Origin of the sequence: Nonomuraea deserti (genome assembly GCF_004348685.1) — a bacterium.
Taxonomy (GTDB): domain Bacteria; phylum Actinomycetota; class Actinomycetes; order Streptosporangiales; family Streptosporangiaceae; genus Nonomuraea; species Nonomuraea deserti.
Genome location: NZ_SMKO01000017.1, coordinates 1 through 54,258 on the forward strand (window position 1 = coordinate 1; position 54,258 = coordinate 54,258).

The 54,258-nt window shown below is 69.9% G+C and carries 63 protein-coding genes and 1 tRNA gene (1 of these 64 only partly in view); 29 read left to right on the plus strand and 35 right to left on the minus strand.

Annotated elements, in window-relative coordinates:
- From E1292_RS09735 to E1292_RS09755, 5 genes are all read right to left on the minus strand, one after another.
- The coding region (locus E1292_RS09735) for a hypothetical protein (protein WP_132594229.1) at positions 1 to 223 on the minus strand (223 nt) is incomplete at its 3' end.
- Positions 224 to 658: 435 nt separating this feature from the next.
- Positions 659 to 1,156, minus strand: coding sequence for a hypothetical protein (locus E1292_RS09740; protein ID WP_246090029.1), 498 nt, complete (start codon positions 1,154 to 1,156; stop codon positions 659 to 661).
- A complete protein-coding gene (locus E1292_RS09745; RefSeq protein WP_132594231.1) occupies positions 1,153 to 1,653 on the minus strand; it encodes an Rv1363c family protein in 501 nt (166 codons plus the stop codon). The genes E1292_RS09740 and E1292_RS09745 overlap by 4 nt, the downstream gene beginning before the upstream one ends.
- A gap of 205 nt (positions 1,654 to 1,858) precedes the next feature.
- Positions 1,859 to 2,860, minus strand: coding sequence for an ABC transporter ATP-binding protein (locus E1292_RS09750; protein ID WP_132594233.1), 1,002 nt, complete (start codon positions 2,858 to 2,860; stop codon positions 1,859 to 1,861).
- Positions 2,861 to 2,949: 89 nt separating this feature from the next.
- On the minus strand, positions 2,950 to 3,543 hold the full coding sequence (locus E1292_RS09755; protein WP_132594235.1) for a TetR/AcrR family transcriptional regulator: 594 nt from the start codon (positions 3,541 to 3,543) through the stop codon (positions 2,950 to 2,952).
- A gap of 84 nt (positions 3,544 to 3,627) precedes the next feature.
- On the opposite strand from E1292_RS09755, the gene E1292_RS09760 reads away from it, so the two are divergent.
- On the plus strand, positions 3,628 to 4,092 hold the full coding sequence (locus tag E1292_RS09760; protein ID WP_132594237.1) for a nuclear transport factor 2 family protein: 465 nt from the start codon (positions 3,628 to 3,630) through the stop codon (positions 4,090 to 4,092).
- A 9-nt stretch (positions 4,093 to 4,101) separates the two neighbouring features.
- On the opposite strand, the gene rplL is transcribed toward E1292_RS09760, so the two are convergent.
- From rplL to E1292_RS09800, 8 genes are all read right to left on the minus strand, one after another.
- Positions 4,102 to 4,497 carry a 50S ribosomal protein L7/L12 gene (gene rplL, locus E1292_RS09765; protein WP_132518411.1) on the minus strand — a complete coding sequence of 132 codons (396 nt, stop codon included), beginning with the start codon at positions 4,495 to 4,497 and terminating at the stop codon, positions 4,102 to 4,104.
- A 69-nt stretch (positions 4,498 to 4,566) separates the two neighbouring features.
- Entirely contained in the window at positions 4,567 to 5,091 is a 525-nt protein-coding gene (rplJ, locus tag E1292_RS09770) for a 50S ribosomal protein L10 (RefSeq protein WP_132594239.1), read from the minus strand.
- Between the two features lie 239 nt (positions 5,092 to 5,330).
- On the minus strand, positions 5,331 to 6,149 hold the full coding sequence (locus E1292_RS09775) for an SCO4651 family lipoprotein (protein ID WP_246090030.1): 819 nt from the start codon (positions 6,147 to 6,149) through the stop codon (positions 5,331 to 5,333).
- A 412-nt stretch (positions 6,150 to 6,561) separates the two neighbouring features.
- A complete protein-coding gene (gene rplA / locus E1292_RS09780) occupies positions 6,562 to 7,281 on the minus strand; it encodes a 50S ribosomal protein L1 (protein WP_132594241.1) in 720 nt (239 codons plus the stop codon).
- A 64-nt stretch (positions 7,282 to 7,345) separates the two neighbouring features.
- Complete coding sequence (rplK, locus tag E1292_RS09785) at positions 7,346 to 7,777, minus strand: 50S ribosomal protein L11 (protein WP_132594243.1); 432 nt, start codon at positions 7,775 to 7,777, stop codon at positions 7,346 to 7,348.
- A 120-nt stretch (positions 7,778 to 7,897) separates the two neighbouring features.
- A complete protein-coding gene (nusG, locus tag E1292_RS09790) occupies positions 7,898 to 8,662 on the minus strand; it encodes a transcription termination/antitermination protein NusG (protein WP_132594245.1) in 765 nt (254 codons plus the stop codon).
- A gap of 81 nt (positions 8,663 to 8,743) precedes the next feature.
- Positions 8,744 to 8,989, minus strand: coding sequence for a preprotein translocase subunit SecE (gene secE, locus E1292_RS09795; protein WP_165974463.1), 246 nt, complete (start codon positions 8,987 to 8,989; stop codon positions 8,744 to 8,746).
- Positions 8,990 to 9,067: 78 nt separating this feature from the next.
- A tRNA-Trp gene (locus E1292_RS09800) sits at positions 9,068 to 9,140 on the minus strand.
- 178 nt (positions 9,141 to 9,318) lie between these two features.
- On the opposite strand from E1292_RS09800, the gene E1292_RS09805 reads away from it, so the two are divergent.
- A complete protein-coding gene (locus E1292_RS09805) occupies positions 9,319 to 10,527 on the plus strand; it encodes a pyridoxal phosphate-dependent aminotransferase (protein WP_132594249.1) in 1,209 nt (402 codons plus the stop codon).
- Positions 10,528 to 10,536: 9 nt separating this feature from the next.
- Here the strand turns inward: E1292_RS09805 and E1292_RS09810 are convergent, their stop codons facing one another.
- Both E1292_RS09810 and E1292_RS09815 read right to left on the minus strand, forming a co-directional pair.
- On the minus strand, positions 10,537 to 11,088 hold the full coding sequence (locus E1292_RS09810; RefSeq protein ID WP_132594251.1) for a hypothetical protein: 552 nt from the start codon (positions 11,086 to 11,088) through the stop codon (positions 10,537 to 10,539).
- A 44-nt stretch (positions 11,089 to 11,132) separates the two neighbouring features.
- On the minus strand, positions 11,133 to 11,861 hold the full coding sequence (locus tag E1292_RS09815) for a hypothetical protein (RefSeq protein ID WP_132594253.1): 729 nt from the start codon (positions 11,859 to 11,861) through the stop codon (positions 11,133 to 11,135).
- 92 nt (positions 11,862 to 11,953) lie between these two features.
- Here E1292_RS09815 and E1292_RS09820 point away from each other — a divergent pair, with 92 nt between their 5' ends.
- On the plus strand, positions 11,954 to 12,979 hold the full coding sequence (locus E1292_RS09820) for an adenosine deaminase (RefSeq protein WP_132594255.1): 1,026 nt from the start codon (positions 11,954 to 11,956) through the stop codon (positions 12,977 to 12,979).
- Here E1292_RS09820 and E1292_RS09825 read toward each other — a convergent pair.
- Positions 12,968 to 13,768 (minus strand): hypothetical protein, encoded by an 801-nt coding sequence (locus tag E1292_RS09825; protein ID WP_132594257.1) that lies wholly within the window; start codon positions 13,766 to 13,768, stop codon positions 12,968 to 12,970. The two genes, E1292_RS09820 and E1292_RS09825, sit on opposite strands and share 12 nt — an antisense overlap.
- Positions 13,755 to 14,294 (minus strand): RNA polymerase sigma factor, encoded by a 540-nt coding sequence (locus tag E1292_RS09830; protein WP_132594259.1) that lies wholly within the window; start codon positions 14,292 to 14,294, stop codon positions 13,755 to 13,757. The genes E1292_RS09825 and E1292_RS09830 overlap by 14 nt, the downstream gene beginning before the upstream one ends.
- Before the next feature lie 124 nt (positions 14,295 to 14,418).
- Between E1292_RS09830 and E1292_RS09835 the strand changes: the two genes are divergently transcribed.
- The gene (locus tag E1292_RS09835; protein ID WP_132335290.1) at positions 14,419 to 15,162 is read left to right on the plus strand and encodes a class I SAM-dependent methyltransferase; all 744 of its coding nucleotides are present in this window, start codon (positions 14,419 to 14,421) and stop codon (positions 15,160 to 15,162) included.
- 37 nt (positions 15,163 to 15,199) lie between these two features.
- Here E1292_RS09835 and E1292_RS09840 read toward each other — a convergent pair whose 3' ends face one another.
- The 5 genes from E1292_RS09840 to E1292_RS09860 all read right to left on the minus strand — a co-directional run bounded on the left by E1292_RS09840 (position 15,200) and on the right by E1292_RS09860 (position 20,866).
- Positions 15,200 to 16,012, minus strand: coding sequence for a carbohydrate ABC transporter permease (locus tag E1292_RS09840; RefSeq protein ID WP_132594261.1), 813 nt, complete (start codon positions 16,010 to 16,012; stop codon positions 15,200 to 15,202).
- Positions 16,013 to 16,086: 74 nt separating this feature from the next.
- Entirely contained in the window at positions 16,087 to 16,971 is an 885-nt protein-coding gene (locus E1292_RS09845) for a carbohydrate ABC transporter permease (RefSeq protein ID WP_246090031.1), read from the minus strand.
- Between the two features lie 3 nt (positions 16,972 to 16,974).
- Positions 16,975 to 18,228 carry an extracellular solute-binding protein gene (locus E1292_RS09850; protein ID WP_132594390.1) on the minus strand — a complete coding sequence of 418 codons (1,254 nt, stop codon included), beginning with the start codon at positions 18,226 to 18,228 and terminating at the stop codon, positions 16,975 to 16,977.
- A 206-nt stretch (positions 18,229 to 18,434) separates the two neighbouring features.
- Positions 18,435 to 20,306 carry an acyl-CoA dehydrogenase family protein gene (locus E1292_RS09855; RefSeq protein ID WP_132594263.1) on the minus strand — a complete coding sequence of 624 codons (1,872 nt, stop codon included), beginning with the start codon at positions 20,304 to 20,306 and terminating at the stop codon, positions 18,435 to 18,437.
- 56 nt (positions 20,307 to 20,362) lie between these two features.
- Entirely contained in the window at positions 20,363 to 20,866 is a 504-nt protein-coding gene (locus E1292_RS09860; protein WP_165974464.1) for a hypothetical protein, read from the minus strand.
- Here E1292_RS09860 and E1292_RS52215 point away from each other — a divergent pair.
- The 13 genes from E1292_RS52215 to E1292_RS54840 all read left to right on the plus strand — a co-directional run bounded on the left by E1292_RS52215 (position 20,865) and on the right by E1292_RS54840 (position 27,791).
- Positions 20,865 to 21,305 carry a sensor histidine kinase gene (locus E1292_RS52215; protein ID WP_181958208.1) on the plus strand — a complete coding sequence of 147 codons (441 nt, stop codon included), beginning with the start codon at positions 20,865 to 20,867 and terminating at the stop codon, positions 21,303 to 21,305. The two genes, E1292_RS09860 and E1292_RS52215, sit on opposite strands and share 2 nt — an antisense overlap.
- A gap of 104 nt (positions 21,306 to 21,409) precedes the next feature.
- Positions 21,410 to 21,871 carry an Lrp/AsnC family transcriptional regulator gene (locus tag E1292_RS09870; RefSeq protein ID WP_132594265.1) on the plus strand — a complete coding sequence of 154 codons (462 nt, stop codon included), beginning with the start codon at positions 21,410 to 21,412 and terminating at the stop codon, positions 21,869 to 21,871.
- Positions 21,872 to 21,995: 124 nt separating this feature from the next.
- Positions 21,996 to 22,586 (plus strand): hypothetical protein, encoded by a 591-nt coding sequence (locus tag E1292_RS09875; protein ID WP_132594267.1) that lies wholly within the window; start codon positions 21,996 to 21,998, stop codon positions 22,584 to 22,586.
- A gap of 5 nt (positions 22,587 to 22,591) precedes the next feature.
- Positions 22,592 to 23,857, plus strand: a complete 1,266-nt coding sequence (locus E1292_RS09880; protein WP_132594269.1) for an SRPBCC family protein — start codon at positions 22,592 to 22,594, stop codon at positions 23,855 to 23,857.
- Positions 23,858 to 23,893: 36 nt separating this feature from the next.
- Entirely contained in the window at positions 23,894 to 24,301 is a 408-nt protein-coding gene (gvpJ, locus tag E1292_RS09885) for a gas vesicle protein GvpJ (RefSeq protein WP_132594271.1), read from the plus strand.
- 1 nt (position 24,302) lies between these two features.
- Positions 24,303 to 25,121, plus strand: a complete 819-nt coding sequence (locus E1292_RS09890; RefSeq protein ID WP_132594273.1) for a GvpL/GvpF family gas vesicle protein — start codon at positions 24,303 to 24,305, stop codon at positions 25,119 to 25,121.
- A complete protein-coding gene (locus tag E1292_RS09895; protein ID WP_132594275.1) occupies positions 25,121 to 25,363 on the plus strand; it encodes a gas vesicle protein GvpG in 243 nt (80 codons plus the stop codon). Before E1292_RS09890 ends, E1292_RS09895 begins: the two co-directional genes overlap by 1 nt.
- Positions 25,364 to 25,367: 4 nt before the next feature.
- A complete protein-coding gene (gene gvpO / locus E1292_RS09900; RefSeq protein ID WP_132594277.1) occupies positions 25,368 to 25,799 on the plus strand; it encodes a gas vesicle protein GvpO in 432 nt (143 codons plus the stop codon).
- Positions 25,796 to 26,209, plus strand: a complete 414-nt coding sequence (gvpJ, locus tag E1292_RS09905; protein ID WP_132594279.1) for a gas vesicle protein GvpJ — start codon at positions 25,796 to 25,798, stop codon at positions 26,207 to 26,209. Before gvpO ends, gvpJ (E1292_RS09905) begins: the two co-directional genes overlap by 4 nt.
- Entirely contained in the window at positions 26,199 to 26,981 is a 783-nt protein-coding gene (locus E1292_RS09910; protein ID WP_132594281.1) for a GvpL/GvpF family gas vesicle protein, read from the plus strand. Before gvpJ (E1292_RS09905) ends, E1292_RS09910 begins: the two co-directional genes overlap by 11 nt.
- The gene (locus E1292_RS09915; RefSeq protein WP_220446751.1) at positions 26,978 to 27,181 is read left to right on the plus strand and encodes a gas vesicle protein; all 204 of its coding nucleotides are present in this window, start codon (positions 26,978 to 26,980) and stop codon (positions 27,179 to 27,181) included. The genes E1292_RS09910 and E1292_RS09915 overlap by 4 nt, the downstream gene beginning before the upstream one ends.
- On the plus strand, positions 27,171 to 27,488 hold the full coding sequence (locus E1292_RS09920; RefSeq protein WP_132594283.1) for a gas vesicle protein K: 318 nt from the start codon (positions 27,171 to 27,173) through the stop codon (positions 27,486 to 27,488). The genes E1292_RS09915 and E1292_RS09920 overlap by 11 nt, the downstream gene beginning before the upstream one ends.
- A 180-nt stretch (positions 27,489 to 27,668) precedes the next feature.
- Positions 27,669 to 27,791, plus strand: a complete 123-nt coding sequence (locus E1292_RS54840) for a hypothetical protein (protein ID WP_281284013.1) — start codon at positions 27,669 to 27,671, stop codon at positions 27,789 to 27,791.
- Between the two features lie 84 nt (positions 27,792 to 27,875).
- On the opposite strand, the gene E1292_RS09925 is transcribed toward E1292_RS54840, so the two are convergent.
- From E1292_RS09925 to E1292_RS09940, 4 genes are all read right to left on the minus strand, one after another.
- Positions 27,876 to 29,021, minus strand: a complete 1,146-nt coding sequence (locus tag E1292_RS09925) for an acetyl-CoA C-acetyltransferase (protein ID WP_132594285.1) — start codon at positions 29,019 to 29,021, stop codon at positions 27,876 to 27,878.
- Positions 29,022 to 29,089: 68 nt separating this feature from the next.
- Entirely contained in the window at positions 29,090 to 29,743 is a 654-nt protein-coding gene (locus E1292_RS09930) for a hypothetical protein (RefSeq protein ID WP_132594287.1), read from the minus strand.
- Positions 29,744 to 29,767: 24 nt separating this feature from the next.
- A complete protein-coding gene (locus E1292_RS09935; RefSeq protein WP_132594289.1) occupies positions 29,768 to 30,526 on the minus strand; it encodes a class F sortase in 759 nt (252 codons plus the stop codon).
- Between the two features lie 5 nt (positions 30,527 to 30,531).
- Positions 30,532 to 30,726, minus strand: coding sequence for a GVDTG sorting domain-containing protein (locus tag E1292_RS09940; RefSeq protein ID WP_132594291.1), 195 nt, complete (start codon positions 30,724 to 30,726; stop codon positions 30,532 to 30,534).
- Positions 30,727 to 30,733: 7 nt separating this feature from the next.
- Between E1292_RS09940 and E1292_RS50970 the strand changes: the two genes are divergently transcribed.
- The gene (locus E1292_RS50970) at positions 30,734 to 30,874 is read left to right on the plus strand and encodes a hypothetical protein (RefSeq protein WP_165974465.1); all 141 of its coding nucleotides are present in this window, start codon (positions 30,734 to 30,736) and stop codon (positions 30,872 to 30,874) included.
- Positions 30,875 to 31,258, plus strand: a complete 384-nt coding sequence (locus E1292_RS09945) for a hypothetical protein (RefSeq protein WP_132594293.1) — start codon at positions 30,875 to 30,877, stop codon at positions 31,256 to 31,258.
- 244 nt (positions 31,259 to 31,502) lie between these two features.
- On the opposite strand, the gene E1292_RS09950 is transcribed toward E1292_RS09945, so the two are convergent.
- Both E1292_RS09950 and E1292_RS09955 read right to left on the minus strand, forming a co-directional pair.
- Positions 31,503 to 32,303, minus strand: coding sequence for a class F sortase (locus E1292_RS09950; RefSeq protein ID WP_132594295.1), 801 nt, complete (start codon positions 32,301 to 32,303; stop codon positions 31,503 to 31,505).
- Complete coding sequence (locus E1292_RS09955) at positions 32,300 to 33,655, minus strand: hypothetical protein (RefSeq protein WP_132594297.1); 1,356 nt, start codon at positions 33,653 to 33,655, stop codon at positions 32,300 to 32,302. Before E1292_RS09955 ends, E1292_RS09950 begins: the two co-directional genes overlap by 4 nt.
- A gap of 178 nt (positions 33,656 to 33,833) precedes the next feature.
- Between E1292_RS09955 and E1292_RS09960 the strand changes: the two genes are divergently transcribed.
- The 7 genes from E1292_RS09960 to E1292_RS09980 all read left to right on the plus strand — a co-directional run bounded on the left by E1292_RS09960 (position 33,834) and on the right by E1292_RS09980 (position 41,883).
- Positions 33,834 to 34,979 carry an acyl-CoA dehydrogenase family protein gene (locus E1292_RS09960; protein WP_132594299.1) on the plus strand — a complete coding sequence of 382 codons (1,146 nt, stop codon included), beginning with the start codon at positions 33,834 to 33,836 and terminating at the stop codon, positions 34,977 to 34,979.
- 45 nt (positions 34,980 to 35,024) lie between these two features.
- Positions 35,025 to 35,186, plus strand: coding sequence for a hypothetical protein (locus E1292_RS50975; protein ID WP_165974466.1), 162 nt, complete (start codon positions 35,025 to 35,027; stop codon positions 35,184 to 35,186).
- Between the two features lie 402 nt (positions 35,187 to 35,588).
- Entirely contained in the window at positions 35,589 to 35,744 is a 156-nt protein-coding gene (locus E1292_RS50980; RefSeq protein ID WP_165974467.1) for a hypothetical protein, read from the plus strand.
- Complete coding sequence (locus E1292_RS09965) at positions 35,741 to 36,553, plus strand: fumarylacetoacetate hydrolase family protein (RefSeq protein WP_132594301.1); 813 nt, start codon at positions 35,741 to 35,743, stop codon at positions 36,551 to 36,553. The genes E1292_RS50980 and E1292_RS09965 overlap by 4 nt, the downstream gene beginning before the upstream one ends.
- Complete coding sequence (locus E1292_RS09970; protein ID WP_132594303.1) at positions 36,553 to 38,124, plus strand: FAD-dependent monooxygenase; 1,572 nt, start codon at positions 36,553 to 36,555, stop codon at positions 38,122 to 38,124. Before E1292_RS09965 ends, E1292_RS09970 begins: the two co-directional genes overlap by 1 nt.
- Complete coding sequence (locus E1292_RS09975) at positions 38,121 to 40,202, plus strand: acetate--CoA ligase family protein (RefSeq protein ID WP_246090032.1); 2,082 nt, start codon at positions 38,121 to 38,123, stop codon at positions 40,200 to 40,202. Before E1292_RS09970 ends, E1292_RS09975 begins: the two co-directional genes overlap by 4 nt.
- Positions 40,183 to 41,883, plus strand: coding sequence for a (2,3-dihydroxybenzoyl)adenylate synthase (locus E1292_RS09980; protein ID WP_132594305.1), 1,701 nt, complete (start codon positions 40,183 to 40,185; stop codon positions 41,881 to 41,883). Before E1292_RS09975 ends, E1292_RS09980 begins: the two co-directional genes overlap by 20 nt.
- Before the next feature lie 122 nt (positions 41,884 to 42,005).
- On the opposite strand, the gene E1292_RS09985 is transcribed toward E1292_RS09980, so the two are convergent.
- Positions 42,006 to 43,382 carry an MFS transporter gene (locus tag E1292_RS09985; protein ID WP_132594307.1) on the minus strand — a complete coding sequence of 459 codons (1,377 nt, stop codon included), beginning with the start codon at positions 43,380 to 43,382 and terminating at the stop codon, positions 42,006 to 42,008.
- A 190-nt stretch (positions 43,383 to 43,572) separates the two neighbouring features.
- Between E1292_RS09985 and E1292_RS09990 the strand changes: the two genes are divergently transcribed.
- On the plus strand, positions 43,573 to 44,397 hold the full coding sequence (locus E1292_RS09990) for a PaaX family transcriptional regulator (protein ID WP_220446753.1): 825 nt from the start codon (positions 43,573 to 43,575) through the stop codon (positions 44,395 to 44,397).
- A gap of 51 nt (positions 44,398 to 44,448) precedes the next feature.
- Here the strand turns inward: E1292_RS09990 and E1292_RS09995 are convergent, their stop codons facing one another.
- From E1292_RS09995 to E1292_RS10005, 3 genes are all read right to left on the minus strand, one after another.
- Complete coding sequence (locus E1292_RS09995) at positions 44,449 to 45,216, minus strand: alpha/beta fold hydrolase (protein WP_132594310.1); 768 nt, start codon at positions 45,214 to 45,216, stop codon at positions 44,449 to 44,451.
- A 16-nt stretch (positions 45,217 to 45,232) separates the two neighbouring features.
- Positions 45,233 to 47,455 (minus strand): ATP-binding SpoIIE family protein phosphatase, encoded by a 2,223-nt coding sequence (locus tag E1292_RS10000; protein ID WP_132594312.1) that lies wholly within the window; start codon positions 47,453 to 47,455, stop codon positions 45,233 to 45,235.
- A 123-nt stretch (positions 47,456 to 47,578) separates the two neighbouring features.
- Entirely contained in the window at positions 47,579 to 48,283 is a 705-nt protein-coding gene (locus E1292_RS10005) for an iron-dependent transcriptional repressor DtxR (protein WP_132512881.1), read from the minus strand.
- Between the two features lie 108 nt (positions 48,284 to 48,391).
- Between E1292_RS10005 and E1292_RS10010 the strand changes: the two genes are divergently transcribed.
- Entirely contained in the window at positions 48,392 to 49,003 is a 612-nt protein-coding gene (locus E1292_RS10010) for a UdgX family uracil-DNA binding protein (protein WP_132594314.1), read from the plus strand.
- A gap of 173 nt (positions 49,004 to 49,176) precedes the next feature.
- Here E1292_RS10010 and E1292_RS10015 read toward each other — a convergent pair whose 3' ends face one another.
- Positions 49,177 to 50,475: an MFS transporter gene (locus E1292_RS10015; protein WP_246090033.1), complete on the minus strand. Its 1,299-nt coding sequence runs from the start codon at positions 50,473 to 50,475 to the stop codon at positions 49,177 to 49,179.
- A gap of 10 nt (positions 50,476 to 50,485) precedes the next feature.
- A complete protein-coding gene (gene pdxH / locus E1292_RS10020) occupies positions 50,486 to 51,139 on the minus strand; it encodes a pyridoxamine 5'-phosphate oxidase (protein ID WP_132594316.1) in 654 nt (217 codons plus the stop codon).
- A gap of 252 nt (positions 51,140 to 51,391) precedes the next feature.
- Between pdxH and E1292_RS10025 the strand changes: the two genes are divergently transcribed.
- Positions 51,392 to 52,498, plus strand: a complete 1,107-nt coding sequence (locus tag E1292_RS10025) for a citrate synthase 2 (protein ID WP_132594318.1) — start codon at positions 51,392 to 51,394, stop codon at positions 52,496 to 52,498.
- A gap of 49 nt (positions 52,499 to 52,547) precedes the next feature.
- Here E1292_RS10025 and E1292_RS10030 read toward each other — a convergent pair whose 3' ends face one another.
- Positions 52,548 to 54,258: the 3' portion of a type 1 periplasmic-binding domain-containing protein gene (locus E1292_RS10030; protein WP_132594320.1), read on the minus strand. The gene runs 914 nt beyond the window's last position; the window shows 1,711 of its 2,625 coding nt (coding positions 915-2,625); its start codon lies off the right edge, out of view; it ends in the stop codon at positions 52,548 to 52,550.

Here is a 54,258-nt window from a genome sequence, read left to right on the forward strand (position 1 = left end):
CTTCGAAGATCTCTTCGAGACCCGACTGGGTCGGGACGTCCCTGCGCCCGGCCTGGCGAGCCGCCTCTACCCGGGCCTTCCACTTCTCGTTGCCGAGCAACCAATCGAACGACTCGGTCTGCAGAGCGAGAAGGTCAGGAACTTCGAGAGGCTCCTGGATGCGCGAAAATGACACGCGACGGGGACCAGCGGGTACGGCGGAGGCGTTGCGCGAGGCTGCCAACAGATGTCCTTCCGAGGGCTCGCGGCGGACTGACTACACGCACGCCAGACAACCTCGCAACGTGAGCAAGCATCGCGGGTCGTCAAAGGGCAGCGCAAAGGGGCAGTGTAGCCGAACGGCACACGCCTGTCCACTTCGCTCTCGCTGCATGCTCCACGTTGGTCGCAGCATCGCCCGTTCAGGCGGATACGTCAAGCCCACAAGCGCGACTTTTAGCCGACTAGGGGCCTGGACGCTGGGTTTTCTCCCCTGTGTGACCGATCGCCTACCGCCAGGCCCAAGACGATACCCGCGAACGGGGGCGGTTAACGCTCTGTCACACCGAGGGCCGAACCCATGCCGGCAACCGGTGTAGCTGTGACTGAAGTACCCCTGGCATTGACCGCACTAAACCTGTTTTTTGATAACAATTGAAGGAAGCGGCGCGCCGAGGTCTCAGGCGGTCCCGAGCAGGGTCGACAGATCGGCCACCAGCCATCGGGACTCTTGCCGAACCATCACCAACCTTGCCCGGTTCTGAGTGAACCCTTGCTGCGGCCCGTCCTTGCCGGAAACCTCCTTGACCGTACCCGTGTTCACGATGAGCAGAACCTCCACCCGGTCGGGTTCTGCCCGCTCGACGCCGGCCCCCGCCACGGACACGGTCTGGATGATTCTCTGGGTCTTCGCCCTGGACGCCAGGCTCGTTGTCAGCTGCCCGTAGTACGTGGTCAGTTCCCCCGTGGTGTGCTCCTTCGCGCGCGCCAGATCCTTCTCCACCGTCCGGTAGTCGTACGAGAGCAGATCAGGCGCCACCCTCTTGGCGGCGGACAGCGCCTCCGCCGCGGCCCCGTCGGCGGCGCGCAGGTCGCGCAGGTCGAACCACATCACCGGGACCAGCACCCCCGCCACGGCCACGAGGAGGCCGAGCAGCGCGATCACGAAGATCCTCACGTGACCTGCACCACCTTCGACACCAGCCAGGCGCCGCCGGTCCTGGTCACGTCCATCGACCACCGGTAGTACCGCTCCTGCGGCGGGTTGTCGGAGCCGTCCCAGCGGATCTCCACGTCGGCCACGACCAGGACCTTCGCGGCGGCCCCCGCCAGCGACACCAGCCCGGCCGCGCGCAGGACGCCGTGCTGGACGACCTTGTTCGCGACGGTGGTCGACCGGAGTTTGCCGGCGTCGGCCTCGTATTCGGCCCTGGCCGGCCCGGTGGAGGTGTCGAGGATGCGCTTCATGTCGTCGTCGACGGTGCGGTGGTCGAGCGACACCAGGTTGATCGCATGGGTGCTCGCCGCCCGCAGCGCGGCCTGCTTGTCGTCTGCCCTGGCCTGCTCGTCGCGCGCTTGCGCGGCGATCCACACGCCCGTGCCCACGAGCGCCACCAGGACCCCGCTGAGTGCCGCGATGAGGATGCGAGCGGGCCGAACCGCGAGCCCTGCCACGACGCGCTCACCCCTTCCACGGCCGGTCGCCGGGATCATAACCTGGCACTCGCGCGTGGAGCCCCTCAACCAACCAAGGCGGCATTTCGCCAACCCAGAACGAATCAGCCAAAACCCCGTAAATGCCCTCAGCCGGGCCTGAGAGCCCCGCTGAGGCTCCGACGCCGCACCTCGCTTGCCCGAAGTGGGCCCGGCCGCCTGCGCGCTATCTGGCGCCGTGGAGGTGGGAGTTGACCAGGCGCGGATACTCCTCCAGCCAGTTGCGGCCGCGCTCGTCCACGAACGAACCCTGCGGCGGGATCACGCCGTTGGCCGCCAGCCACGTGCCGGGCGGCCGCTGGCTGTGGCGGATCGAGTTGTCGCTCGGCATGAGCTGCGGCGGGATCGGCGGCAGCGCGCCGGGATCGTGTCCCAGTTGCGCCTCGGCCTCCAGTTCCGAGACGTCCTTCTCCTCGGACATGCCGATCGGCCCGTGCTTCCTGGCGTTGAGGAACTGGCGTACCACCGGCTCGTCGCTCGACAACAACATCTCGCGCGGGCCGAACATGACCAGCTCGCGCCTGAAGAGCAGCCCGATGTTGTCGGGGACCGTGCGGGCGGTGTTGATGTCGTGGGTCACGATCAGGAACGTCGCCTCGATCTCGGCGTTGAGGTCGACGATGAGCTGGTTGAGGTACGCGGTGCGCACGGGGTCGAGGCCGGAGTCGGGTTCGTCGAACAGGATGATCTCAGGGTCCAGCACCAGCGCCCTGGCCAGCCCCGCCCGCTTGCGCATGCCGCCGGAGATCTCCCCCGGCAGCTTCGACTCGGCGCCGAGCAGCCCGACGAGCTCCATCTTCTCCATCACGATCGCGCGGACCTGGCTCTCGGACTTCTTGGTGTGCTCCCGCAGCGGGAAGGCGATGTTGTCGTAGAGGCTGAGCGAGCCGAACAGGGCGCCGTCCTGGAACAGCACGCCGAACAGCCTGCGCAGCTCGTAGAGCCTGCCCTCGTCGCAGTGGGCCAGGTCGTAGCCGTCGATCCAGATGTGGCCGCGATCGGGCCTGAGCAGGCCGACGAGGGACTTGAGGAAGACCGACTTGCCGGTGCCCGAGGGGCCGAGCAGCACGGAGATCTCGCCGGGCGGGAGGGTGAGCGAGACGTCCTCCCAGATGACCTGCCGACCGAACGACTTGGTCAACCCGTCGACCACGACTTCGACGCCCACTGGCCACCTCGGCATTCCGGGGGATGTGGCCCCACGGTAACGGCGATCCGCCCGATGTGAACCCGTTCAGGCAACTTGTTACGGGCCGGTTATGAGACGTCGGGTCCAGTAAGCGCGCGCAGGCTGGGACGGAGCAAACGGGCGATCTCCTCCGGCGGCACCCCGCGCAGTTCGTCGAGCTCGAGCAGCTGGTTGCCCACGGTCACGCCGACCATCACCGTCATGATCAGCGCGGCGCGCAGCCGCGCGTCCTCGCCGTGGATGGACTCCGTGAGCCGGTCGATCTGCGCGCCCAGCACCTGCCGCGCCGACGTGGCGGCCTCGGGATGCGTGAGCATCGACCGCATCATGGCCAGCGAGCCCTGCGGCATCTCGCCCATCTTCGCGCCGAGAGTGCCGAGCAACCGCTCGACCAGATCCTCCGCACCCGTGCCCGTGTCGGCGTCCGTTTCCGTGCCCGTTGCCGTGTCGACGGCCGTCACGCGCACCGACTGCTGGAAGAGCTCCTGCTTGCTGCCGAAATACTGCATCACGAGGGCGGGGTCGACCTCGGCCGACCTGGCGATGGCCCTGATCGTGGCGCGCTCGTAGCCGACCTCGGCGAACAACGCCCTGGCCGCGTCGAGGATCCGCCCTTCGGTCCTGCGCCGCCTCTCGGCCCGGGGTAGCACTCTCTCGCCCATCGACCCGACTCTACCCGCGTTGACCGACTTCCCTTTTGGCTCTACGCTCGTTGAGTCAACATACGTTGAGCGAAAGGTTCGACCATGTCCGTCGAAGAGATCGTCACGGGCTATCACGCGGCGATGCTGCACAAGTCCCCGGACGAGCTGGCCGGCCTCTACGCGGAGACCGGGCTGCACGAGTTCCCGTTCGGTGGGCTGCCGCCGTTCAGGGGACGCGAGGAGGTCCGTACGGGCTACCGCGGCATGTGGGGCCAGATGCCCTACCCGGTGCGCGAGGTGCGCCGGCGCGCCCTGCGGCGTACCGACGATCCGGAGGTCGTGGTGGTGGAGCAGGACACCGTCGTCGAGGCGGGCGAGGAGCTGATCACGGTTCCCGGCCTGCTGGTGCTCCGGATCAGGGAGGGCGAGATCATCCACACCAGGGACTACATGGACACCAGCGCCATCGCGCGGGTCCGGTCGGCGGGGACGCCCCCGGAAACGCGAAAAGAGGCGGACGCACCCGGCACCAGGGTGCAGCCGCCTCTTTCCGAAGAGCGAGCGTGAAGGGGGAAGTTACTTCACGGTGACGGTGGCGCCGGCGCCCTCGAGGGCAGCCTTGGCCTTCTCCGCCTGCTCCTTGTTGACCTTGCCGTCGAACACGGGCTTGGGAGCGCCGTCGACCAGGTCCTTGGCCTCCTTGAGGCCCAGGGACGTGAGGGCGCGGATCTCCTTGATGACCTGGATCTTCTTGTCGCCGGCAGCCTCGAGGACGACGTCGAACTCGTCCTGCTCCTCGGCGGCGGGGGCCTCGGCACCGGCGCCACCGGCGGCGGGGGCGGCGGCGACCGCGACGGGCGCGGCGGCCTTGACGTCGAAGACCTCTTCGAACTGCTTCACGAACTCGGACAGCTCGAGGAGGGTCATCTCCTTGAACGCGTCGAGCAGCTCGTCGGTGCTGAGCTTCGCCATGATGGTTTCCTTACGTTAGGACGTGCTGAGAACTAGGAACGGGACCGCGGAGTTGCGGCAACCCCCGTGTTACTCGCCGGCCTCTTCGCGCTTCGCGCGCAGGGCGTCGGCCAGCTGGGCCATGTTGGTCGGCAGCGCGGCGAACATCGCGGCAGCAGCGCTCTGCTTCGCCTTCATGGCACCGGCCAGCTTCGCGAGGATGACCTCGCGGGACTCGAGGTCGGCAAGCTTGGTGATCTCGGTGGCGTCAAGCGTCTTGCCGTCGAGGACGCCGCCCTTGATCACCAGAAGGGGATTGGCCTTGGCGAAGTCACGCAGACCCTTGGCCGCCTCGACAACGTCGCCGTTGACGAAGGCGATCGCGGTCGGACCGGTCAGCAGGCTCCCGAGGCCCGCGAGACCGGCCTCGTCGGCCGCGATCTTGGTCAGGGTGTTCTTCGCCACGGCGAACTTCGCATTCTCACCGAGAGAGGTGCGCAGCTCCTTGAGCTGGGCGACGGTGAGACCGCGGTACTCGGTCAGAACGGCGGCAGCGCTGCCCTCGAACTCGTTCTTGAGCTCGGCAACCGCTGTCGCCTTATCCGCCCTCGCCATGGGCCTCCTTCCAGATGTGCCACCGGCGAAGGCCCCTCGACATGAGAACAGCCCCGGGCGCAGGGCGCACGGGGCTCACACACACGGATCACACCATGTGGGAAACTCGCATCACACCTGCGCGGGCCGTCCACATGATGTGGATCCTTCGGTCGCCAGGTTTTGAGGCACCTGACGACGACCGGCGGTCTTCGGCAACGACCAGACTACGTGCTGGCCGCCGAGTTTCCAAATCGTTCTCAGCTGGTCTGCCCCTTGGGCAGCTCTCCCACCTGGTCGGCGGGCGGCGCCTCGATGGTGACCGGCTCGTTGAACCCCTTGAAGAACAGGGTGGCGTCGAGCGTGCCGCCCTCCTTCGAGCCGTTCAGGGCCAGCTTGCGCGGCAGGCCGTCGGCGGCCACCCAGATGTCGAACTTGACGTCCTTCAGCTCCGCCAGGCCCGTCCTGGCGTTCTCCTGCTTGTCGGCGGGCAGCTGCTGGACGGCCACGTCGACCGGGAAGGTGCCGCTGTAGTGGGTGGTGTCCTCGCCGTTGACGCTCTCGTTGCCGACCGACTTCACGTCCTGCGAGGCCGTGATGAGCTTGGTCATGTTGCCCAGGTCGAACTGCTGGATCTGGGTGAGCACCTGGTTGACCTGGTTGGAGTCGCCCATCCCGCTGAGCGGGACCTTGATCCACGGCTTGGTGGCGCCCACGAGGTCGTTGAGCGCCTCGACCTTGATGTAGACGGTGTCGCCCTGGAGCACGGCGTGCGCGCCGCCCGGGAGGCTCCTGCCGCCCATGTCGGCGGTGTCCAGGGTGAGGTCGACGGCGAGCTGCGGCTTGCTCTGGTAGAGCATGCGGCCCTGCACCTTGCCGGTCCCCTCCTGGGGGTGCGTCATGTTGACGACGGCGTCGACGGTGTAGCTGGTCACCTCCGCGGTCTTCTGCGCGGCCTGCGAGAGGACCTCTGAGGCGGCCAGGTTGACCTGGATGGGCTGGGCGTTCGATCCACAACCGGCGACCGCCGCCACGACGAGCGCGGCGCCGGCCGCGGAGAGACTTATGCGCTTCAGCATGTTTTGACCTTACGTTTAAGTTCCGCCGCCGTGGCGCCTTCCCCGGACAAATAAGGGAAAACCCAGGGTTAACCCTCACAGCCCCCACACATCTCCTCCACAAGTGGTGCCCCGCCGCCCGGCACCCCACGCCTCGACGGCCGCCGGGCACGCCGTTCCGCTCCCGGCGGCACGCCACGCCTTGCCGGGCGCCGCTCCGCCACGACGACCGCCATTTCGCTACGCCACGCCTTGCCGGGCGCCGCTCCACCACGACGGCCGCCATTTCGCTGCCGACGGCACGATCTCGTGCGGGTCGGCCCGGCACGACGGACGGGCCTCGGAGCGCCGGGGGAAGGCGCCAGCGGCGGCGGCAGAAACGAAAGAGCCCCGCCCGGAAGAGGGCGAGGCTCTTTGCGAGGAGGTGCGGAGGTCAGGCCTCCAGGTCGGCGGTGAGGCCGCGGGTGACGTTGGGGTCGACGGGAACGCCGGGGCCCATCGTCGTGGAGAAGGTGACCTTCTTCAGGTAGCGGCCCTTGGCCGCCGACGGCTTGAGACGCAGCACCTCGTCAAGGGCGGCGGCGTAGTTTTCGACGAGCTGACGCTCGTCGAACGACGTCTTGCCGATGACGAAGTGCAGGTTGGCCTGCCGGTCGGTGCGGAACTCGATCTTGCCGCCCTTGATCTCCGTGACGGCCTTGGCGACGTCGGGCGTCACCGTGCCGGTCTTGGGGTTGGGCATGAGGCCCCGCGGGCCGAGCACGCGGCCCAGGCGGCCGACCTTGCCCATCAGATCGGGCGTGGCCACGACGGCGTCGAACTCGTTGAGCCGGTTGCCCTTGGAGATCTCGTCGATCAGCTCGTCGGCGCCGACGATGTCGGCGCCCGCCTCGCGGGCTGCCTCGGCACGGTCACCGGTCGCGAAGACCAGGACCCGGGCGGTCTTACCGGTGCCGTGCGGGAGGTTGACCGTGCCGCGCACGATCTGGTCGGCCTTACGAGGGTCGACGCCCAGCCGCAGCGCGACCTCGACGGTGCCGTCGAACTTGGTGGGCGACGTCTCCTTGGCCAGCTTCGCGGCGTCGGCGGGCGAGTAGAGCTTGTCGCTGTCGACCTTGGCGGCCGCGTCTTTGTACGCCTTGCTGCGCTTCATTCTTGTGACTCCTGAGTGGTCTCCGGGCCCGCCGGCGGGCCCTCCCACGAACGGGAAAAGGGTGTCAGTCGGCGATCGTGATGCCCATCGACCGGGCGGTGCCGGCGATGATCTTCTCGGCCGCCTCGATGTCGTTGGCGTTGAGGTCGGGCATCTTGGTCTCGGCGATGCTGCGCAGCTGCTCGCGGCTCAGCTTGCCGACCTTGTCACGGTGCGGGACCGCGCTGCCCTTGTCGAGACCGAGAGCCTTCTTGATCAGCTCGGGCGCCGGCGGCGTCTTCGTGATGAAGGAGAAGCTGCGGTCTTCGAAAATGGTGATCTCAACGGGGATGATGTTGCCCCGCTGGGCCTCGGTGGCAGCGTTGTACTGCTTGACGAAGTCCATGATGTTGACGCCGTGGGGACCGAGGGCGGTGCCCACGGGCGGCGCCGGGGTGGCCTGACCGGCCGGCAGCTGCACCTTGACCAGTGCGGCGATTTTCTTCTTCGGAGGCATGTGTCCTTCTCCGGGTCCTGATTGCGATGCTTGCCGGACTGCGGATGCAGCCCTGACATGTCGGAAGGCCACCCCTCGCGACAGGGCGGCCAGCCGAACGTCTAAGTGTAGGTGATCGTGCTAGATCTTCGAGACCTGGTTGAACGAGAGCTCGACGGGAGTCTCGCGGCCGAAGATCGAGACGAGCACCTTGAGCTTCTGCGACTCGGGGCTGATCTCGCTCACCGAGGCGGGCAGCGTGGCGAAGGGGCCGTCCATGACCGTGACCGACTCGCCGATCTCGAACTCGACGGTCGGGCCCGTGGCCGTCTTGGCCGCGGCCTTCTTGCTCTCCTCGGTCGGCTCCGGCGCCAGCAGCTTGGCGACCTCGTCGAGACTGAGCGGGCTGGGCTTGTTGGACAGGCCCACGAAACCGGTCACACCGGGCGTGTTACGGACGGCGGCCCAGGACTCGTCGGTCAGCTCCATGCGCACCAGCACGTAGCCGGGCAGCACGCGCTCCTTGACCGGCACCTTCTTGCCGCTCTTGAACTCCTGGACGGTGTGCGTCGGCACCTCGACCTGGTAGATGTAGTCCTCCATGTTGAGCGAGACGTTGCGGCTCTCGATGTTGGACTTCACGCGGTTCTCGTAACCGGCGTAGGAGTGGATGACGTACCACTCGCCGGGCAGGCCGCGAAGGGAGCTCTTGAACTCCTCGACCGGATCGACGTCAGGAAGAAGAGCACCGTCCTCGACGGCGGAAGCCTCGACATCGGCCGCCTCGTCGCTCTCCGCGACCTCGGCCTCGGAGACGGCCGACTCGGCGGCCTCCTCGGCAGCCTCTTCCAGCTCGTCGCCCCACTCGTCGCGGGGCTCCTCGGCCGGAACTGAAGACTCGGACACGGTGACTCTTCCTCTTTCGTCTTGTCGTTTGCTGTCGTATCGAATGGCGACTCCGTCAGACGACACCGGCCGGAATCTCGATCAGGCTCCGCCGAAGATCCGGAGAACCGCCCATCCCAGGCCGCTGTCGAGCCCGTAAACGATCGCAACCATGATCAGAACGAATATCAGAACGACCGTCGTATAGGTGACGAGATCCTTGCGTGTCGGCCAGATGACCTTGCGGAGCTCGTTGACGACCTGCCGGTAGAAAAGGGCAGGCGAAGTGCGTGTCTTCTTTTCGCCACTCGGCTTGCCTGCGGTCTCGCCGCGCGTGTCGATCGCCACAGTCCTCACCTGAATCTGTCGTATCCAACGCAGTTTTGCGGCGCGCTTACACGCCCATTATTGCGCGGACCGCACTCGCAGGGCACGAGGGACTCGAACCCCCAACCGCCGGTTTTGGAGACCGGTGCGCTACCAATTGCGCCAGTGCCCTATGTCATCGACCAGACTACCCTGATCGACTCACTGCCTGGACCGAACCGCTCGCCGACATGCGGCGGAAGGACCACGCGAAAGCATACGGGGGAATGCCTGCCACGTCGAACCAAATCCTGATGGCCCAGGTCACGCGGGCGTGTGGCCTGCGAAGTGCCCCGTGGGAGCATGGACGCATGTCCACCCGATCCCGCATCTCAGCGAGAATTTCCGCGATCTCCGAGTCGGCCACGCTGGCCGTCGACGCCAAGGCCAAGGCCATGAAGGCGGCCGGACGCCCCGTCATCGGCTTCGGTGCGGGCGAGCCCGATTTCCCGACGCCCGGCTACATCGTCGAGGCGGCGATCGAGGCGGCCCGCGACCCGCGCTTCCACAAGTACACCCCGGCCGGCGGCCTGCCCGAGCTCAAGAAGGCCATCGCCGACAAGACGCGGCGCGACTCCGGCTACCAGGCCGAGGCGTCGCAGGTGCTGGTCACCAACGGCGGCAAGCAGGCCGTCTATCAAGCGTTCGCGACGCTGCTCGACCCGGGTGACGAGGTCCTCGTCGTGGCCCCCTACTGGACGACCTACCCCGAGGCGATCAAGCTGGCCGGGGGCACACAGGTCAGCGTCGTGACCGACGAGTCCACCGGCTACCTCGCGAGCGTCGAGCAGCTCGAGGCGGCGCGCACCGAGCGGACGAAGGCGCTGCTGTTCGTCTCGCCGTCCAACCCGACGGGCGCCGTCCACCCGCGCGAGGAGACCGTGGCGATCGGCCGCTGGGCCGCCGAGCACGGGTTGTGGGTCGTCACCGACGAGATCTACGAGCACCTCGTGTACGGCGGCGCCGAGTTCACCAGCATCGCCACAGCCGTCCCCGAGCTGGGCGACCGGGTCGTGATCCTCAACGGCGTGGCCAAGACGTACGCGATGACCGGCTGGCGCGTGGGCTGGCTGATCGGCCCGTCCGACGTGGTCAAGGCGGCGACCAACCTGCAGTCGCATGCGACCTCCAACGTCTCCAACGTCGCCCAGATGGCCGCGCTGGCCGCGGTTTCGGGTGATCTGTCTGCGGTGGCGGAGATGCGCGCGGCGTTCGACCGGCGCCGCCAGACGATGGTTCGGATGCTCAACGAGATCCCGGGCGTGTTGTGCCCGGAACCAAAGGGGGCGTTCTACGCGTACCCCTCTGTCAAGGAGCTGCTCGGCAAGGAGTTGCGCGGCCACAGGCCCGCGTCGTCCGGCGAGCTGGCCGAGCTGATCCTGGAGGAGGCCGAGGTCGCGGTGGTGCCCAGCGAGGCGTTCGGCACCCCGGGATATTTCCGGCTTTCCTACGCGCTGGGCGACGACGACCTCGTCGAGGGCGTCAGCCGGCTGGGCAAGCTGCTGGCCGAGGCCCGCTGAGGCCGCCGTTCACTGGGCCAGGCGCTGCGCGATCTCGGAGGCGAGGGGCCTGATCTCGGCGGTGAGGCCGGGCGTCGCGCCGATGTAGACGGCGGTGCCCGGCCGCTCCAGCCACATGAAGCTGCGCAGGCCGTTGCGCGTGGTCCAGTGCAGCGCCGGCCTGCCCCAGTACGCGGTCAGACTCGACCTGGGCACCAGCGTCACGAACTGCTCGGCGGTGTGCACGCCGCACACCACGCCGGCGTACAGGCGCTCGTCGTTCTGCTTCCAGGTCAGGCCCCTGACCTTGGACCGGCGCCGGAGCGATTCGAGGCGGGAGAACGAGCCCGCCCGTGCCAGGCCGGCGGGCGAGGCGGGAATGTGCACCTTGATCGAACCGCAGGCCAGCGCGATGGTCCTGCGCTGGGTGTCCGGTTTCGGGGGCGGCGACGCCGAGAGGACCGGCCGGCTGCCCGCGTCGATGCCGGTGTCCGTCGGCGGCGCCTGGCCGGCGAGGGCGTCGCAGGCGGCCAGCCCCGGCACGAGCCCGCACACGAGGAGCACGGCCGCCGTACGCCGCATCAACTAACCCCCATGACGTGAGTGCATATGCCGGGCAAAGGCTCTTAGTCTCCTACAGGAGCCCTGACTGAGGTCGCAATAGTGAGCAGTTCGCCGGCAAGAGAGTCGCTGACCCTGATCCACGCACCGGTGCCCGCCCGCTCCAGCCAGGCGATCACCCGGCCGCCCTTCGGGTGCTCGCCCACCACGGCGGGTCTCCCCCGAACGGTGATGGCGCGGGCGTTCAGCACGGCGACCCGCTCGCGGTAGCCCGCCCAGCCGGCCGCCACGGCGCCCTGCTCCACCCGGGCCTCGACGAAGTCACCCCCCGCGCTCCACCTGGCCCAGCGGCCCTCGACTCCCGGCTCCGGCGCGATCGTCCCCCCGGCGCCGCGTACCAGCCCCGTGGGCAGGTAGGTGAGCCAGAGGTCGCCGGAGATCACCGCGAGCGCGGGCGCCGCGGCACGCCTGGCAGGAACGGCCGCCGCCGCCGCGGGCGCCCGGTCCCCCGCCCCGGCCGTCCGATCCGCCGCCGCCGGCGTCCGGTCCTCCTCCGCCGGCGTCCCGTCGCTCGCCGGGGTCGCGGGCGGGCGGTCGCCCGTCACGGTCGCGGGCGGGCGGTCGTCGGCCGGGGACGGCGCGGGAACGGGCTGCGGTGTCTCCAAGGCGGCCCGCGGTGGACGGCCGAAGCCTGAGGAGAAGAGACCGTAGATGATCAGGGCCGTCGCCGCGAACGCCAGCGCCGCCAGTGCCGCGCGCCATCCCTGCCTGCCGGCCCGCGCCTCGGGGATCATTCCTCGATGATCCCCCGTGCGGTCTCCCCCGTACCGCGTGTTCCCGCAGACTCCTGCCGCGATCTTTTCGGCCCCGGTGGCAAAATATGCGGATGCCAAGGCCCCTGCACGCACTTCCCAAGGCCCATCTCCACCTGCACTTCACCGGCTCGATGCGCCACTCGACGCTGATCGAGCTGGCCAGGGAGCAGGGCCTGCACCTGCCCGACGCGCTGGAGCAGGACTGGCCGCCGAAGCTGCGGGCCACCGACGAGCGCGGGTGGTTCAGGTTCCAGCGGCTGTACGACATCGCGCGGTCCGTGCTCAACCGGCCGGAGCACGTCTACCGGCTGCTGGCCGAGACCGCCGAGGACGAGGTGGCGGCCGGATCGCGGTGGCTGGAGATCCAGGTCGACCCGTCGGGCTACGCGCCGCGCTTCGGCGGGCTGACGGCCACGCTCGAGCTGATGCTCGACGCGGCGGATCGGGCGGCCGAGCACGCCGGGATCGGGATCGCCGTGATCGTGGCGGCCAACAGGATCCGGCACCCGCTCGACGCGAACACGCTGGCCAGGCTCGCCATCCGGTACACCGGCAAGGTGGTCGGGTTCGGGCTGTCCAACGACGAGCGGCGGGGGGCGGCGCGCGACTTCGAGCGGGCGTTCAGGATCGCCAAACGCGGCGGGCTGCTGGCCGTGCCGCACGGCGGCGAGCTGATGGGGCCGCGCAGCGTGGCGCAGTGCGTCGACGACCTGGGGGCCGACCGCGTCGGCCACGGGGTGCGGGCGGCCGAGGACGAGTGGCTGATGCAGCGGCTGGCCGACCGGCAGATCTGCTGCGAGATCTGCCCCTCGTCCAACGTGGGGCTCGGGGTGGCCGAGCGGGACTCGGACGTGCCGTTGCGCCGGCTGTTCGACGCGGGGGTGCCCATCGCCCTGGGAGCCGACGACCCGCTGTTGTTCGGCACGCGGCTGTTGCGCCAGTACGAACTGGCCAGGGAGGTGCACGGCTTCAGCGACGCCGAGGTGGCCGAGCTGGCGCGGCAGTCCGTACGGTCGTCGACGGCTCCCGAGGCGGTGCGCAAGGAGCTGCTGCAGGGCGTGGACGACTGGCTGACGAGCTCGCCCTCAACCGAGTGACGTGGCGACGGCGACCGCCTCGTCCACGTCGCCGGCGCCTTCCAGCCGGTAGTTGAGCGTCCCCTGCTGCCAGATGAGGGTGGAGGCCGCCTGGCGCAGGGGCACGTGAGTGCCGTCCTGGCGCCTGATGTAGCCGAGCGGGTGCTCGCCGGGCAGCCACCAGGCGTCGTACGCGCCCACCATGACGTGGTCGGGCCACGGCGGGCCGAGCTGCTTGTAGAAGTACGGCCCCACCGTGCCGCTGAACTGGTCGAGCCGGACACCGCCCGGCCAGTACATCGACACCACCCTGCCCTGGTCGGCGACCGTGACGCGCTGCGGTTCCCCGAGCCTGGACGGGGTCCTGACCGCGAAGCCGACCAGCTCGGGGAGGTCGGCCGGGGACACCGTCCGCTCGGCGGGCAGGGGCGTCCGGGTGGTGACCGGCTCGGGCGGGGTGTCGCCGATCTCCACCTCGATCCCGGCGAGCCGCAGGATCGTCGTCACGGCGGCGCGACCTTGCGGGGTGGCGGCGGTGACGGCGAGGACGGCCACCACGACGGCGGCCACGACCTTCCACCGCGCCCGCCTTCCCGCGGGACGCCGTGCGCGTCTCGCGGGTCCCCGCCGCTTCTTCGCCTCCCGGTGCACCTTCCGAGGGAGTTCGGCAGGTGGGTTCGGGGTGGTGGGTTCGAGGCGGGCGCGCACGGCGGCGGCGACGTCGGAGGGAGGCGGGCCGGGGACGTCGACGAGGTCGCCGAGCGCCAGCAGTTCGGCCTCGAGGTCGTCGTACGGCTCAGGCGAGTTCATTGCCCACCCCCTTCCTCAGCCTGGCCAGCCCGCGATGGGTGCTGGACTTGACGGTGCCGACGGGCAAGCCGAGCACCTGCGCGGTCTCCGCCTCGGTCAGCTGTAAGAAATACCGGCAGACGACGGCCTGGCGTTCCCGTTCTGGAAGGTCGCGTACGGCCGCGAGGAGCCGCGTGCGCCGGTCGGCGCCGACGGCGGCGCCCTCGGGGTCGTCGGGCGCCGCCGTCTCGGCGGTCGCCCCGAGCCGCAGCGCCAGCTCGGACCTGCGCCCCCGCGACCTGGTCAGGGTGTGCGTCTCGTTGGCGACGATGCGCAGCAGCCACGGGCGGAACGGCGCGTCCCTGCGGAAACTCCCCAGGTGCCGGAACGCCTTGACGAACGCCTCCTGCACGACGTCCTGCGCTTCGTCGCCCGCGCCCAGCATGACGGCGGTACGGTGGGCAAGCGCGCTGTAGCGCGTGACCAGCGCTTCGTAAGCGGCCAGGTCACCGGTGAGCGAGCGCGCGATCGCCTCGTCGTCGTCCATGGCGGGTCAGATTCCATCGCATCCGGGCGGCGCGCGGAAGGGTGTTTCGCTGTTCAGGTGACCGTGGCCGTTGATCGGGGCATTAGACTCGGGCAATCCATCAGCCCCTAGAAGGAACGGGATTATGTCTTCTGGGTATGACCGTGTAGTACAACCGGCGGCCGGTGACGAGGCCCTGGAGAACCACCTGGGTGGGGACGAGGCCAAGAACTATCGGCAGTACGAGTTCGACATGGTCGCCCCGCATGTCGGGCGTTCGATGCTGGAGATCGGCTCCGGGCTCGGCCACTTCGCCGAGCAGTTCCTGCCGCGGCTCGACCGGCTCGTCGTGAGCGACTTCGACCCCTACTGCGTCGAGCAGCTGGAGAAGCGTTTCGCGGGCCGTGACGAGATCGACGTCCTGCGGTTCGGGCTGCCCACCGACATCCCGCTGGAGAACAAGGTCGACACCGTCGTCATGATGAACGTCCTCGAGCACATCGAGGACGACGCCGAGGCGCTGCGCTCGCTGGCCCGCGTGACGCTGCCGGGCGGGCGGATCATCATCTGGGTGCCCGGCTACATGCAGCTTTATGGTGACTTCGACCGCAAGGTGGGTCACGTTCAGCGTTACACGCCCAAGACGCTGGGCACCGCGGTCGCCAAGGCCGGGCTCGACGTCGAGGTGCTCAAGCCGATCAACTTCCTGGGCGGCATCGCCTGGTGGGCGGCCGTGCGCCGGGGCGGCGTCGGCTATCCCGACCCGCGCCTGGTCAAGGTCTACGACCGCACGGTGGTCCCGCTGACCCGCTTCATCGAGCGTTTCGTCCGCCCGCCGTTCGGCCAGACGGTGTTCTGCGTCGCGCGGGTGCCCAAGCCCAAGCAGTGACGGCGAGCCCGGCCGCGGGTGGCGGCCGGGCCGCGCGTCACTTGATGGATCCGGCGGTCAGCCCGCCGACCACCTTCCGTTCGATCAGCGCGAAGAGGATGATCACGGGAATGGTGGCGATCACGGAGCCGGCGAACAGGTTCTGCCAGTCGACCTGATATTGGCCGATGAACGAGTTGAGCGCCACGGTCAACGGCTGGTTCTCCGGGGTCGTGGTGAGGGTCAGCGCGGCCACGAACTCGTTCCACGCGGCGATGAACGTGAAGATCAGCGCCGTGATGACGCCCGGCAGGGCCAGCGGCAGGGTGATCCTGAACAACGCGCCGAAGCGCCCGTTGCCGTCGATGAACGCCGCCTCCTCCAGCTCGCGCGGGATCGAGGCGAAGTACGCGTTCAGGATCCACACCGCGAACGCCAGGTTGAAGCCGCCGTTGACGAGGATCAGCGACCAGATCGAGTCGACCAGCCCGAACTGGTAGAACTCGCGGTAGATGCCGACCAGCATGGCGGTGGGCTGGAACATCTGGGTGATCAGCACGAGGATCAGGAACGCCGTACGCCCCCTGAACCTGTGCCGGGCCGAATAGTAGGCCGCGGGCAGCGCCACCAGCAGCACGAGCACCGTCGAGCCCGTGGCCACCTTCAGCGTCACCCACAGGTTGCCGGCCAGGCCGCTGGTCCAGAAGTTGGTGAGGTTGGACCACACCCATTCCTCGGGCCAGAACGACACCTCGCGCAGCGAGTCCTGGGAGCGCAGCGAGGTGAGCAGCATCACCACGTACGGGAACAGGAACAGGAACGAGATGACGTACGCGGCGGCCGCGACGATCACGGTCTTCAGCTTCGGCATGCGACGCGGCGCTCCGCGAGCGGGCCGGACGTGGGAGTGGGGCCTGGTCCGCGGCGGCATGGTGTTGACGGCCATCACGCGACCTCCTTGTTCCAGCGGGAGACCTTGAGGAAGATCACGGTCAGGACGATCACCATGCCGAAGTTGACCACGGACATGGCCGCCGATTCCCCGATGTCGGAGCCCTTGAGGATGAACATGAAGATCGTGGAGGTGGCCGTCGAGTAGCCGGGCTGCCCGTGGGTCATGGCCCAGATGATCGGGAAGCTGTTGAAGACGTTCATGACGTTGATCAGGGCCGCCACGGTGAGCGCGGGGCGCAGCAGCGGCAGCGTGATCGACCAGTACGTCCGCAGCCGGCCCGCGCCGTCCATCGTGGCCGCCTCGTAGACGTCGGACGGGATCGTCGCCAGGCCGGCCAGCAGCGCGTACGTGGTGAACGGCACCGACACGAACACCGCGACGAACACCAGCCACGGCATGGCGGAGGAGGCGTCGCCGAGCTGGTCGGCCGCCGCTCCGCCCATCGCGTCGATCAGCCCGAGCTTCACGCGGATCTGGTTGATCACGCCGACCTCGGGGTCGAGCATCCACTTGAAGATGATCGCCGTCATCAGCACCGACGCGGCCCAGGGCGCGATCAGCGCCCATCGGGCGATCTTGCGCAGCGGGAAGTGCTGGTTGAACAGCTGGGCCAGGGCGAGCGAGATCAGCACGGTGAGCACGACGACCGCGACCACCCAGACGACGCTGCGGACCATGATGTCGGCGAAGTCCTTCTCGCCGAACAGCTTCTCGTAGTTCGCGAAGCCGTTGCCGCCCTGGACGATGCCGAACCGGCTGATCTCGAGGAACGACGACCTGATCATCTCGATCACGGGCCAGAGCACGACCATCGCGATGAGCAGCACCGCGGGGCCGACCCACACGATGGACTCCAGGGCGCGCAACCTTCTCATGAGCTAGCCGGCCGCTTCGGCCGTCTTCTGGAGCTCACCGAGGACCTTGGCCGGGTCGTCCTTGACGGCCCCGCCGATGGTCTGCTTGATCGCCGGGTTCACCACGGCCCACTTGGGGTCCTGGAACGGGTAGAAGCTGGCGTTCGGCAGCGCGTCGAGGAACGGCTTGAGCTTCTCGTCTCCCGACAACTTCTCGATGCCGCCGTTGGTGACGGGCAGCAGTTTGTACGTCTCGGAGATCTTCTGGGCGGCGTTGCCGGTGTAGAAGAAGTCGAAGAACTTCTTGATCTCGGCGGCGTGGCCGTTCTTGTTGAACGCCATGATCCAGTCCATGACGCCGAGCGTGGTGTCGAGCGGGCCGGTCTTGCCGGGGATCGGTACGACGCCGTAGCTCTTCAGCCCGGCGGCGTCGAAGATCGGGATGGACATGGGGCCGCCGTTGACCATGCCGACCTTGCCGGCCCCGAAGTCCTCCCAGACCGTCTTGCGGTCCTTGGTGCCCGGGTTGGGGGTGGTCAGACCCGCTTCGACCATGCCCTTCATGTAGGTGAAGGTCTCGACGTTCTGCGGCGAGTTGATCGCCCACTTGCCGGAGTCGTCCTTGTAGCCGCCGCCGTTGCCGAGCATCCACAGGAACGACTCGGCCTGGGCCTCCTCCTGGCCGAGCGGCAGGCCGAACGGCTGCGTGACGCCGGCCTCCTTGAGCTTGCCCGCGGCGGCCTTGAGCTCGTCCCACGTCTTCGGAGGCTCCTTGATGCCGGCCTTCTCGAAGAGGTCCTTGTTGTAGAAGAGGGCGCGGGCGGAGGAGACGAACGGGATGCCGTACTGCGTCCCGTCGACCTTGCCGAACTCGGCGAACTTCTGCAGCATGTCGCCGGAGACGTTCGGCGAGAGCACCTCGTCGACCTTGTGGAGCAGGCCGTCCTTGACGAAGCCGGAATAGTCGCCGGTCTGCAGGATGTCGGGCACCTGACCGTTCTGGATCATGGTGGCGACCTGGTTGTCGATGTCGTTCCAGTTGATGACCTGGACGTCGACCTTGATGGTGGGGTTGGCGGCCTGGAACTCGTCCACGACGCCCTTCCAGAACGTCTCGCCCGAGTTCGGCTTGCCGGGGCCGTCGCCGTAGTCGGCGGCGACCATCTTCAGCGTCACCTGGCCGTCGTCCGACGACTGGGCGTCGCCGCCGCCGGATCCGCAACTGGACAGGACCAGCACCGTGGCGAGGCCGAGAGCGGCCCCGCCCGCAAGCTTCATCTTCACTGGAGTACCGCCTTCTCGTCGGACGGGTGACGCTGGTCCGTACCAGCCAACGGACGCCGCCCAGGGGTGGGGGCGCGCGAGCCACAGCTCTACGCGTTTGCGTCACTGTAAGCCTGAGTTCAGCAACCGGTCTATACCGGCTCGTATCGGTTCGGCAACACTCAGACCCGAGAAAGCTCACTTCCGGTCTAGACCGGATGTCAGAGGATTTTTCTCCGTACGTTCTCCCCGCCCTCCGGCGCGCCGATCCACGGCCCCTCGATGGACGGGTCGAGCACGCCCTCCTCCAGGAAGTCGTAGCGCCCGTCGAGCACGTATCCGGCCAGCCGCACGTCATGGTGGTCGCTGTTGTCCCAGAGCCGGGCGAACAGCGAGTCGACGCGGCGTCGCGCCTGGTGGCAGAAGGTGTCGGCGAGCTCGTACGGGCGCTGCCCCAGGTCCTTGGAATCCTCTTCCGCCTTGACGCAGGCAGCCGTCATGGCGAACAGCTCGGCCCCGATGTCCACGATCCGGCCGAGGAAGGCCTGCTTGTGCTCCAGCCCGCCCTGCCAGCGGGACATGCCGTAGAAGGTGGACCGTGCCAGCTTCCTGCTGGTCCGCTCCACGAAGCGCAGGTGCGCGGAGAGCGGGCCGAAGGCGGCGTACGAGGTGGGCAGGTTGCCGGTGCCGGCCACCAGCGTCGGCAGCCACTTGGCGTAGAAACGGCTGGCCCGGCGCAGGGCCTGCGCACGCTCCTGGCGGGACGCGTCAGGGTTGATCAGCTCGCCGGCGGCCGACAGGTGGGCATCCACCGCCTCCCGCGTGATCATCAGATGCATGATCTCCGACGAGCCCTCGAAGATGCGGTTGATCCGGGAGTCGCGCAACATCTGCTCGGCTGGTACGCCGCGCTCGCCGCGGGCGGCCAGCGACTCCGCGGTCTCGTAGCCGCGCCCGCCCCTCATCTGGACCAGCTCGTCGAGCGCCTGGTACGACAGCTCGGAGGAGAACAGTTTGGCCAGCGCCGCCTCGATCCTGATGTCGTTGCGCTGGTCGTCGGCCATGCGGCTGGTGAGCTCGCAGACGGCTTCGAGCGCGTACGCGGTGGCCGCGATGAAGGCGATCTTCGTGGCCACCGCCTCGTGCCTGCCGACCTCGCGCCCCCACTGCACGCGCTCGTTGCCCCACTCTCGGGCGATCTTGACGGCCCACTTGGTGTTCCCCGCGCACGTCGCGGGCAACGACAGCCGGCCGGTGTTCAGCGTGGTGAGCGCGATCTTGAGACCCTGGCCCTCCTTGCCGATCAGGTTCTTGGCAGGCACCCTGACCTGGGCGAACTCGGTGACGCCGTTCTCGATGCCGCGTAGGCCCATGAAGCCGTTGCGCCGCCTGACCGTGATGCCCGGCGAGTCGGCCTCGACCACGAACGCGCTGATCTTCTTGCCGGTCCTCGCCATGACCACGAGAAGGTCGGCGACGACGCCGTTCGTCGTCCACAGCTTCACGCCGTCGAGCACGTAGTCGTCGCCGTCAAGGACGGCGGTGGTCGACAGGCGGGCCGGGTCGGAGCCGACGTCGGGCTCGGTCAGCAGGAACGCCGAGATCTCGCCCCTGGCGCACCTCGGCAGGAACTCGCGCTTCTGCTCCTCGGTGCCGAACAGCTTGAGCGGCTGCGGCACCCCGATCGACTGGTGCGCCGACAGCAGCGTGGCCAGCGCGGGACAGTACGAGCCGACGAGCATGAGCGCGCGGCAGTAGTAGAGGTACGGCAGCCCCAGCCCGCCGTACTCCTTGCCGATCGTCATCCCGAACGCGCCGAGCTCCGCCAGCCCCTTGACCACCTCGTCGGGCACCTGCGCGGTCCGCTCGATGAGAGCGGGGTCGACCTCCGTGTCCAGGAAGCGGCGCATGGCACGGACGAACTCCTCGCCGCGCCTGGCAGCGTCGCCGGGCAGGGAGGGCACCGGATACACCAGGTCCAGCCGGAAGTCTCCGAGGAAGAGCTGCTTGGCGAAGCTGGGCCGCGTCCACTCCGTCTCGCGCGCCTGCTCGCCGACCTCTCTGGACTCCGCGTACTTGGCGTGCTCGGTCATGGAACCTCCCGGCGTTGGGCCGTCCTGTGGTAGGAGTACTGCCCGCTTGGGGGCGTCTATCGCTCCTTTTTGTGCGACAAACACGCCCAGGGGCGGCGGAACACCGCCAGGGAGATCAGCAGCACGATCACGAGAATCGCCGCCCCGCCATCGGTGACCGCCGTCGGCAGGATGCCCGCCGGGCCGTAGAGATCCAGGCTGGCCCGATAGACCTCCGGCGGGATCATCCCGAACGGCCCCGCGGCCTGACCCAGGTTCACCGCGAGCACGACCCAGAACACCCAGGCCCAGCCGCGCGGCGCCAGCAGGGCCAGCGCGTTGCCGACGATGAACGCGACTCCCACGCCGCGCAGGAACGCCAGCAGGCCGGGGGCCGCGCCGGCCGCCTCGGCGGCGCTCAGCCCGGCCAGGCACATGCTGTGCTCGATCATCTCGAGATCGATGATCACGAAGTTCTGCAGCGCGGTGCCCGCGGTGAAGACGGCCGACGCCGCGGCGGTGAGCACCTGCAGGCGGCGCGTCCAGGGCGTGGGCAAGGGGATGGAAACGTCTCTCGTCATGGCTCCCACGCTGGCCTGGCGGCGGGCGCGTCCGGTCACCGTGGCCGTGGCCCCGGCGGCGGCCTGCGTGGCCTACTACGCGCTGCTCTATCCGGGCATTTTCGCCGCCGCGCCCGTGCTGCTGGCCGTCTACACCGTGGTCGCGCTCGGCCGCCTGCCGGCGAGCGTGGTCGTGGCGGTGGCCTTCGACGCGGCGCTCTACCTCGCCGTCGCGGTGCCGCACGGCGCGTACGCGGTGTTCGACGGCGTGTGGTGGACCGGCGGGTTCCTGGCCGCGGTCGTCGCGATCGGGCAGATGGTGGCGACCCACCGTGCCTACCTGCGCGAGGTCGAGCTCCGGGCGGCCGAGGCGGAGCGGACCCGCGAGGAGGCGGCGCTGCGCAGGGCCGGCGAGGAACGGTTGTGGATCGCGCAGGAGCTGCACGACACGGGGCGCTGAGTCCCCCATCCGTCCCGTCTCGATCGCTTCGGAGCGCGCATACGTTCGGCCGCCTGCCCATTCCGCCGAACGATTGACCGGGACGGCGTGCGACCATCGGGGTCATGGACGAACTCGATTCGGCGATCGTACGGCTGCTGCAGGCTGACGCGCGGCAGTCCAACAGGGAATTGGCACGCAAGCTCGGCATCGCGCCCTCGACGTGCCTGGAGAGGGTCAGGGCGCTCACCCGCCGCGGTGTCATCCGCGGCTACCACGCCGACATCGACCCGGCGGCGCTCAACCGCGGCGTCCAGGCCATGGTCTCGGTGCAGGTGCGGCCGTTGAGCAGGGCGGTGATCAACGCGTTCAAGGCGTCGGCCGCCGACATGCCGGAGGTGCTCAGCGTGTTCGTGCTGGCCGGGGGCGATGACTTCCTGCTGCACGTGGCCGTGCAGGACCTCGACCACCTGCACGCGTTCTTGCTGGACAGCCTGAGCAAGCGCAAGGAGATCGTCGGGTTCCGCACTTCGGTGGTGTACCAGCAGGTGCAGAAGACCATCCCGACCCCGCTGCCTCCGCCGTAAACCCACCCTAAGTCAGGGAAATGCCCGTTTTATATGCATATACGTTTCCTTATCCCTCTCTCGGGCACGGGGGGACCGTCCGGCCAGGTGTCGGTCACCCCGAGAGGACAAAGGAGCGCATGCCATGAGTGATAAGGCCAGAGTGGCGTTGGCTCTCGCCGCGGGTTACTACCTCGGCCGGCGTCACAAGCTGCGCATGGCCGCCATGCTCGCCGCGGCGAGCGTTGCCGGTAAATACCGCAAGGGCGACGGCGGACTGCTGGCGCAGGGAGGCAAGATCCTCGGGTCCTCACCGGAGATCGACGAGCTGACCAGCCGGCTGCGCGGCCAAGTCATGGACATCGGCAAGGCGGCCGTCATGGCCGCCGCCACCCGGCAGATCAACTCCCTCACCGAGAAGCTCCAGGAGCGGACCGAATCCCTCCAGAGCGGCGACCAGGCCGAGGACGAGGGCGAGCCCCGGGACGAGGCCCGGGACGAGTACGCCGAAGACGACGAAGACGAGTACGAGGACGACGAAGCGGCCTCCGAACCCGCGGACGAGGCTTCCGAGCCCGAGGACGCGCAGGAGACCTCCGAACCGGAGGAGGCGCCCGAGCCGCCCCGCGCCCGGAAGGCCCGTCCCCAGCAGGGCGCGCTGGCCCAGGGCACGCGTGCCCGTAAGCCGGGCGCCGGTCGCAAGCGTCCCGCGCCCGTGACGAGAACGGCGGGGTGAAAGCGATGACGGAGGCGACGAAGGCCCAGCCGGTCCGCAAAGCCGCGGGCCAGGCAGGCAAGGCCGTACGCGAAGGTCCTGGCAGGACGGCGGACGCGGTCGGACGGAAGGCGAAGCAGGCAGGCGAGCAGGCGACCGGCGGAGGCAACCCGATCAAGGCCGGGCTACGCAAGCTCGGCCAGGCCGCGACGCATTACGCGCTGTCGTCCGTGACGAACAAGGTCGAGGGCGTGACCGGACGGCTCTCCGACTTCGCGGAGGGCAGCGGCGGCAACCTGCTCGGCGCGGTCACCGGCTCCGACAAGTCGATCGGCGGTTCCGCCGTGGCCGGCGCGGCCAAGGGCGCCCTCAAGGGCGTGGTAGGCAAGCTGGGCAAGGGCGGCAAGGGCCAGGGCGGCAAGAAGCTCAAGGTCACCAACATCGTCGAGACCATCGACGTCGGCGCCCCGATCCGGGTGGTCTACAACCAGTGGACGCAGTTCGGGGACTTCCCGAGCTTCATGAAGAAGGTCGAGGCGGTCAACCAGGAGTCCGACGAGAAGCTCACCTGGAAGGCGCAGATCCTCTGGTCGCACCGCGAGTGGAAGTCCACGATCAGCGAACAGGTGCCGGACGAGCGCGTCATCTGGCGCTCGGAGGGCGCGAAGGGGTACGTCGACGGCGCGGTGAGCTTCCACGAGCTCACCCCCGACCTCACCAGGATCATGGTCACCCTCGAATACCACCCGAAGGGCTTCTTCGAGGGCACCGGCAACCTCTGGCGGGCGCAGGGCCGCCGCGTACGGCTGGAGCTCAAGCACTTCGCCCGGCATGTCATGACCCAGGTCATGCTGCACCCGGACGAGATCGCCGAGGGCGGCTGGCGCGGCGAGATCCGCGACGGCGAGGTGGTCAAGGACCACGACACGGCCGTCCAGGAGGAGCAGGAGTCCGCCGGCGAGCAGGAGGAGGAAGAGCCGGAGGAGGGCGAGCCGGAGGAGGGCGAGCCAGAAGACGAGTACGAGGAAGAAGAAGAGGAGCCCGAAGAGGAGCCCGAGAAGGGCGAGCCAGAAGACGAGTACGAGGAAGAAGAAGAGGAGCCCGAGGAAGAGCCCGAGAAGGGCGAGCCAGAAGACGAGTACGAGGAAGAAGAAGAGGAGCCCGAGGAAGAGCCCGAGAAGGGCGAGCCAGAAGACGAGTACGAGGAAGAGGAAGAGGAGCCCGAGGAAGAGGAGCGCCCCCGCGCCCGGCGGGCTCCGGTACGCCGCAGGGCGGCGAGCCGCAGCGGCTGAGCCGTCCCCCGTCCGAGAACCACGAGGAGCCGCAATATGACAGTGCAGCCGGCCTCAGGTGGGGTGGCCCAACGCCCCACCGCGACGGGCCTGGCCGACGTGATCGACAGCATCCTGGACAAAGGGCTGGTCATCGACGCCTACGTCAGGGTCTCGCTCGTCGGCATCGAGTTGCTGACCATTGACGCGCGAATCGTCGTCGCCAGCGTCGACACCTATCTGCGCTACGCCGAGGCGGTGAACCGGCTGGACCTGTCGGAGTCCGGCGGCCAGGGACTGCCCGAGCTCATGCAGAACATGAAGCAGGGCATGGTCGCCGACAAGGGCAAGGACGCGGTCCAGGGAGTGCTCGAATCCGCGGCCGACAAGCTGGGAGGCCTGGTCGGCGAGCCGGAGGAGAAGTCGGAGCGGCAGTCGGCCCGCCGGCGGAAGGAGGATGGCTGAGATGGCGACATCCGAGGCGACCGGCCGGCGCGAGGCGTCCGGTGACGAGCAGCGGAGCGAGACGCGCGTCGGCACGTACGTCTACGGCATCGTCCCGGCGGACGTGGAGGTGTCCGACGACGCCGGCGGTGGCGTCGGCGGCCCGTCGGCGAAGGTGACGGTGGTCCGGCATGGCGACATCGCCGCGCTGGTCAGCGAGCTGCGGCTGGATCGGCCGCTGGGCACGCCCGACGATCTCATGGCCCACGAGGGGCTGCTGGACGCCACCGCCGCCGAGGTGCCGGTGCTGCCCGTACGTTTCGGCGCGGTCGTGACGAACCCGGAGGCGGTGGTCGAGGAGCTGCTCGCGCCGCACCACGACGAGTTCCACGCGGCGCTCGACGAGCTGGAGGGCCGGGCACAGTACGTCATCAAGGGCCGCTACGTCGAGCGGGCCGTGCTCACCGAGATCATGGAGGAGCGCCCCGACCTGGCCGAGCTGCGCGAGCAGCTCAAGGACCAGCCCGAGGAGGCCACCAGGGACGCGCGGATCCAGATCGGCGAGATCGTCGATCAGGCCATCAACGCGAAACGGGAGGCCGACACGCAGGCGGTGCTCGACGCGGTCACCCCCGTCTCCACGCTCACCTCGCTGCGCGACCCCAGCCACGAGCTGGACGCCGTGCACCTCGCGGTCCTCGTCGAGACGGCGCGGGAGGACGAGCTGGAGCAGGCGCTGGACAAGATCGCGGAACGCTGGGCGGGCCGGGTCGAGCTGCGCCTGCTCGGGCCGCTGGCCGCGTACGACTTCATCGTCGCGCAGGGCTCCGGTGGCGGCTGATGGGGCTGATCAGCTCGTTGTTCACCTGGCCGCTCGCCCCGATGCGCGGGGTGATCAGGCTGGGTGAGCTGATCCAGGAGCAGGTCGACCGGGAGCTGCACGATCCGGCGGTGGTACGGCGGGAGCTGGAGGCGATCGAGGAGGCCAGGAACGAGGGCCGCATGTCGGAGGAGGAGGCTGCCGAGGCCATGGAGGAGATCCTCGCCAGGCTGACCGGCCCGCCCGGGGAAGGAAGGAGGTGATCGTGTGCCCGCCCAGCGAAGGGTCCGCGCGCGACGCCCTGCCGAGCGGGACGCCGAGTCCCAGGAGCCCGTCGAGGACCAGCAGGCCGGGGACCGGCCCGTCGAGGACGAACCGGATGAAGAAGCGTCTCGCGACGACGCTCCGCCGGCCCGCTCCCGCGCGAGGGCCCTGTCGGCCGGCGGCGCCGGCGCGGCGGGGCTGCGCCACATCGTCGAGCTGACCGGCCGGGAGTCCGAGGGGATCACGCTGGTGAAGCCGGAAGGTGACGGCTGGGTGGTGGGCGTCGAAGTCGTGGAGGACCGCCGCATCCCGTCCTCGGGCGACGTGCTCGCGCTCTACCAGGCCGAGCTGGACGCGGACGGCGAGCTCCGCTCGTACCGGAGGCTGCGCCGCTACCGGCGGGGCAGCGGCGACCAGGGCGAGGGCGGATCATGATGGAACCGGCACGCCCGGCGGGACGCGCCTACCCGTCCTCGTCCGGCGGCGGGCGGGAGCCGGCCAACCTGGGCGACATCCTGGAGCGGGTGCTCGACAGAGGTGTGATCATCGCGGGCGACATCCGGGTCAACCTCCTCGACATCGAACTGCTGACGATCAAGCTGCGGCTGGTCGTCGCCTCGGTCGACACCGCCAAGGAGATGGGCATCGACTGGTGGGAGCACGACCCCTGGCTGACCGGGAAGGACCGCGGCCTGGAGGAGGAGAACCGCAGGCTGCGCAGGAGGCTCGAGGCCCTGGAGGAGGGCCGCTCTGCGCCGCCCGCCATCGAGGGGCACGTCGAGGAGGACGAAGACGTCGAGCCCGCGCCGCGGCGGCGCGCCGGAAGGAGGCGAGATGACGGCTGACGCGGGCACGTACCTGTACGTGGTCGCGCGCGACTCCGGCGCCCCCTCCCCCGAAGGGCTGTCGGGGGTGGCGGGCGCGCCGGTGCGGGCGATCACCCGTTCCGGGCTGGTCGCGTACGTGAGCACCGTGCCGCTGGCCGAGTTCGGGGAGGAGCCGCTCCAGCGTTCCATGGAGGACCTGGACTGGCTCGACGCGACCGCCAGGGCGCACCACCACGTGGTCGAGGCGGTGGCGGTGGCGGTGCCCGCCGTACCCGTGCGGCTGGTCACCGTCTACAGCGGCGACGAGCAGGTCTCCGGCCTGCTGGAGGAGCGGCACGACGACTTCTGCCAGGCGCTCGACCGCATCACCGGTCGCCAGGAGTGGGGCGTGAAGGTGTACGCCGACCCGGCGGAGCAGGCCGAACCCGCCGCCGCGCAGGAGAGTGGCGGCGCCGCGACCGGTCCGGGAGCGGCGTACCTGCGCAAACGCCAGGCGGGGTTGCGCAGCAGGGAGGAGGCGTGGCGGCGGGCGAGCGCCCGGGCCGAGCGGGTCCACGACCGGCTGGCCTCCGTCGCGGTCGCCGGCCGCCGCCACCGGGCCCAGGACCCGCAGCTGTCCGGGCGCAAGGAATGGATGATCCTCAACGGCGCCTACCTCGTCGACGAGGAACGGCGCGCGGAGTTCGTACGGACGGTGGACGAGTTGCGCGGCGAGGGCGGGGAGCTGGAGCTGACCGGCCCGTGGGCGCCGTACTCGTTCGCCGCGCTGGACGAAGGGGGTGAACCATGACGTACCCGGAGCCTCGTGGCGCCATGCTCGCCGAGGAGGGCCGGCTGCCCGCCGAGCGGGTCGCGCTGGTCGACCTGCTCGACCGGCTGCTCGCGGGGGGCGTCGTGGTGAGCGGCGACCTCGTCCTGTCGATCGCCGACATCGACCTCGTACGCATCTCCATCCACGCACTGATCACCTCGATCCGCGATGACGAGTGACCCCGGCGAGCCCGCCCGCCAGGCCAGGAAGCCGCGGCTGCGGATCGACACCGACGCGGAGGCGGTGGAGCGTGACCTGTCCCGGCTCGTGCTGACGCTGGTCGAGCTGCTGCGCCAGCTCGTCGAGCGGCAGTCCGTACGGAGGATGGAGCAGGGCGACCTGTCGGACGAGCAGATCGAACAGCTCGGCATGACGCTCATGCGGCTGGAGGAGGCCATGGAGGAGCTCTGCGAGCGGTTCGACCTGGCGCCGTCGGACCTGAACCTCGACCTGGGCCCGCTCGGCAGCCTCCTGCCCAAGGATTAATTCGGTTGCGCGGGGCACCGGCGGCCCCGTAGCTTCATGGGCATGCGCCTTTACCTGTAATTCGCCGGGCCTCAGGGCCCGTGCTCAGCCGGCCAAGACCGCCAGTCCGTCCAGACGCGGCAGCTGAGCTTGCCGACCGGCCTCCGAGCCGCGTCGAGAGTTACGTAAAGGAGCTTTCTCATGCGAGTCCGCGCAAGCAACAAGAAGAAGAACCGGCCCCAGCTGCCCACCCCCCGGCAGCTGCCGAAGATGCCGCAGCGCCCGATCGCGCCGCCGAGGCGCGTGCCGTCGAAGGGCCGCTGACCAAGGACAACTACCAGGGATGGTAGTGAAGAGCGAGCGCCGCCTCCCCCGTACGCCTGGAGGCGGCGCTCGCACCCTTTCTGCTCAGAGGCGTTCGATGACGGTGACGTTGGCCTGGCCGCCGCCCTCGCACATCGTCTGCAGCCCGTAGCGGCCGCCCGTGCGCTCCAGCTCGTGCAGGAGCTTGGTCATGAGGATCGCCCCCGTGCCGCCCAGCGGGTGGCCCAGCGCGATGGCGCCGCCGTTCGGGTTGACCTTGGCCGGGTCGGCGTCGAGTTCTTTCATCCACGCCATCGGCACCGGCGCGAACGCCTCGTTGATCTCGACGACGTCGATGTCGCCCATCGACATGCCGGCCTTCTTCAGCGCCCGCTGGGTGGCGGGGATCGGCGCGGTCAGCATGTAGACCGGGTCGTCGCCCATGAGCGCGAGCTGGTGGATGCGGGCGCGCGGGGTCAGGCCGTGCTCCCTGATCGCCTGCTCGGAGGCGATCAGCACCGCGCCCGAGCCGTCGGAGATCTGCGAGGAGGTGGCGGCGGTGATCTGGCCGCCCTCCTTCAGCGTCTTCAGCCCGGCCATCTTCTCCAGCGTGGTGTCGGGCCGCGGCCCCTCGTCGTCCTCGACGCCGTTGACGGGGGCGATCTGGTCCTTGAAGTAGCCGTTCGCGACGGCCTTGGCGGCCCGCTGGTGCGACTCGAACGCGTACTGCTCCAGCGCGTCGCGCTTGAGGCCCCACTTCTCGCACATCAGCTCCGCGCCGCGGAACTGCGAGATCTCCTGCTTGCCGTAACGCTCGACCCACATCTCGCCGAACGGGAAAGGCATGCCCTTCTCGAGCGCGGCCGTGATCGAGGAGCCCATGGGCACGATGCTCATCGATTCGACGCCGGCCGCCACGACCAGGTCCTGGGTGCCCGACAGGACACCCTGGGCGGCGAAGTGGATGGACTGCTGCGAGGAGCCGCACTGCCGGTCGATCGTGACTCCGGCGGTGGTCTCCGGCAGGCCCGCCGACAGCCAGGCGTTGCGCGCGATGTCCATGCTCTGGGGGCCGAACTGCATGACACACCCCATGATGACGTCCTCGACCGCCGCGGGGTCGACGCCGGTGCGCTCGATCAGCGCCTTCAGTGTGTGCGCGGCCAGGTCAGTGGGGTGGACGGTGGACAGGCCGCCCTTCTTCTTGCCGACCGGGGTGCGGACCGCCCCGACGATGTACGCCTCTGCCACAGTGCCTCCTGGAAACCGAGCAATATTCGGTTACTAGGTGCACACTACAACAGAGCGACGTTCTAGGGTCATTCCGAGGGGGGTACGAGGTCCTCCGCCGCGTCGATCCTGAACCGCCACCGGTCGACGGCCAGGCCGTTCAGCGCCTCGGACAGCTCAAGGGCGAGCGCGCCCAGCTTCTCCGGCTCCCCGCCGCGCAGCTCGATCGCCGTCAGCTCGGTGGCGAACGGCAGCAGCTCCGCCGCCGCCGGCGGGCCGCCCTTCTGCGGCACCAGCACGGCCTTGATGTCACCCGCCGTGAACGTGAACTCCTCGTCCTCCTGCTCCAGGAACGGCGCCAGCTCCTCGGGCGTCGGGCGTACCGGAAGGATGACGGCGGGACCGCCCTCCGCCTCGTCGGCCGGATCGCTCACCTCGCCCCGGCACACCGCCAGCCCCTTCAGCCGGAAAGCCAGGCCCTCGGCGAGATAGCGGTCGAAGAAGTCAAGCGGCAACGGGCCCTCGGCGGCCACCCGCACCGCCCACGCCTTCTCCAGCTCGCCGCCCGTCAGCTCGCCCGCCGCCTCGACCGGCGCGCACACCCGCACGTCGGTCGCCACGATGTCGTCGCCTTCCTTACGCGCGCCGGGATCGGCCAGCTGCACGATGCGCAGCAGCTTCGCCGGATCCGGCTTCGCGGGCAGCACCGCCGTGGGGCCTGTACGCAGTCGTCGCTTCGCCATCCAGCCCATGCCCAGCCTCCGCGCTCAGCTTCGATAGGAGCTCGTCATCGTCGCGTAAACGATGACGTTGTCGGTGTAGTGCCCGGTGCGACGATCATAGGTGCCGCCGCACGTGATCAGGTGCAGTTGGGCGTTCTCCTGGCTGCCGTAGACGCGCTGGGTCGGGAACGTCTTCTTGCTGGCCTGCTCCACGCCGCCGACCGTGAACACCGCCGTGGTCTTGTCCTGGCGCTTGACCTCGATGGTGTCGCCGTGCTTGAGCTCCGGCAGCCGGTTGAACACCGCCGGGCTCGTCTTGGTGTCCTTGTGCCCCAGCAGGACGGCCGGTCCCGCCTCACCCGGCGTCGACATGTTCCGGTACCACCCGACCAGGTTGGCGTTGTTCGACGGCGGAACCTGGATCGTGCCGTTCCTGGCCAGGCCCACCGATTTGATCGGCGCGTTGACCCCCAGCCGCTTGATCACGAGCCGCATGGGAGTGGACGGCAGCATGGGAGGCGCCGGGTTGATCTGCGGCAGCGGCGGCGGCACGTCGGGCCCGCCCTGGAACAACGCCTGCTCGGGCTGCCCCGACGGCTTGGGCTGCGCCTCCAGCGCCAGGGTGTCCCGGTTGCTGGCCAGGCCGTACTCGTCGGGCGACCGGAAGACGATCAGCAACCCGGCCACCACGGTCACCACACCGGCGATGGCCGCCACGATCAGCACGGTCCTGAGCGCCGCGCCCCCTTTGTCCTCAGGCGGCGGTACGGGAGCGCCGCCACCGTACGGGTAGTAGCCGGACATCCCCGTCAGCCCCGGGCGGCGTTACGGCGACGCATGAGGAGCCCACCCCCGGCTGCGGCGACGATCAGCGCGCCACCGGTGAGGATGAACAACCGCCCGTCAGGGCCCATGGTGCCACCGGCCCCGGTGTCGGCCCCGGCCTTGGGAGTCTGGGACTTCCTGGTCGGCTCGGACTCCGACGGCGACGGCGTGATGGTCACCGTGTGAGTGCTGGTCCTCGTGGGCCTGGGGCTGCTCGGGGTCGGCGTGGGCGACGTTCTCGTGGGCGTGGGGCTGGCGGTCGGTGTGCCGGTGGCGACCACCAGGTTCACGGAAGGACCGCCGGAGGTCGGCGGCTGGCAGTGGTAGGTGGCGTTGTTCACCTTGATGTCGAAGGCGCCGCCTCGGAGAGCGACCGTTCCCGTCGCGGTCGGTCTGACGACCATGGTCATGGTCGGCAGCGGCAAGGCAGCGCTGGGTGTCACGGTCGTCGGCTGTCTTATGGCGCCGGAGGCGGTGATTGAAGTGGAAGGAAGCGGCGATCCGCTGGGGCTGACAGTACCCACAGCTCCAACCGTGCTGTTCGGTGTGATCGTCGCGGTGGCCCGCAGTTGGCTTTCCGCCGCCGCCGGCTGCTTGACATCCCAGGTGACCGTGACCGTGGCATTGGGGGTGATGGTGCCGGCCGGGGTCTTCAGCTCCATCTGGAAGGGGACGGTGGCCGTCGGTGCGCCCGACGGCCCGCAGGTGTAAGCCACGGGAGCCGGAGCCGCCACTGCGGCCATCACAGGTATCGCTGCGAAGATCCCTGCGCCTAGAACGGCCATGGCGGATGCCTTGAGGGCGACGCGGCGCCGCGCCTTGGACGTCAGCACTTCCAGCTCCATTTCAGCGCAGTATTAACAGTCGTGCCAGAATTCCAGCTGTTGGTCACGGTTAGGTTGAGATCTTACGAACTGTCCCTGTCAACTTTCCCGTAAACCCAGAAATCGGCCGGTCAGCCCTTCTTCTTCGACAACGTCGCGTACACGATGATGTTGTCCGTGTAGTGGTGGGTCGTCTTGTTGTAGACCCCGCCACAGGTGATGAGCCGGATCTGGGAGTTGGTGGTGTTCCCGTACACCCGCTTGGTCGGGAACGCGTTCTTGCTGGCCTGCTCGATCCCGCTGACCGTGAAGCGGGTGACCTTGCCGTCCGAGCGGTACACGTAGATCTGGTCCCCCTTGGCCAGTTCGCGCAGGCGGTCGAAGACGGCGGGGCCCCTGCGGGTGCTCACGTGGCCGTTGATGATCGAGGGTCCGAGCTCGCCGGGCAGGGGCGAGTGGTGGTACCAGCCGGTCAGGCCCGCCTTGCTCAGCGGCGGGGTGCCGAGTTTGCCCTGCTTGTCCAGGGTGACGGACCGGATCGAGGCGTTGACCTTGATCTTGGGGATCTTGATGCGGGTCGGCCGTACCTTGCTCGTGCTCTTCTTCCTGGCCTTCGGGATGGCGGGCACCACCGGTGCGGCGGCCAGCGGGGGCGGCGCGTCCAGGCGGGCCGGCGTCAGGGGCACGTCCTTGCCCCCGGGCCCCACGGTGGCCGGCAACACGAACGCGCCCGCGTTCCCCATCGGCACCTTCGTCGGGGCCTTCGTCGGCGTCTCCTGCGCGGCGACCGGCGCCGCGAGCGGCCCCGATCCGTCGTCCACGGGCGGCGCCAGCGAGAGCAGCGTCACCATGACGATGCCGACCCCGCCGAGCGAGCCGGCGATCAGCAGGCCGGGCAGCGCGCGCTGCATCGGCGTCGTCCGCTCGGTCATCGTCCCGCTCCTCCGACGTGCGCGGCCCTGCGCCTGCGCAGCAGCAGGCCGCCACCGACGCTTCCCGCCATCAGCACGGCTCCGCTGGTCATGAGCCCGAGCGGCGGCCCTTCGCCGGTGGCCGGCGCCTCGCCGCTGTCCACACCGCCCTTGGGCGTCTTGGGCACCTGCGCCCGGTAGTACCGGGTCGCGGTCGGGCTGGAGCTGCTCGTCGGCGTGGACGAACTCGAACTGGAACCCGTGGGAACCACGGCCACGTGATCGCCGCCGATGGAGTCGCCCTCCGGAGGCGTGCTGTCCTCGTCGGTCGGGTCATCGCTCGGATCGTCGTCCGTCGGAGGGTCGTCAGTCGGCGGGTCGTCCGTGGGCGGGTCGTCCGTCGGGTCGTCCGTCGGGCCGGGCACGGTGACGTCGATGGCCCCGGGGTCACCTTGGAGCTCGCACGTGGCCTGGTCGTGGGCCGGCGGCTCGGTGACGTCGCTGACCGTCACCCTGAACGCGTCGACGTAGGCGACCTTCGCCTCGGTGTTGATGATCTCCAGGATGTGCGGCCCGTATTCGAGCTCCGGCGACTCCCAGAGGACCTCCTTGGACGCGGTGCCCGTCATCGGGGTCCCGTTGCGGTCCTTGCCCGGCTCGACCAGCGGGTCGGTGACGACGTTGCCGTCGAGGATGACCCTGATCTTGCCGAGATCGCGCTCGCGCCTGGCGATGTAGGCGACCTTCGTGCCGACGAAGTCCAGCCTGGCGATGGCGTCTTGCGTTCTGGTCCTGTGCAGGTCGTAGAGGTGGTCGCCGAACTCCTCCGCGGTGGTCCTCCGCGTCCAGCCACCCGTGTACGTGATGTCCGGCGCGTTGTTGTTGACCATCACCTCGCCCTCGGCGGGGGTGAACCTGACGGTCAGGGCGCCGGGCTTGAAGCGGACCGTCCCGGAACGCCCGATGGATCCCTGGTCGGACAGCCCTTCGGGCAGTTCGAGGAACTCGCCCGGCACCAGCTCGCCCTGCTCCTGGCCGCCCCTCGGCCGTAACTGGCCGACCCAGGCGCCGCTGATGTCCACGACGCCTTCGAGGTCGAGGGAGGAGCCCGCGGGGAAGAACCCGGGCGAGCCGAACCTCGGATTGCCCTTGTACGAGATGCCCCAGCGGACGTTCATCAGCCCGCCGGCCTCGACCTGCGGCGTGATCGTGGCCTCGATGTCGACTCCGGCGCCGGCGATCCCGCCGGTGCACTTGTAGGTGGCCACCAGCGAGGTTTCGGCCTGGCCGGGGATGGAGGAGGTCACGACGAACGCGGTGGAAGCGGCCGCGCCCACCGATGCGGCGATCAACGCCTTGCGCCATCGACTCACGGGAGACTCCGATCAGCCACAAATACGCCGACGGTAGATCTTAGAGTCGAAAACACCCGCTCTACATACCGAACCCACCATCTCCGACCACTTGTGATGAACCCGTGTCCACGGCTCCCGCCGTACCGGGAAAGGGGGTATACCTCCCAGTAACAGAACCCTATTCCGGAGGCGACCGATGCAGCGAGACCTCTTCGACGAGGAGCACCTCCTCTTCCGTGAGACCGTGCGCGCGTTCATGGCCCGCGAGGTCGTGCCGCACCACGCTCAATGGGAGAAGGACGGCGTGGTCCCCCGCGAGGTCTGGAAGAAGGCCGGCGAGCTCGGCATGTTCGGCTTCTCGGTGCCGGAGGAGCACGGCGGCTCCGGGATCCGGGACTTCCGCTACAACGCGGTGATCGTCGAGGAGCTCATGAGGAACAACGCCACCGGGCTCGGCTTCTCGCTGCACAACGACGTCGTGGCGCCGTACCTGGTGGATCTGACCGACGACGCGCAGCGGCGGCGGTGGCTGCCCGGCTTCGTGAGCGGCGAGCTGATCACCGCCATCGCGATGAGCGAGCCCGGTGCGGGCAGCGACCTGCAGGGCATCAGGACCACGGCCATCCGCGAGGGTGACCACTACGTCGTCAACGGGCAGAAGACGTTCATCACCAACGGCATCAACGCCGATCTCGTGGTCGTGGTGGCCAAGACCGACCCCGAGGCCGGGGCCAGGGGCACCACTCTGGTCGTCGTGGAGCGGGGCATGGAGGGGTTCGAGCGCGGACGCAACCTCGACAAGATCGGCATGAAGGCCCAGGACACCGCCGAGCTCTTCTTCGACAACGTCCGCGTGCCCGTCGCCAACCGCCTCGGGCCGGACGACGGCGAGGGCTTCGTCCAGCTCATGAACAACCTGCCGCAGGAGCGCCTGTCGATCGCCGTGGCGGCGGTGGCCGCGGCGGAGGGCGTACTGGAGCAGACCATCGAATACTGCAGGACCCGCCAGGCGTTCGGGCGGAGCATCGGGTCGTTCCAGAACACCAGGTTCGTCCTCGCCGAGCTGGCCACCGAGACGGAGATCGCCCGCCACTACGTCGACCGGTGCATCCGCGCGCTCAACGCCGGGCAGCTCACCGCGGTCGACGCGGCCAAGGCCAAGTGGTGGACCACCGAGGTGCAGACCAAGGTCATCGACCGGTGCCTCCAGCTTCACGGCGGCTACGGCTACATGACGGAATATCCCGTCGCCAAGGCCTGGATGGACAGCCGGGTCCAGACCATCTACGGCGGCACCACCGAGATCATGAAGGAGATCATCGGCAGGTCCTTCGGATTCTGACCTGTCACCGCGCGGGAAGCCCGCCCACGCCGCATACTGGACGACATGGACGGCGGCCTGATCCTCCTGGTCTTCCTGGCGCTGCTGGTCGCGTGGGGCCTCAACCGCGTGCGCCGGGCGTTCCGCATGGGCCCGGTCGGCTACGCCGGTGTGATGATCGTGTTCATCATCGCCATGCTGCTCGTCTGGGGTCAGACGACCTTGTAACCCGAACGTCCCAACGGCCCCGGTCTCGGCCCGGCCGTCCGTGACGTGTGCCCGCGCCGCCGACTGGGCCGCCACGACGGACACTCGGTGGCCGAGCGGGCGTTCCTTCGCCGACCATCCACGCCCCCGTGGGCTTGTGTGTCATTTCGATGCCGCTCGTTCGATGGGTGATTCCACACGGGCAAGGGCCGTCGGCCCGTCGTAGCCGCGCCGGCGATCCTCTGTTCTCGCCGTATCAGCACTGCCGTGCGCTCGGCTCCAGGTCGGCGGCAAGCCTCCAGGGCGAAGCGTTTCAGAATATAGACGGTCGTCGTTCGTTCTTGTAATGTTGCGGCAGGCCGCACTCTGACAGCGATGGCTGCGTCGTCAGACGGCTGCCGAACGACGTGAGAGGACAATCGCATGGCCCCGACCACCCGGCTCCCCACGACCCGCACCGCCCGGATCGTGGGTCCGGCACGTTCTGGAGGGCGCCCGGACACCTTCCGCTTCTCCGACGACCCCGTTCTCGAGGCCCTCGGCCTCGCCCGTGTCTCCCAACAGGAGGTCGCCCGATGAGACTCGCGACGATCCGGACCGCCGACGGCAACGCCGCGGTCCGCGTCGACGACGACGCCGCTGTTGAACTGGGCGCCGCCGACCTCGGCGCGTTCCTGGCCGACCCGGCCTGGCGGGCGGCCGCCGAGAACGCCGACGGCCCGCGGCACGACCTCGCCGGCCTCGACTACGCGCCGCCGATCCCGCGGCCCGAGAAGGTGATCTGCGTCGGGCTGAACTACCGGACGCACATCCTGGAGATGGGCCGCGAACTCCCCGCGTATCCCGCGCTGTTCGCCAAGTACGCGCGCGCCCTGGTCGGCGCGTACGACCCCGTCGAACTGCCCGCCGGATCCGCGGAGGTCGACTGGGAGGCCGAACTCGGCGTCGTCGTCGGCGCCACCGTACGGCACGCGTCGCTGGAGCAGGCCGCAGCCGCGATCGCGGGCTACACGGTGGTCAACGACGTCACCGCCCGCGACTACCAGTACCGCTCGGTGCAGTGGCTGCAGGGTAAGACTTTCGAGCGCAGCACGCCCGTCGGACCCTGGCTGGTGACCGGCATCCAGCCCGGCGAGGTCTCATGCCGGGTCGACGGCGACGTGGTCCAGCGGGCCGACACCGCCGACCTCGTGTTCGGCCCCGCCGACCTGATCGCGTACATCTCGAAGATCATCACGCTGGTCCCGGGAGACATCATCGCCACCGGCACCCCTGGCGGGGTCGGCCACGCGCGCAAGCCTCCCCGTTATCTCGGCGAAGGCTCGGAGCTGGTGACCCGGGTCGAGGGCGTCGGCGAGCTCCGCAACAGGATCGTCAAGGGAGAATGATGCGCGTCGCAGTAGCGGGTGGCGGCCCCGGCGGGCTCTTCTTCGCCACCCTCATCCGACGGGCCGACCCGTCGATCGAGGTCACCGTGTTCGAGCGGAACCGCGCGGACGACACCTTCGGCTTCGGCGTGGTGTTCTCCGACCGGACGCTGGCCGGCATCCACGAAGCCGACCCGGTGCTGCGCGAGGCACTCGACGCGCACGGCCGTCACTGGCAGGACATCGAGGTACGGCTCAAGGGCGAGCGGATCCACTGCGGCGGCAACGGGATGGCCGCCATCGTCCGGCGTACGCTGCTCACCCTGTTGCAGGCGCGGGCCCGCGACGTCGGCGCCGAGCTTCGCTTCTCCACCGAGGTGACCCTGGACGACCTCGGCGGCTACGACCTGGTGGTCGCGGCTGACGGGACCGGTTCCCAGATCCGCGAGCGGCTCGCGGCCGATCTGGGAGTCGAGGTCGAGACCGCCACCGCCAAGTTCATCTGGTTCGGCACCGACTACATGTTCGACGGGCTGACCTTCGTCTACGAGCGCGGCCCCCACGGCGCCTTCGCGGTGCACGGCTACCCCATCTCCGAGGACATGTCCACGTTCATCGTGGAAACCGATGAGGCGTCCTGGCGCCGCGCCGGGCTCGACGAGTTCGACGTGACGAGCCCACCGGGCGCCAGCGACCTGAAGTCGAAGGCGTACCTGGAGAAGCTGTTCGCCGGCCAGATCGACGGCAGGCGACTGCTCACCAACAACTCCCGTTGGGGCAACTTCCGCACCCGCCGCACCCGCACGTGGCACACCCTGACGCCGCGTCCGGTCGCGCTGCTCGGTGACGCCGTGCATACCGCGCACTTCTCGGTCGGGTCGGGTACGAAGATGGCGATGGAGGACGCGGTCGAACTCGCGCGTGCGCTCGTCAACCACCCTGGCGACATCCCCGCGGCGCTCACCGCCTACCAGGAGGCCGCGCAGCCCTCGGTGCGCAGGATCCAGGAGTCGGCACGGCCGAGCCTGGCCTGGTGGGAGCACTTCGGCCGATATCACGACCACTTCGAGCCGTGGCAGTTCGCCTACCACTTCCTGTCCCGCAGCATCACCGACGAGCGGCTCGCCCGCCGGGCCCCCGATTTCATCGCCGCCAGCCACGCCGGCTGGGTCGCCGCGTACGGCGCCGAGCCGCTGCGCACGCCGTTCGAGAACGCCGGCTGGTCGGCACCGGGCCGGCTGGTGGGGGTGGCGACAGCGGCCGATGGCACCCCGACGGCGGTCCGGGGCGCCCCCGCCCTGGTGCTCTCGGCGGACCGGATCCCCGGCCCCTGGGGTGCGGTGGTGCGGGCGCCGGATACCGAGGCGGGACTGCCCCAGGTCTTCGGCCGGCTCGCCGAGTTGCCGGCAAGCAGCGGCCTGGTTCTGGCCGCCGTCCACGGCGGGACGCCGCTGACCCGGACGCTGGTGTGCGAGCAGGCGCGCATGCGGGAGCGGATCCCCGCCCTGCTGATCGACCCCGAACCCGACACCGACCGCGCGGTGACCACCGTCCTGTCCGGCCGCGCCGACCTGATGGGAGCCGCAGAGTGATCCGCACCGCACCGGGGACGACGCGGCGACCGAACAACCTCGCCCCGCTGTTCGCGCCGCGCGGGATCGCCGTCGTCGGCGCGTCACGAACCCGGAACAAGCTCGGTGCCGCCCTTGCCCGTTCCCTGTCCGGGTTCGCCGGCGAAGGGGGTCACCTCGCGCTGGTCAACCACCGCGACGACACCATGTACGCTTCGGTGCGCGACGCCGCGGAGAACGGACCGGTTGACTTGGCGATGATCTGCGTACCGGCGCCGGCCTGCCCGGCTGTGCTCGCCGAGGCCGCGGCGGCCGGCGCGCGGGCCGCGGTGATCTGTGGCGGGGGCTTCGCCGAGGCCGGCGGCCCGGGGATCGGGCTGCAGCGCGAACTCGCCGAGGTCGTCGCCGAGTCCGGCATCCGGCTGCTGGGCCCGAACACGAGCGGTTTCCTGGCCCCCCATGCCGGTGTCACCGCCAGCTTCGTCCCCGGCATCGCCCAGGTACGGCCCGGCAGGGTGGCCATCGTCGCGGCGAGCGGCGGGGTCAACCACGCGCTGGCGTTCCTGCTGGGCGAGGCCGGACACGGGATCAGCCTCGCCGTCGGCCTGGGCAACGGGGTCGACATCACCGCCCCCGACGTCCTGGACTATCTCGCGGACGACCCCGCGACGGGCGCCGTCGCGCTGCACGTCGAATCGGTCGCGGACGGCGCGCGCCTGGTCGCCGCCGTACGCCGGGTCGCGGCCCGCCTTCCGGTCGTCGCGCTCGTGGTCGGCAAGCACGACGTGGGCGCCTTCGCCGCGTCGCACACCGGCGCGCTCGCGACGTCCTGGCGGACCGCCCGGGCCGCGCTCGCGCAGGCCGGGGCCGTGCTCGTCGACGATGAGCGGGAACTGGTGGACGCTGTCGGCGCGCTCGCCGTCACCCGCGCCCGCCCCTGCGCCGAGCCCGGCGTGGGCGTGGTCACCGCGCAGGCGGGACCCGGCCTGCTGTTGCTGGACGACCTGCGGGGCCGCCGGGTGAACGTGCCTGAGCTGGCCGCCGCCACCCAGGAGACGCTGGCCGGGATCCTGCCGCCGCTCACCTTCCAGCGCAACCCCGTCGACACCGGACGCCCCGGCCCCGACCTCGGCCGCGTACTGGCCACTGTCGGCGCCGACCCCGAAGTCGACGTGATCGCGGCGTACGCGCTGCACGAGCCCGACGCGGTGGACCTCGTTGCCGCCGCCCGGGAGGGCCGCGCGGCGGGGGTGCCCATCGTGCTGGGCCTGGGCGGGGTCGGCGAGCAGGTCGTCCGGAACCGGCGAGCCCTGCTCGACGCCGGAATCGCCGTGGCCACCGAGCCGCGCGGAGTGGCCGCGGCGACGGCCGCGCTGCTGGCCGACGCCCGCGCCCGCCGCTCCGTCCCCGCGACGCCCCCGGCCGGCGACGTGCCGACCGGCATCACCGGCGCGTACGACGAGCACCAGGCGAAGGAACTGCTCGGCCGGCTCGGCGTGGCGACCATGCCGCGGCGGGTGTGTCACGACCGGTCCGCCGCGCACGCGGCGCTCGCCGAGCTGGGCGGGCCGGTCGCGGTCAAGGTGCTCGACGCAGCGATCCTGCACAAGACCGAGGTCGGCGGGGTGCACCTCGGCGTCTCGGCCCCGGCCGAACTCGATGCGGTGCTCGACAAGCTCGACGCGATCGGCGCAGACCGCTACCTCGTGGAGACGATGGCGCCGCCCGGGGTCGATCTGGTCGTCGGCGCGCGCCGCGACCCCGTTTTCGGGCCGCTGGTGCTTCTCGGCCTCGGTGGGACGACAGCCGAGGCACTGGCCGACGTCGCCCTCCGCCTCGCCCCGCTCACCGCGGCGGAGGCTGCCACCATGCCCGGGGAACTGGCCGGCCGGGCCCTGCTCGACGGTTGGCGCGGCGGCCCCGTTCTCGATCCCGATGAGCTGGGTGCCGTGGTCACCGCCCTCGGCGAGCTCCTTGCCGCCAATCCCACACTCGACGAAATCGAGGTGAACCCGATGCGGGTCACCGTTGACGGTCTGGTCGCGCTCGACGCCGTGATCATCACTGAGGAGGCCGACGATGCCCAGCCTGATCAATGAGCACATCGTGCCCTGGCCTCGGGCGGAGGCGGAGCGGTTCGTCGCCGCCGGCTACTGGGCGGGCGAGCCGCTCGGGCACCTGCTGCGCGCGGCGGCCGACCGCTTCGCCGCCGCGCCCGCGCTGGTCGACGTGACGGCGCGCGACGGCGCGGGACTCCGACTCACCCACGCCGAGCTGGTCGAGCGCGCCGATGCCGCCGCGGTCCGGCTGCTGGACCTGGGCATCGCCCCCGGCGACCGTATCGTGGTGCAACTGGGCAACGGCTGGGAGTTCGTCGTGCTCACCCTCGCCTGCCTGCGTGCCGGCGTGGTGCCGGTGATGGCCATGCCCGCGCACCGGCGGAGCGAGCTGAGCCACCTGGCGACCCACTCCGAGGCGGTCGCGATCGCGGTGGCGGACCGGATGCGGGACTTCGACCACCAGGCGCTCGCCCACGAGCTGGCCGCCGAGGTCCGGGCCGTGACCGGCGCCGACTGGCATGTCCTGGTCGCCGGCGACGACGTCGGCCCGGACAGCGTCGACCTTCGCGCCCTGTGCGCCGCGAGCACGGACCCGGCGGCGGACCGCGCGCGGCTCGACGCGAACGCTCCCTCCAGCAGGGACGTGGCCGTGTTCTTGCTTTCCGGCGGAACCACCGGACTGCCCAAGCTCATCGCGCGCACCCACGACGACTACGCCTACAACGCGCGGGCCAGTGCGGAGATCGCCGCCATGGGACCGGACACGGTCTACCTGGTCAGCCTGCCCGCGGGGCACAACTTCCCGCTCGCCTGCCCCGGGATCCTCGGCACGCTGCTCGTGGGCGGCAGCGTCGTCATGCTGCCGTCACCGGAGCCCTCGCGCGCCTTCGCCACGATCGCGGCCGAGGCAGTCACGCACACCGCGCTGGTCCCTGCCGTGGCCGGGCGCTGGCTGGAGCACGCGACCGCGCACGGGGCCGCCGAGCTGGCGAGCCTGCGCGTGCTGCAGGTCGGCGGCGCCCGGCTGGCCGACGAACTGGCGCGGCAGGTGAAACCCACGCTGGGGACGGCGCTCCAGCAGGTGTTCGGCATGGCCGAGGGGTTGCTGAACTTCACCCGGCTCGACGATCCCGACGACGTCGTGTGCACCACCCAGGGCCGGCCGCTGTGCCCGGACGACGAGGTGCGGCTGGTCGACGAGTCCGACCGTGACGTCCCCGAAGGGGAACCTGGCTCGTTGCTCACCCGAGGCCCGTACACGCCGCGTGGCTACTACCGCGCCGCCGAGCACAACGCCCGCGCCTTCACTGCCGACGGCTGGTACCGCTCGGGCGACATCTGCCGGCGTACGCCAGAGGGCAACCTCATCGTCGAGGGCCGGGACAAGGACATGATCAACCGCGGCGGCGAGAAGATCTCCGCCGAGGAGGTGGAGAACCTCGTCTACCGGGTGCCCGCGGTCGGACAGGTGGCCGCAGTGGCGATGCCGGACGCCGTGCTCGGCGAGCGGGTGTGCCTTTACGTGGTGCCCCGTCCGGGGACGACCGTCACGCTTGCGGAGATCCGGGAAACCCTGGAGGGCATCGGGGTGGCCCGTTTCAAGCTGCCCGAGCGTCTGGTGATCGTCGATGAACTGGTCTCGACCAAGGTGGGGAAGATCGACAAGAAGGCGCTGCGCGCGGACATCGCGAAGCGCCTGGCGACGGGGGCCGGCGCGTGACCGCCCGGCGCGACCCGCCGCTCCCTTTTCCGTGAACTGCTCGCAGCCCTTACCGGGTAACGAACCCGCGGACGCAGGAGCACCGCCGGCATGCTCGCTGGCATGCCGGCGGTGCACATCGGTCATGGCCGCGCTGACGCGCTGTCCCGGGTCGGGACGCTGATGCCGCGTCGGTGCGCCGCGACCGCGCGCAGGCGCGGGACGGCGGCGATGAACACCGTGCCGAGCAGCGCGGGAAGCACGAATCCGTAGAAGTTCCACTGGAAACCGAGGCCGGAGCCGAGCAGCCATCCGCCGAGCAGCGGACCGAGGACCGCGCCCAGCCTGCCGACGCCCAGTGACCAGCCGAGGGCGGTGGCGCGGCTCGCCGAGGGGTAGTGGGTGGCGACGAACCCGTTGACCAGGATCTGGGTGCCGACGCTGCCCAGTCCCGCCACCGCCACACACACCATGAGCACGGCCGTGTCGAGGCGGAGACTCATGACGTACAGGCAGAGGGTCGCGGCGAGGAAGGCGCCGGCGGTCACGATCTTCGGGCCGAACCGGTCGGCGAGGAAGGACACCGCGATCGTGCCGGCGATCGCGCCGATGTTGAGCACGAGCAGGAACTGCAGCGAGGAGCCGAGCGGGTAGCCGGCCGTCCGCATGATCTGCGGTAGCCAGGTGTTCAGGCCGTAGACCAGCAGCAGGCCGCAGAAGCTGGCCGCGCCGAACAGGAGGGTCGCGGCCAGGTTGCCGCGGCGGAACAGCAGGGCGATCGCGCCGGTACGCGTGCGGGTGTGCGCGCCGTCCGAGGCGGGCTCGCCGGCCCGGCCGGTGTCGCCGGCGACCGCGTCGAGGTCGAGCCCATAGCGGACGGCCAGCGCCTCGGCCTCGGCGCGGTGGCCGTGGGCCAGCAGGAACGCGGCCGATTCTGGAAGGTACCTGATGGCGAGCGGCAGGATCAGCACGAGCGGCGCGGCGCCGATCCAGAACATCAGCCGCCACCCATGGTCGGCGATGAGTGCCAGGGCCAGAATTGCGGCGAGGATGCCGCCCACCGAATAGCCCGAGTACATCAGCGCGTTGTAAAGGTTGCGCCGGTCGCGCGGGGCGTACTCGACGGTGAGCGCGATCGCGGTCGGCACGACACCCCCAAGCCCGATTCCGGCGACGAAGCGGAACAAGCCGAGGAGTTCGGGGGACGGGGCGAGGGCGCAGAGGATCATGGCGGCCGAGAACCAGGCCACGCTCACAATGATGATCTTGCGTCGTCCGATGGCGTCGGTGACCGCGCCGGTGACGAGCGCGCCGATGAGCATGCCGATGAGCGCGTAGCTGCCGATGGCACCCACCTGGGCGGCGGTCAGGTGCCACGATCGGTCGGCGAGCAGGCTCGGCACCACCGATCCGTAGACGATCAGGTCGTAGCCATCGAAGACGATCGTGGCGAAACAGATGGCGACGACGGGGAGGCCGCTTCCGCGGCGGACGGACGGGGGGCGTGCATTCGCGTCCATGGTCACTTCCAGCGAGCGAGGTCCAGCGACCCGGCCGGGACGCCGGGCAGGTGTCGCCGAAGCTACCCATACAATGGACGACCGTCAAGGATCTGAAACAGAATAGGCAAATAACGCGGTTGTATAGGGAGTTCAGGAGTGTCACTTGATCAACGATCGCATGCTAGCCTGTTCGACGTAATGATCTCTGATGGTTGGAGGCAAGTCGGTGAAGCCGCGGTCGATCGTGTTCGATCTGTTCGGCGACTACGTGCGCTACGACGACGGCGCCGCCCCGCTGCAGACGCTCACTGATGTGCTCGCCGCCTTCGACGTCCCCGAGGCGACGACCCGGGTGGTCATGTCACGGCTCCGCAAGGAAGGCTGGTTCGACACCGAGAAGCAGGGCCGTTCGACCGTCTATCGCATGACCGACCGGAGCTGGCGCCTGCTCGACGAGGGACGCAAGCGCATCTTCCAGCGCGAGCGCGAGCCGTGGGACCGACAGTGGCGGGTGGTCATCTATCACGTGCCCGAAACCGACCGCGGGGCCCGGGAACGCGTCCGCAAGAAGCTCCGGTGGCTGGGCTTCGGGCCGCTCGCGGCCTCCACGTGGATCTCGCCGCACGAACGGCTCCAGGAGGTCGTCGCCGGACTGGCCGACGAGCCATCCGTCCGGCTCGACCTGTTGACCAGCCGCTCGCTGGGCGCCGCCTCCGACGTCGACATGGCCGGCAGGTGCTGGGATCTGAACGAGCTGCACCTGGCCCTGCTCGCCAAGCGCGACGCGTACCAGGCGCTGCTCGCCCGCCTCACCTCGGCCCCGCCACGCGGGCGACACGCCCTGATCGAACGCACCCGCCTCGTCCACGACTACCGCATGCTGCCCTTCGACGACCCCGACCTGCCGCTGGAGCTGGTGCCCGCCGGCTGGGTCGGCCGCGATGTCCACGACCTCTTCCTCGACCTGCACGAACGCCTCCGCCCCGAAGCGGAGCAGTTCTGTGCCTCCCTGGGCATCGGCCCCCTGCGCTGACGCCCCCGCGGTCGGCCTGTCGGCCGCACCCAGAACGGGAGCGTGGGGAGGTCACGCCTCCAGGATGACGCGGGCCACGAGGTCGGGGTCGTCGCTCATCGGCACGTGGCCGCACCCCTTCAGCAGCTTGACCCGCTGCCCCGACCAGCGGGCCGCCCGCACCGCCTGGCGGCGCAGCAGGAGCCGGTCGTGCTCGCCCCACGCGATCGAGATGGGCGACTTCGGCGGCGCGGGCGGCATCAGCCCGGAGAACGACTCCAGCGTCTCGTCGAAACCGCTCGCCCGGCCCAGCGCCTGCGTGGCCGCGATCAGCGCCGTCGGCGACAGCCGGGACGGGTGGGCGACCAGCACACCGGCCGACACGGCCCGCAACATCGGGTTCTCCGCCGTCCTGACGACCTGCCCCTGCGGCATCGCCCTGGCCGAGGCCCGCAGGGCACGCAGCACCGACTGGCAGTAGACCAGCTCGGAACGCGACCAGAAACCCGCCGGCGACAGCGCGGTGGCCGTGCGTACGACGCCGCGCGAGGCCAGCTCGAGCGCGATGTAGCCGCCGAGCGAATTGCCCGCCACGTGCGGCTCGCGCACGCCGAGCAGCGCGCAGAACGACTCGACCGCGTCGGCCAGCGACTCGGCGGTGTAGGGGATGCCCTCGGGCAGCCCCGGCGAGGCGCCGAACCCGGGCAGGTCGAGCGCGATCACCGTGCGGGCGGCGGCCAGCCTGTCGATCACCGGAGTCCACGCCTGCCAGTGGTGACCGATGCCGTGGATGAGGATCAGCGGCGCGCCGGCGCCCCGTCGTTCGAAGGCCAGCTCCATCCGCCCAGTGAATCACTCACCTGCTGCGCGTGGGAATCTCGAACCAGACGGCTTTGCCTTCCCTGGTAGGTCGCGACCCCCAGCGTCTGGCCAGCTGATCGACCAGGTAAAGGCCGCGCCCGCCCTCGTCGTTCTCGCCCGCGCTGCGGATGCGGGGCAGGCGGAGATCCTGGTCGAACACCTCGACCCAGACCGACTCCTCTCCCCTGCGCAGCCGCAGCGTGAACTCCTTGTCTCCGACCACCTCGTCATCGAGGCCCGGCACGTCCCACGACTCCTCGAACGGCAGCGGCGGGCCCTCCACGACCAGCTCCCTGCGCGGCACGCTGGAGGTGGCGGCGTGCAGCACGACGTTGGTCACGACCTCGGAGACGAGCAGGCAGGCCAGCTCAGCGCGCTCTTCCGGGACGTTCCAGCCCGCGAACGCCTCCGACGCCATGCGCCGCGCCTCACCCACCATGATCGGCTGGGCGGGGAACGTGCGCTCCTCGACGTCGAGATCGACGTCGCTGGAGCGGACCACGAGGATCGCCATGTCGTCGTCGATCTCGCCGGGCACCGCGACCGTGGCGACGTCGGCGATGCGCTCGGCCTCGGCCCCGGACATCTTGGTCAGCGCCTCGCAGAGCACCCCGAGCGTCTCCTCCTCGCTCGGCGGACGCCCGTCGCGACCGGGACGGCGGTCGACGAGGCCGTCGGTGTAGAGCAGCAGCGCCGCGCCCGGCGGGAGGGTGCGGGTCTCCTCCTTGTAGACCAGGTCGGCGTGCAGGCCCTTGGCGCGCACCCCGAGCGGCTGGCCGACCTCCTCGATGTCGAGCTCGACACACTGGCCGTCGACGAGCAGCAGCGGCGGCGCGTGGCCGGCGTTGGCGAAGGACAGCTGGCGCGACCAGGCGTCGTAGACGAGGTACTGGCAGGTCACGATGGGCGGGATGCTGATGTCGGCGCCGTTGTCGTCCTGCTCGGGCGTGGCGATGATGCGGGTCCACTCGTCGAGCCTGGCCAGGATGTCGGCGGGCGACTTGTCGTCCTGCGCGAACGCCCGCAGGGCGGCCCTGAGCTGCCCCATGACGGCCGCCGCCTTGGCGCCCCTGCCCTCGACGTCGCCGATCACGATGCCGACGCGGCCGGCCGACAGCGGGATCACGTCGTACCAGTCGCCGCCCACCTGGGTCTGGATGCCCTGCCCGTGGGAGGCCAGCGGGGCGGCAGGGTAGTAGCGCACCGCGATCTGCAGGCCGTCGAGCTGCGGCAGCGCCCTGGGCAGCAGGTGTTTCTGGAACGACTCCGCGGTGTGGCGCTCCTCCTCGAACAGCAGCGCGTTGTCGATCGCGAGCGCGACCCTGGTGGCGATGGCCCCCACGAAGTCACGGTCGAAGGCGTCGTAGTGAGGGCTGCGCCGGTCGGTCAGGTTGGACAGGCCGAGGTACATCAGCCCCAGCATCTCGCCGCGCACCAGCAGGGGGGCGACGATGGCCGAGGTCATGCCGATCTCGCCGCACAGCCGCGCGCTGCTCTCGGTGGGGGCGGGGAAACTGCTGTTGGAGAAGTCTTCGACCAGGATGGTCTCCTGGCGGCGCAGCGCGGTGTCGGCGTAGTGGCCGGAGGGGTAGCGGATCTCCGCGCCCACCGGCTTCCATGTGCCCAACGGGGGCGCCCACCCCTGCACGTGCTGCGAGACCCGGCGGACCAGCCGATCGCCCTCTGTCAACTCGATGAAGCAGTGGTCGGCGAACTGCGGGACCAGCATCTCGGCCACGCGCTTGAGCGTCTCTTCGACGTAGAGGGAGCCGGCCAGCCGCTCGCCGATGCGCTCCAGCAGCCCGAACCGGTCCTTCTCGCGCTCGTTGCTGCGCAGCGCCTCGCGGGCGAGGATGACGATGCCCGTCACCGAGCCCGACTCGTGGCGCAGCGGCACGGCCTGGGCGCGGACGTAGACGATGGTGCCGTCGCCGCGCCGGACGTCGAACGTGCCCTCCCACACGCCGCCCTTGAGCACGTGCTTGGCCAGCTCGATGGCGAGCGGGTGGTCCTTCTCCATGATCCCGAGGGACAGGACGGAGGTGTCACGCGCCGACGTCGCGACCGTGTGGCCGAAGAGCTTCTCGGCGAACGGGTTCCAGTAGAGCAGGTTGCTGAAACGGTCGGTGACGACCACCGCCATCTCAGCGTGGTCGAGCACGGACCCGGCGCCAAGGTGATCAGCCGTTTCCTGTGACAGATCCCCCCATCGCTTCATCCGGCGACCACTCCTCGGGGTGGCGTGTCTGCAAAGCGGACCACGGGCGCTCCTGCAACAGTCTTGGCCAGGGGAGAGTGGAGGGCCTCCCAGATGGGATTCAACCAAGCAGCCGCGCGCGCGTCAGCGCTTGGAGACAAAAACGTGCGCGGCGACATCACGCGGAAGCTCCGCGGGAGTGTCGTCACTGTCACCGTCACCTGTCACCCGCACACCATCGTCGCTCGCCGCGAGCGTCACCTCGCGTCCGGGTTGTATCCCAACTTGCTTGAGTTTAAGCATCACAGCGGGATCGCTTTGCACTTGTTCGCTAATTCGGCGGATGACGACGGGCGTCTCCCTGGCCCCCGCGACGTCGCACATCGTGGTCAGCGCGCTGTCGCCGGACTCGGCCGCCTCTCTGGCGCCCAGCTCGGCGAGCCCGGGGATGGGGTTGCCGTGCGGGCAGACCGTGGGATTGTCGAGCAGCGTCACCAGGCGCGACTCCACGGACTCCGACATGACGTGCTCCCAGCGGCACGCCTCGATGTGCACCTCTTCCCACGGAAGCCCGATCACCTGGGTGAGCAGGCACTCCGCGAGGCGGTGCTTGCGCATCACCCGGGTGGCCAGCGTGCGCCCCAGCTCGGTCATGGACAGGTGCCGGTCGCCCTCGACGCGGACGAGGCCGTCACGCTCCATGCGCGCGACGGTCTGGCTCACGGTGGGGCCGCTCTGCTGGAGACGCTCCGCGATTCGGGCACGGAGCGGGACGATGCCCTCCTCCTCGAGCTCGTAAATCGTGCGGAGATACATCTCCGTGGTGTCGATCAGGCCGTGTGCGGTCAAGGCAGTCCTCCCAACTGAATGCTACGCCGGTCGTGGCGGGGACTGGGCCCGTCCGCAGCGGGCACAGGAGTCACGAGAAGCCTATGGGGAGAACGACCGACGATGGTTATGGACGGCAACACTGGAGCGGCCCGGTTCCTTCCCGAGCGGCTCGATCTCGACGCCCTGCGCAAAGCCGCGGCCCGCTGCGAGGGCTGCGACCTCTACCGCGACGCCACCCGGACCGTGTTCGGCGAGGGGCCGAGGCAGGCGGCGTTCATGCTCGTCGGCGAGCAGCCGGGCGATCAGGAGGACCGGCAGGGGCACCCGTTCGTGGGCCCGGCGGGCCGGGTCCTGGACAGAGGGCTGCAGGAGGCGGGAATCGCGCGGGACTCCGTGTACCTCACCAACGCCGTCAAACACTTCTCTTTCACGCCGAGGGGCAAGCGGCGGATCCACCAGAAGCCGACGGCCGCCGAGATCGACGCGTGCCGGCCGTGGCTCGACGCCGAGCTGGCCGTGGTGCGGCCCAGGGTGGTCGTGGTGCTCGGCGCGACGGCGGCCAGGGCGCTGCTGGGGCGCGAGTTCCGGGTGACCAGGCACCGGGGCGAGCCGGTGCCGCTCGGCGACGCGCTCGCGGTGGCCACCGTCCATCCGTCGGCGGTGCTGCGGGCGCCCGACAGGGAGGACGCGTACGAGGGGTTCCTGGCGGACCTGCGGGCCGCCGCCGGCGCCGCCTGACCGGTGTCCTGCGCCCCTGACCGTTCTCGCTTTCGCCTGCCCGGTCCCGGGCCCGCCTGGCGGTCCGGTCACCTGACCCGTCCCCGGCCCGCCTGACCGGTCTCGGGTTCCGCCTGACCGCTCCGGTCCCACCTGACCTGTCCCCGGCCCGCCTGACCGGTATCCGGTTCCGCTCAACCCGTCTCCGGCGCCGTCTGGTCGGTGCCCGGCGCCGCCTTGCCGGTGTCCTGGGCCGTCTGCTGGGCGCGGAAGTTCCTGAAGCCCGCCACCGACAGCCCGACGACCAGCACGGTCACCATGCAGGCGATGCCGCCGCCCACCCAGGCGCCGCTCAGCCCGAACGCCGTCGCGGTGGCCCCGGCCCGCAGGTCGCCCAGGCGCGGCCCGCCGGCCACCACCACCATGAACGCGCCCTGCAGCCGCCCCCGCATCTCGTCGGGCGCGTACAGCTGCAGGATGGACTGCCGCCACACCGACGAGATCACGTCGGCCACCCCTCCGATGGCCATGAACGCGACCACGAGCCAGAGCTCGTGCACCAGCCCGGCGGCCGCGACGGCCAGCCCCCACACGGCGATGACGACGACGAGGGCCACTCCCTGCCGCGAGACCCGGCCCACCCAGCCGGAGAACAGCGCGCCCGCGACGGATCCGATGGCCATGGCCGAGGTCATCCAGCCGAGCGCGATCATGGAGCCGCCGAACCGGTCGGCGGTCAGCTCGGGGAAGAGAGCCCGCGGCATGGCGAACACCATCGCGATGATGTCGACGACGAACGACATCAGCAGCACCGGGCTCCTGGCGATGAAGCTGAGGCCCTCCAGGACGGCCCTGGCACCCGGACGGGTCACCTCGCCCAGCGGAGGCAGTGAGGGCAGCCTGAGCGCCGCGTAGAGGCTCCCCGTGAACAGCAGGGCGTCGACCGCGTACGCCGCGGCGAACCCTCCCGACGCCAGCACCACCGCGCCGAGCATCGGGCCCGCCACCGCGCCGATGCTGTACACCAGCGAGTTGAGCGCGTTGGCCGCCGGCACCAGCTCGCGGTCGAGGATCCGGGGGATGATCGCTCCCCTGGTCGGCCCGGTGATCGCGAAGCCGGTGGCGTTGAACGCGACCGCGGCGAAGATGAGCCAGATGTCGCGCAGGCCGAGCAGCGCCTGCACGAGGATGAGCAGGGTCGCCGCCCAGGCGATGACCGAGCCGACGATGAGCAGCTTGCGCCGGTCGACGGCGTCGGCCACCGCCCCGCCCCACAGGCCGAAGACGATCAGCGGCACGAGGTTGGCCATGCCGAGCAGCCCCACCCAGAACGACGACTGGGTCAGCTCCCACACCTGCTGGCCGACGGCCACGACGGTCGCGCCGACGCCGACGTGCGAGACGGCCTGGCCGAACCAGAGGCGCCGGTAGGCCGGCACGCCCAGCGGCCGGGTGTCCACCACATGACGTTTGACCAGCTCCCCGAATGCCACTTAGGGAACTTTAAGGGGCCAGTCTCTCCAGAACCCATCCGGGTCGCGTGCGCCGGTAGCGGAGCCGGTCGTGCATCCGGTCGAGTTGTCCCTGCCAGAACTCCACCTCCACCGGGGCCACCCGGAAACCTCCCCAGAAGTCGGGCACCGGCGGGTCCTCCGGCCAGCGTGCCGCCAGTTCCTCGTAGCGGGCGTCCAGCTCCTCCCTGGTGCGCACGACCGCCGACTGCCGTGAGGCCCAGGCGCCGATGCGCGAGCCGTACGGGCGGGACCGGAAGTATTCGGCCGACTCCTCGTGCGGGATCCGGGTCACGGCGCCCTCGACCCGCACCTGGCGGCGGATGGGATGCCAGGGGAACAGCAGGGACGCGCGGGCGTTCTCGGCCAGGTCACGGCCCTTGCGGGACTCATAGTTGGTGTAGAAGACGAATCCGCGTTCGTCGTAGCCCTTCAGCAGGACCGTCCTGGCGCTCGGCCGGCCGCCCGCGGAGGCGGTGGCCAGGATCATCGCGTTGGGTTCGGGCAGCCCGGCGTCGAGCGCGTCCTGGAACCAGACGGTGAACTGCGCGATCGGGTCGGGCGCGACGTCGGACTCGAGCAGCGGCTCGCCTTCGTACGTGCGGCGTAGCCCAGCCAGCACGGGCGGGCGCGGGGTGGCATCCACAAGACCACATTCTTGCGCGCTCCTGTGGAGGATCCCACGCGACCCTCCCACCAGCGGGTTTGCCCTTACGGCGGGTCCCGAGACCGACCGTGAGCTGGGAGGGGGTTAAATTGACCCGCCGGTATCTCGACATCAACAGAGCGGACGAGCTAGGGGCGAGAGAGCGAGGCCACGAAGCCACCAAGCCCCGAAGCGGCCGCGACCGTAAGCAAAGCATTGCCGTGACATGGCAAGAAAGGGAGGCGGCCGAGCATGTCCGACTTCAAACCCGGCCTTGAAGGCGTCGTGGCTTTCGAGACCGAGATCGCGGAACCGGACAAAGAAGGGGGCGCCCTTCGTTACAGGGGCGTCGACATCGAAGACCTGGTTGGCCGTGTCCCGTTCGGGCACGTCTGGGGCCTGCTGGTCGACAACAAGTTCCAGCCGGGTCTGCCGCCGGCGGAGCCCTATCCCATTCCCGTCCACTCGGGTGACATCCGCGTGGACGTGCAGAGCGCGCTGGCCATGCTGGCTCCCGCCTACGGCTTCAAGCCTCTGCTCGACGTCAGCGACCAGGAGGCACGCGACCAGCTCGCCCGCGCCTCCGTGATGGCGCTCTCCTTCGTCGCGCAGTCCGCGCGCGGCCTGGGCCTGCCGATGGTGCCGCAGAGCCGGGTCGACGAGGCCAAGACCATCGTCGAGCGTTTCATGATCCGCTGGCGCGGTGAGCCTGATCCCAAGCACGTCAAGGCCATCGACGCTTACTGGACCTCGGCGGCCGAGCACGGCATGAACGCTTCCACGTTCACCGCCCGCGTCATCGCCTCCACCGGCGCGGACGTGGCCGCCGCGCTCTCCGGCGCGGTCGGCGCCATGTCGGGCCCGCTGCACGGCGGCGCCCCGGCCCGCGTGCTGCACATGATCGAGGGCGTCGAGCAGCTCGGCGACGCCAAGAAGTACGTCCAGAGCGAGCTCGACAAGGGCAACCGGCTCATGGGCTTCGGCCACCGCGTCTACCGTGCCGAGGACCCGCGCGCCCGCGTGCTGCGCCGCACCGCCCAGGAGCTGGACGCCCCCCGCTACGAGGTCGCCGTGGCACTGGAGCAGGCCGCGCTCGACGAGCTGCACGCACGCAAGCCCGACCGGGTGCTCGCCACCAACGTGGAGTATTGGGCGGCCGTGGTGCTGGACTTCGCCGAGGTGCCCTCCCACATGTTCACCTCGATGTTCACCTGCGCCCGCACGGCCGGCTGGGCCGCGCACATCCTGGAGCAGAAGAAGACGGGCAGGCTGGTCCGCCCGAGCGCCACCTACACGGGGCCCGCGTCGCGCCCACTCAGCGACGTGCCGGGCGCCGACGAGGTGATCGGCAACTACTGACCACGGTCCGTACGGCTGCCGCGCGGACAGCGGCAGCCGTACGTCGGGGTCACTTGTCCGGCAGGCCCGCGCACAAGGGATCCTTCGTGGGCGGTTCGTTCGTGTCCAGCCGGCCGCAGCGCTTCACGGGGCGGCTGTAGCCCCATTCCGACTTCTCCACCTTCATGATCGCGATGGCCTTGTCGATGGGCGTGTGCCGCTCCGTGAGGTCGAAGCCCACCACCCCGCCGGATCCGGCCCACGAGGCGTTTCCCGACGTCCTGGCCAGCCGGTAGAGGATGTCGCCCCGGCTCGGCAACTGCACGTCCCCCTCCCCTCCCGCCATGCCGGCCGCCTGGTAGGCGGCGTTGGCGGCGCGGTAGACCACGTCGGCCGCGTCGTAGGTGAGGATGAGGTTGTCGTCGGAGGCCGTCGGGTGCCCCGCGGCCTGCAGCTTGCTGACGAACGTGGTGGCCGACGAGCGGGGCCACAACGCCCTGTGCGCCAGCGCCAGGTAGTAGACCTCGGCCTGCTTCGTGTTCGCGATCTCGTCGCCGTGGTCGGACACCACCTTGACGACGTCGTCGCCCGCGATCACCTTCACCTCGCCGCAGGCGTTGCCCTCGACGGCCGTCAGGAAGGCGCGGAACTCGGACGCCCGACCCGCGTAGACGAGGACGTCGGGATCGAGTGCGCACGCCTTCCCCGCCGCCGAGGAGATGCCGCCCTGCTGGACCGTGTACGAGATCCGCTCCACGTCGGCGCCCTCGTCCTTCAGCGCCTTGTCGAAGTCGTCCGCCAGGTTCAGGGTGTACGCGTCGCCCTGCGATCGGTCCTCGACGATGACGGCGCCCGGTTCGTCCACGCCCTTCAGGAGGGTCCGCCGGGCGAACCGGGCGCCGAACGCCGCCTGGCGGGCATTGGTCGGCCCCACCTGGAAGTAGTAGGGGGAAGGCTCGCCCGGCTGGTCGGGAAGCCCGGGGTTGCTGATGTAGCCGAACCGGTCCGCCGTCGCCGTGCTCGACACCATCGGGATCTTCGCCAGGTGCAGCTCCCTGATCGCCTCGCTGATGCCGGCCACGCTGCGCGGCAGGCCCACGACCCCCATCACGTGCTTGTCCTGCTCGGCCATGTCGATGATGAGCTGGGCCGTCCTGCGCCCGTGGCCGAAGTTGTCGCCCGCGTTCGCGATCAGCACGTGTAACCGGGGGGTGCTGGTGACCGTACGCTGGTATTCCTCGACCGCGGCGAGCTCGGAGAGCGCGGCGGCGAGCCGGGTGTCGTCCTGTGCCGTTTTCTTGATCGAGAACTCCCCGAACAGGACCACGCTGATGTACCGCTGGGAGTCGATCGCGTAGCGGTTGTTCCCGTCGATCTTCTTGATCAGCGCTTTCACGTCGCCCTCGAACAGGTTCTCGGGCGTGTCCCCCTTCGCGTTGACGATGCCGATGCACTCGCCCTCGATCCGCTCGACCCACGGCAGGCCGCCGCAGTGCCCCTCCCTGTCGTGCTGGATCGCGTAGACGAGCGAGAGCGGGACGATCACCAGCAGCGCCATCACCGTCCAGTACGCCATGGCCCGCCTGCGGCGCGGCGGCGACGGGTCGTCCTGCGGCTCCGCGGGCACGGCCGTCGCCTCGACGGTCAGCCGCAGCTCGGGAACGCCCAGCCTGGCCATGTTGCGCCACTGCGCGACCGCCTCCTCCAGGTCGCGCAGCGGCTTCGGCGCCGCCTGCGCCGGGGGCACGCCGCCGGGCACGGCCGCCAGCACGAGCATCGGC

Bases quoted from the DNA above. Each gene is read 5' to 3' on its own strand.
- E1292_RS09755 (WP_132594235.1), bottom strand. From the start codon at position 3,543: ATGGGCGAGAGAGTGCTACCCCGGGCCGAGAGGCGGCGCAGGACCGAA.
- E1292_RS09760 (WP_132594237.1), top strand. From the start codon at position 3,628: ATGTCCGTCGAAGAGATCGTCACGGGCTATCACGCGGCGATGCTGCAC.
- rplL (WP_132518411.1), bottom strand. From the start codon at position 4,497: ATGGCGAAGCTCAGCACCGACGAGCTGCTCGACGCGTTCAAGGAGATG.
- rplJ (WP_132594239.1), bottom strand. From the start codon at position 5,091: ATGGCGAGGGCGGATAAGGCGACAGCGGTTGCCGAGCTCAAGAACGAG.
- E1292_RS09775 (WP_246090030.1), bottom strand. From the start codon at position 6,149: ATGCTGAAGCGCATAAGTCTCTCCGCGGCCGGCGCCGCGCTCGTCGTG.
- rplA (WP_132594241.1), bottom strand. From the start codon at position 7,281: ATGAAGCGCAGCAAGGCGTACAAAGACGCGGCCGCCAAGGTCGACAGC.
- rplK (WP_132594243.1), bottom strand. From the start codon at position 7,777: ATGCCTCCGAAGAAGAAAATCGCCGCACTGGTCAAGGTGCAGCTGCCG.
- E1292_RS09805 (WP_132594249.1), top strand. From the start codon at position 9,319: ATGTCCACCCGATCCCGCATCTCAGCGAGAATTTCCGCGATCTCCGAG.
- E1292_RS09810 (WP_132594251.1), bottom strand. From the start codon at position 11,088: ATGCGGCGTACGGCGGCCGTGCTCCTCGTGTGCGGGCTCGTGCCGGGG.
- E1292_RS09815 (WP_132594253.1), bottom strand. From the start codon at position 11,861: ATGATCCCCGAGGCGCGGGCCGGCAGGCAGGGATGGCGCGCGGCACTG.
- E1292_RS09820 (WP_132594255.1), top strand. From the start codon at position 11,954: ATGCCAAGGCCCCTGCACGCACTTCCCAAGGCCCATCTCCACCTGCAC.
- E1292_RS09825 (WP_132594257.1), bottom strand. From the start codon at position 13,768: ATGAACTCGCCTGAGCCGTACGACGACCTCGAGGCCGAACTGCTGGCG.
- E1292_RS09830 (WP_132594259.1), bottom strand. From the start codon at position 14,294: ATGGACGACGACGAGGCGATCGCGCGCTCGCTCACCGGTGACCTGGCC.
- E1292_RS09835 (WP_132335290.1), top strand. From the start codon at position 14,419: ATGTCTTCTGGGTATGACCGTGTAGTACAACCGGCGGCCGGTGACGAG.
- E1292_RS09840 (WP_132594261.1), bottom strand. From the start codon at position 16,012: ATGCCGAAGCTGAAGACCGTGATCGTCGCGGCCGCCGCGTACGTCATC.
- E1292_RS09845 (WP_246090031.1), bottom strand. From the start codon at position 16,971: ATGAGAAGGTTGCGCGCCCTGGAGTCCATCGTGTGGGTCGGCCCCGCG.
- E1292_RS09850 (WP_132594390.1), bottom strand. From the start codon at position 18,228: ATGAAGCTTGCGGGCGGGGCCGCTCTCGGCCTCGCCACGGTGCTGGTC.
- E1292_RS09855 (WP_132594263.1), bottom strand. From the start codon at position 20,306: ATGACCGAGCACGCCAAGTACGCGGAGTCCAGAGAGGTCGGCGAGCAG.
- E1292_RS52215 (WP_181958208.1), top strand. From the start codon at position 20,865: ATGGCTCCCACGCTGGCCTGGCGGCGGGCGCGTCCGGTCACCGTGGCC.
- E1292_RS09860 (WP_165974464.1), bottom strand. From the start codon at position 20,866: ATGACGAGAGACGTTTCCATCCCCTTGCCCACGCCCTGGACGCGCCGC.
- E1292_RS09870 (WP_132594265.1), top strand. From the start codon at position 21,410: ATGGACGAACTCGATTCGGCGATCGTACGGCTGCTGCAGGCTGACGCG.
- E1292_RS09875 (WP_132594267.1), top strand. From the start codon at position 21,996: ATGAGTGATAAGGCCAGAGTGGCGTTGGCTCTCGCCGCGGGTTACTAC.
- E1292_RS09880 (WP_132594269.1), top strand. From the start codon at position 22,592: ATGACGGAGGCGACGAAGGCCCAGCCGGTCCGCAAAGCCGCGGGCCAG.
- gvpJ (WP_132594271.1), top strand. From the start codon at position 23,894: ATGACAGTGCAGCCGGCCTCAGGTGGGGTGGCCCAACGCCCCACCGCG.
- E1292_RS09890 (WP_132594273.1), top strand. From the start codon at position 24,303: ATGGCGACATCCGAGGCGACCGGCCGGCGCGAGGCGTCCGGTGACGAG.
- E1292_RS09895 (WP_132594275.1), top strand. From the start codon at position 25,121: ATGGGGCTGATCAGCTCGTTGTTCACCTGGCCGCTCGCCCCGATGCGC.
- gvpJ (WP_132594279.1), top strand. From the start codon at position 25,796: ATGATGGAACCGGCACGCCCGGCGGGACGCGCCTACCCGTCCTCGTCC.
- E1292_RS09910 (WP_132594281.1), top strand. From the start codon at position 26,199: ATGACGGCTGACGCGGGCACGTACCTGTACGTGGTCGCGCGCGACTCC.
- E1292_RS09915 (WP_220446751.1), top strand. From the start codon at position 26,978: ATGACGTACCCGGAGCCTCGTGGCGCCATGCTCGCCGAGGAGGGCCGG.
- E1292_RS09920 (WP_132594283.1), top strand. From the start codon at position 27,171: ATGACGAGTGACCCCGGCGAGCCCGCCCGCCAGGCCAGGAAGCCGCGG.
- E1292_RS54840 (WP_281284013.1), top strand. From the start codon at position 27,669: ATGCGAGTCCGCGCAAGCAACAAGAAGAAGAACCGGCCCCAGCTGCCC.
- E1292_RS09930 (WP_132594287.1), bottom strand. From the start codon at position 29,743: ATGGCGAAGCGACGACTGCGTACAGGCCCCACGGCGGTGCTGCCCGCG.
- E1292_RS09935 (WP_132594289.1), bottom strand. From the start codon at position 30,526: ATGTCCGGCTACTACCCGTACGGTGGCGGCGCTCCCGTACCGCCGCCT.
- E1292_RS09950 (WP_132594295.1), bottom strand. From the start codon at position 32,303: ATGACCGAGCGGACGACGCCGATGCAGCGCGCGCTGCCCGGCCTGCTG.
- E1292_RS09960 (WP_132594299.1), top strand. From the start codon at position 33,834: ATGCAGCGAGACCTCTTCGACGAGGAGCACCTCCTCTTCCGTGAGACC.
- E1292_RS50975 (WP_165974466.1), top strand. From the start codon at position 35,025: ATGGACGGCGGCCTGATCCTCCTGGTCTTCCTGGCGCTGCTGGTCGCG.
- E1292_RS50980 (WP_165974467.1), top strand. From the start codon at position 35,589: ATGGCCCCGACCACCCGGCTCCCCACGACCCGCACCGCCCGGATCGTG.
- E1292_RS09965 (WP_132594301.1), top strand. From the start codon at position 35,741: ATGAGACTCGCGACGATCCGGACCGCCGACGGCAACGCCGCGGTCCGC.
- E1292_RS09970 (WP_132594303.1), top strand. From the start codon at position 36,553: ATGCGCGTCGCAGTAGCGGGTGGCGGCCCCGGCGGGCTCTTCTTCGCC.
- E1292_RS09980 (WP_132594305.1), top strand. From the start codon at position 40,183: ATGCCCAGCCTGATCAATGAGCACATCGTGCCCTGGCCTCGGGCGGAG.
- E1292_RS09985 (WP_132594307.1), bottom strand. From the start codon at position 43,382: ATGGACGCGAATGCACGCCCCCCGTCCGTCCGCCGCGGAAGCGGCCTC.
- E1292_RS09990 (WP_220446753.1), top strand. From the start codon at position 43,573: ATGGTTGGAGGCAAGTCGGTGAAGCCGCGGTCGATCGTGTTCGATCTG.
- E1292_RS09995 (WP_132594310.1), bottom strand. From the start codon at position 45,216: ATGGAGCTGGCCTTCGAACGACGGGGCGCCGGCGCGCCGCTGATCCTC.
- E1292_RS10000 (WP_132594312.1), bottom strand. From the start codon at position 47,455: ATGAAGCGATGGGGGGATCTGTCACAGGAAACGGCTGATCACCTTGGC.
- E1292_RS10010 (WP_132594314.1), top strand. From the start codon at position 48,392: ATGGACGGCAACACTGGAGCGGCCCGGTTCCTTCCCGAGCGGCTCGAT.
- E1292_RS10025 (WP_132594318.1), top strand. From the start codon at position 51,392: ATGTCCGACTTCAAACCCGGCCTTGAAGGCGTCGTGGCTTTCGAGACC.